Raw genomic sequence first — 57,671 nt, 5'->3', positions numbered from 1 at the left:
AAATGACTGAAGCAATTGGCAAAGTGTTCACGCTCAAACAGCAGCGTAAGCATACCGAGGCATTGTCTGAGTTGGATGAGCTGATGCGCAGGCAGTTTGGGTTGAACTTATCTCTACTGAATTCATTGCCAGCGGAGGATGTTATTGAAATGTTCCGTTTTCGCGGAATGATTGAGGTAGACAATCTGCAGCAGGCCGCGAGGCTGATTGAAGAAGAGGCTTACATTTATCAAGAGAAGGCCAAAGTGGAAGGCATAGATGATCAGGAGAGAATGGACGCAGAGGATGAGGCTGTCATTCGATTGATGAGATCACTTCATTTTTACCTGTATGCATTGAATCATGGCGCCAATCCCCAGTTATTGAATGCACCGGAACGGGTGGAGGGTGTATTGGGGCTCACGAAAGAATATGTACTTCCTGCCCGGACTGAAAGACAGCTTGCCCTCTATCGTGAACAACAAGGACGTTACGACCAAGCAGAGAACAGTTGGTACAGATTGCTCCAGCTTGGTGATGAATTCCCGGTAAGCTACCGAGATGATGTACAGGCATTCTATGAAAGGTTGAGCCAACTCACAGATGAACAGCTGGAGCATGGTGGTTTGCCGCGTACCGAAGTTGAAGAGGGGTTAGCTGAACTAAGTCGTCAAGAGATGAACTCCTAAATATGGATAGGATCAAGGCCTGTTACATGCCTTTACTTGGAGAGGGAACGTAATTGTGGTATGGTAACGGTTGACCAAACCAAACCGAAAGTGAGATGTACCCCGTGGATTCATTGCGAAAGCTTATACAAGACATCTTTGAACAGAATTCGCTGATTACAGCGACCTGGAGCCAGCTGCGCAGACGGGACAATGTCTCGTATACCAAAGTGCAAGTCAAGCCGGTGACACTGAAGAATCAGCTGCATTATCAGTTTGCATTCCATTATAACAACAAAGTGCTGCACGAGAATTTGACTCCGGCTGAAGCGGCAGAGCGCATGACTTTGTTATGTGAAGAGACGTTTCGTCAAGGGCTGCTCTGTACGACCGAGGCAGACTATCAAATTTTGATCAGCAAAAAATATAAAGTATCCATTCTGACCAAATCTGCTTCCAAAACTGCGGTGGATCTGTCGCATAATCGCAAGAAGCAATATGTATTGGAAGAGGGAGTACCCGTATCGTTCCTCGTTGAACTTGGCATTATGAACGAAGAAGGTCGTGTGCTGGCCCGTAAATATGACAAGTTCAGACAGATCAACCGTTTCCTCGAAATGGTGCAGGATGTCATTCCACATCTGCCGGAAGGACGTCCACTGACCATCGTTGACTTTGGTTGCGGCAAGTCTTATCTGACATTTGCGTTATATCATTATCTGTCTGTACAACAACGTCGTTCACTCAAGATTATTGGGTTGGACTTGAAGGCAGATGTCATTGAACACTGTAATGATCTGGCTAATCGATTGCATTATGGCGATCTGAAGTTTCTGGTTGGAGACATCGCGGACTACGATGAATTGAACGAAGTGGATATGGTTGTCACGCTGCATGCCTGTGATACAGCCACCGATGCTGCTTTGGAGAAGGCAGTTCGTTGGGGGGCTTCTGTTATTCTGTCTGTTCCTTGCTGTCAGCATGAACTGTTTGATCAAGTAGAGGCCTCCGTGATGAATCCATTGTTGTCCCATGGCATCCTCAAGGAACGTTTTTCCGCACTGGCTACGGATGGGATTCGTGCCAAGTTGCTTGATCTGATGGGATACAAGACACAATTGCTTGAATTCATCGATATGGAGAATACGCCTAAAAACATATTGATTCGTGCTGTTCGCGGTCAGGCCGGCGAAGTGACGGAGATGTGGAATGAATATACGGCTTTCCGTGATTTCATTCATGCCGATCCATATTTGGAGCGGGCTTGTGCCGATTTGCTTCCTGGCGATGGCAAGCAGGCCGGCGGGAAATCAAAATCGAGCAAAGAAACCGTTCAAGATTCCGCAAATTGAGACCTTTGCTGAGTGTGCCAATGACAATCCAGGGACATACTGCAACTAGGGTCTCTGAATGTAAAATGATATTCAATGCACATACTTCTTAGCAAGCCACACCATAACTGTCAGATGTATATCAGGCAGAAGGACCCGTTATCGGGATCTTCTGTCTTTTTGTTATGCATACGGAGCGGTGGAAGGAAGGAGGGTGTATAAGGATGAAGAATAGGACAATGGATAAGGGAGTTGTAACGAATATACGAGGGTATGCGGTGAACGAGGTCATGGTGGAACAGGCGTTTGATGGTTCTCGACATGCAGAGGGTACAAAATATGTAGATAACAGGGACTTATGTAATGGGGACAGTAGGGGCAGTAGAGACAGTACATATAATAGGGAAGATACATACAACAAAGATCATATGTATAAAAAAGATGATACGTATAAAAAGGATGATAAAAATAATTCAAGTGGAGCTATCCAGACCGATGCGTCAGTGAGTTTTTCTCAAAGTTTGAGGTGTAAACGTTATTCAGGATCGGGGTGGACTGTTGGGTTAGGCATACTCTCCATTGTCTTGCTGCTTGCAGGATGTCTGAGTCGGGGACTGTACTATTCGGCTGATCTGTATCCTGTCCTTTTGATCGCAGCAGGAAGCATATTGATCATGATTGTGCTATTTCTTGTCGGTATTCGTCTAGAGAAAGAGCAAGAGCAGGAGCAAGGAAGAAAACAAGTACCTCTGTCACCGGTACATTGGCTAGGGAACAATGAACGAATGGTTTGGCGAATGATTCGATTTCCGGGAATGTGGCGGGTATTGTGGCCGCTGGGGATGATGACATGTTTTGGGCTACATGCGTGGGCAGGCTCGGTGAGTAAACAGGGCAGCATGGATGAGATGCTGCGATGGAGCCTGCTTGCGATGTTTACTCTGCTCACTGCAATACTGGCTGCGCGCACGGATGGTGCGCGTTGGTTAGCCTGCGGTTGGCAGATGGCAGGCGGCTTGCTTGTGCTAAGCGGTATCCTTGCCGTGTGCGGGATATTGCCGATGCCCTTCGGGGTGATGCGGACTGCTGACCCCGAGATCAGCTCCGCCGGAGCAAGGCTCGGCGGATTATTGCAGTACCCGAATGCGTACGGTGCCGTTGTTGGCATGTACGCACTGGAGCGGCTGACAGCCGCCGCGCGAGTCATAGCCCGGCCTGTGCCGGCCGGGCGACTCATCGCGGCAGTGCTGCCGCTCATGCCTGCGCAAGCCGCGCTCCTGCTGAGCGAGTCGCGCGGCGCTTGGCTGGCGACCGGCTGCGCCGCGGTCGCCGCCTTTGCTTTGCAGCGGCGCGGTGCCCGCCTGCCGCTGCTGCTGGCCATGGCCGCGCCACTGGCGTGCGCGGCCTGGCTGTACCGCCAGCTGGCTGCTGCCCAGCTGGCGCCTGCACCCGTGCCCGGCCTGCTGGCACTGGCCGGGGCATGGGCAGCTGCGCTGCTCGGCACGCTGCTGCTGTGCCGTCTATGGCACAGCGGCGCCGCCAAGGCTCCGCGCGCCGCTGCTTTGACGGCCATCGCGCTGGCGGGAGCCGCCGCAGCACTGATGGCCGTGGCCTCCACCGCCGATCGCCTCGCGGCGGGTGTCGGCACTGGGGTGTCCCGCCTACAGATGTGGCGGGACGCCCTCCAGCTGTGGGCCGAGGCCGCATGGCTTGGCCACGGGGGAGATACATGGCGCAACATGTTTCGCGCCATTCAATCCTCGCCTTATGTCGGAGGCGAGGTTCACAACGGCCTGCTCGATCTCGCCCTGGACACGGGCATGATCGGCATCCTGCTTGTCGCAGGGTGGTTTCTCCTCACCCTGCGAAGCATCTTTCATTTTGCACCGCAGCTCATGCCTTCTGTGCTTATTTTTGGCCTGCATGGGGCGATGGACTTTGACTGGAGCTTTACACTATTTTGGATGCTCTTTATCTGGCTCGGTGCTTGGGCAACTGCATTGAAGACGGAAACAGAGGGAGTCCAACGATCCGGCGTAACTGTAAAATACACCCCTATCAGATCCAAATCGGGATCTAAATTGAGATCTAAATCCAGATATCTTTTCTTGCGATATTTACCAACCCAATCCCACCCATCAGCTGTCCCGATGCGTTCCTTCTTTCATATTTTTCAGCGAGTAACTGCTCGGCTAATAAGGGTATCCACAGTGACGATCATCCTTTTCTGGATTGGTGGAACAGTCTGGCTGACCTCCCGATACGCTGTAGCAGAAGTGCAGTACCGTCAGGCGATGTCTGAACCGGATGGCACTCCAGCACAGAAGGTGCATCTTATGGCTGCTTTTCAATCGAATCCGAATCGACCGGATATCGTGATATCCTTTGCACGATCTCTCCCGGGACGAGAAGCAGAATCACTCCTTTTGAGCAGCCTGTCCCATTTCCCGATGCACCCTCAGATTTACATCGAACTTGGACGATTGGCAGCCCAATTCGGCGAAGGACAGCAGGCTGGAGAATATTTTGAACAAGCGATCGCATTGAATCGGTATGATGGCATTAGCCAATCCACGGCTTTGTATTGGATGGAGCAGGCAGCGCGGCGGGAATGGAAGGCAGGATATAGAGATCGAGCCCGACAGACTGCCGCCGCTGGTGTCCAGATGTATGAACGGTATCAACTGCTGGCTGAGGAAGTGGGAGCAGGGGACGTTCGTAATGATCGTCGTTTTGTACTGGAAGAACATGCTCCAGGTTATGGAGAGAACCTGCGCAGGCTTGCTTCGGCTTCTTCTCCTCCGTTTACTCCAGAGTTGACCAAGCGGAGTCCTTGAATCACTGCTGGATCTTGACGTTTACCCAAGTTATATGATGATGGATGTCAGCGTCCAAAAAGTCAGGAAGTCCAAGCTGGCTGCTCCTTGCGGAGGGTATGCGATTTTCTAAGGAACACAGGACGTCTTATTTGGCCTCTAGCTCCTCTTTTTAAATTGTAAGGAACATCAGACACGTTATTTCCCGAAACTCCCTAACAAAAACGTGATAAAAGGCCAAAAATCCCGAGATAACGTGTCTCAGATTCCTTAGATTTCTAAAATGCTTCAAATCCTTGAATAAGACGCCTCAGATTCGTTACCACTCGTGGGCTTGAGCATGAAAAATTACTCGGTGTTCATGTTCATATTCCCAGCTTATATTCATGCCCACCTGGAGGTCGGCTCCATGCTCTGCCCAACCGCAAGGGGTCGCCCTCGAATCCTACCTGGAGCGAAGCTTTACATCGGAAGGGAGGAATTCGCATGTTTGTTGTCTCTATCGCTTGCTCGTACGGGAAGGAGGCATTAACATCACACGTTAAGGACACAGTGCCCTCCTTGGCTATTCCTAGCATGTTCAGATTCGCTTCAGCTTGGCTGCGTCTTTCAGTAGGTTTGAAGACACAGCTACCTGCCTCACTGCTGCATTCCTACAGACGATACCCACCAAATGCGTGCTGAAACGCATCTTTTAATGGTTCAACATCTACTTCCCACATCGCGGCGATCTCTGCACTGACATCCGTGTTCCACCACTCACATAATTTCTTGCGGTTGTCGCGATTCTCCCCAATCCAGAGCAGATTTGTGATCACCTTACCGTAATAATATTCTTCCGCCTGTTTCATCCGTTCGGGAGAGACATATACTTTTAGCCTTTTGGCTGTCCGGTACAATTCCTTGCTGCATGCCCGGCGAATTCCTCTGGCGGAAGGAAGGTTTTGACCGGATTGCGTATGTTTGACCGGCGGAGAACCGGGTATTGATTTGTGTGACATCTTCTCACGCTCCTCTCCCCATACCATATGCGCACTGCTGCGAACGGGACACTATCCCAACCTCGTGAAGTAGCAACGTCCACAGCCCTGTGATAAAATAGGGACGAACATCCATGGTGCGGAGGGGCACCGCCAATCAGGATGGAGAAAGAGGGTTGAGATGGACTTTATTCATAACCTTGTTGGCCAATTGTTCGATTGGATTCAAAGTCTTGGGTACTTTGGAATCATGCTTGGATTAATGTTGGAAGTTATCCCAAGCGAAATTGTGCTGGCGTATGGAGGTTTTCTCGTTTCACAAGGTAATATCAACTTCTTCGGTGCTATGATTTTTGGTACGGTGGGCGGTGTGATTGCCCAGTTATTTATTTACTGGATTGGCCGTTATGGCGGCAGACCTGTACTTGAACGCTACGGTAAATACATACTCATCCAGAAAAAACACATCGACCATTCCGAGGAGTGGTTCCGCAAGTATGGTACAGGTGTCATTTTCACAGCGCGTTTTGTTCCGGTGGTAAGACATGCAATCTCCATCCCGGCTGGCATCACGAAAATGCACACAGGCAAATTCATCTTGCTTACTACACTCGCTGTTATACCTTGGACTGCATTGTTTATATATTTAGGGATGATTCTTGGAGATCAATGGAAGCATATTGATGAGAAAGCGGCACCATATGTTATGCCTATTTTGCTTGTCGCTCTCGCCCTTATGATCGTTTATGTACTTATTAAATGGATGAATGTTCGTAAAAAGAAAGGAAGTGTCTAGTCATGGGTAAACCCAACTTGTCTCACAAATTCGGTAAAGGTCTGCCACCGAAAGATTTTATCGAGAGTATGACCAAGAACCAAAGTGAATTCCAGGCCAATTATGATAGCTTTACTTGGTCGAACGAAGAGGATCGTGAGTTTTTTGAGAGTCTGAATCATCGCGATGATCTGCGTGTGTTAATTCTGGCTGCGGACTGGTGCGGGGATGTTGTCCGTAATATTCCGGTTGTGTTCCAGGCGCTTGAAATCTCAGGAATCCCAACAGAAGTTCTGATTATGGAGAACCATCCGGAAGTGATGGATGAGTTCCTGACGATGGGTGGCCGTTCCGTGCCAGTCGTTATTTTTGCAGATACAGGTGGTCATGTGTTAGGTCAGTGGGGACCTCGTCCGCAGCATGTACAGGAAGTCATGATTGAATTCAAACGCCTTAATCCGGATCGTGAAGCAGCAGATTATCAAGAAAATTTGGCTGTAGCGCGTCAAGAGATTGGTAAACGTTATGGGGAAGGAACGGAGTCACATGCGGCCATTATCCGTGAGCTGCGTGAACTGATTTCGGGTTACTAAGCCGATATGCTTAACATTCGTACGTTTACACTAGGCCCGCTTCAGACCAATGCGTATCTCCTACAAGGAGATGATCCGGGCAAAGCCGTCATTATCGATCCAGGCATGAATCCAGGGCCGCTGCTTAAGGCGATCCAAGACTTGGAGATTGAAGCCATTCTCCTCACTCATGCTCATTTTGATCATATGGGCGGGGTAGATGAGATCCGCAAATTGAAGGGATGTCCCGTTTATCTTCATGACTTGGAGAGTGACTGGCTCACCACCCCGAAATTAAATGGATCTTTGAATTGGCCGCAGGCGACACCACCGCTTTCGACAGATCCTGCTGAATATGCCATGGACGAAGGGCAGAAGCTGAATCTGATTGGTCATACGTTTAAAGTGTTCCATACACCTGGACATTCCCCAGGCAGTGTAAGTTTGCTTTGTGATAACGACCTGTTTGCGGGTGATGTGCTGTTCCGCATGGGTGTGGGCAGAACGGACCTGACAGGAGGGCGTGAACGGGATCTGATTGATTCAATCCAGAACAAGCTTTACACCTTTGCTGATGAGGTTAAAGTATATCCAGGTCATGGTCCCAAAACGACCATTGGTTATGAGAAACAGAACAATCCTTACGTGTCCGCAAGATAATCCGACATGATATGTGAAGAAAGTCTGGACAAGTGACAACTTTTTCATTAGAATAGCAATTAGTTGTTACAAGCGTTAAGGCATCATCTAACTGAAGCATTACCAAGAAACACCCAACCTCGCGAAGCACGCAGACTGTGGTCTATACCCGGTTTGCGTTCTTTTTTTGTTTTCAGCCCCTTTTTATCGCAGAATTAGCCTTTTTTACGCTACATAGAGATGTAAGATGCGCTTCATCACAAGCCAGTTTGAGACCAATAGCAAGTACAGATTGATTTAGAAATAATAAATTTAAGAAATAGTAGATCATGAGAGTGGGGAATATCAAAGTGGAGAAACCAAGAGTTATTCCGTTGGGACAGCGTGTCGAGTATTCGATCATTGAAGAAAATCGTCGTATATTGGAAAGTGGGAAAAGAGAAACGGGTACTGAGCAAGCTTTAATACATAACCCTGGCGTGACCAATGAAGGGATGAAGTCTCAGCAGAATATATGGACAAGCCGTGTTTTAAGAAACGGAGCCCGCAACCAACCGTGGTTCGACAAGCTGCAGGATTACCGGAATCAAGTCTGATTGCCCGGGAAATTGTCGGGTTTAATTTTTTTTTGATTTCATTGAACGTTTTTGTGGAGCCTGTCGTATTAACTCCAGATTGAACGGAAAGCAGGTGATTTCATGATAAAGGCAGCTGAGCTGGAAGAGGTACGCAGAGCAGTATCGGGAGACGATAGCGCACTTGCAGCGTTGTTGCAACGTCACTACACGTTTGTGTATAAGTATCTTGTCAAAGTTACGATGGACGCTAACCTCGCAGAAGAGACGGTGCAGGATACGATGATTCGTTGTATGGAAAATATCCATCGATATGACGGCACGTCTGCCTTTTCATCATGGATGATCACCATTGCGACCCGCATCTATATCGATAAGACAAGACGTAAGAAGAGAGAACAGAACTGGCTTGCTCTCATCCGGGATCAGGCTGTACGTCGATTCCGCTGGCAGCTTGAGACTCGGAATGAAGAATGGACAGATGTCATGGATGCGATGACAAGACTGACACCCGAACATCGTGTTGCAGTGCTACTGAAGCATTATTATGGATACGGGTATGACGAGATCGGGGAAATGCTGGGTATTCCTGCCGGAACGGTGAAGTCACGCACAGCTTATGGTCTCCGTCAGTTAAGAAAGGAGCTGGAATAAGGATGGGCAGATCAGATGATGCACAAGAACAAGAAGTTGTAGAACGATTGCAGCAACACATGAAAGTGCTGGATGATGCATTTGAGCCGACAAGTATTCCTTCTTTGGGTGCACTTGAAGCCCAAGTCAGGGAACGGAGACAGATTAGACGTCGAGCCAATTGGATCGAGATGATATGTTTCTGGTTGGTTGGATTGCTTGCCATTACCTTCGGGGCATTATTTTTTGCATCTGCTCCAGCTCTATACCTGGGAATCCAGGCTCTTGGTACAGCTGTTGCGGTGATTTTGGTTGTGATTTGGGCTGGACGGCGCCGGAAGGAGGTTCGTCATGAATAAAATGCATTATTCATTGGATGAGATTTCTCCACTATGGCTTACATTGCTTGGCATTTTTCTCCTGGTTCAGGGCACATGGATTTTTCAGGACGCACGCAGACGTGGACGTTTCCCTTGGTTATGGGGATTATGGGGAATCACCGGATTTCCCACGCCGCTCATTATATACTGGTTTGTCGTAATTCGATCACAGCGCAAGCCAGGTGCACGAAATCTGAAATAACATCATTTTAAAAATGGAAAAAAAGATTTTGCACAAATATGTTGTTTAATTCTAGTATTCCTAGACATCGTTATTCTTTTCTAGTAGACTATACAAATAAATATTAATGATAGACTACCAGGAGGTTAGACGATGCTGCGATTAGGAGAGAAGGTTGTCATCGTCGCGGATGCGTTTGAGCAGAATCTTCCTGTGGGGGAATATGGTTTCATCATCGCTTATGACCGGAATCCGGACAATGCGTTCGATTACGTGCTTCGAGTGCCGCAGGTAAACCGGAACTTTTTTGTTCCATCCGGCGACGTCGATCTGGAAGAGGTTCTGCTGAAGCAGGAAGCTGAGCGGGTCGAGCGAGAAGCGTTGATAGATTACGCCCTTGCGACACACAATGAGAAGCTGTTTCATCATCTGATGAACGGAGATTTTCAAGCTGTGGAAGAGGAAGAGGAAACCGCGAACGATGTTATGTCACAGGCGGATTTTATAAAGCAGGTTAATCTGCGTGCATGGATCTAGAATTTTAAGAGTCGGCTGATGCCGGCTCTTTTTTATTTTATAAGTTTGATTTTAGGATCCCGGAAGCCCGTCAGGTCATTTGCATTGAATTGTCGAACTATCTCACCTATAATGAAAAAAGTTATCTTGAGACTTTAGCCCGTTAAACGAGCGATTCGTTTCAGGTCGTTTCGGGAATCAGAACGAATGAAGGAGGCATCCGCTAATGAGTATTTCGAATAATGACGTTCAGCATGTGGCCAAGCTGGCCCGGCTCAACTTGACTGCTGAAGAAGAACAGACCCTGACAGGTCAGCTGAACGCGATTTTAAAATATGCAGAAAAGCTGAATGAGCTGGATACGGAAGACATTGAACCCACCACTCACGTTCTGCACGTAAGCAATGTTATGCGTGAAGATGAGACCAAAGAAAGCCTGTCGATTGAACAGGTGATGCGCAATGCACCGGAAGAAGAAGACGGGCAGTTTAAAGTGCCTGCTGTAATGGAATAACGGATAACCGGAAGGAGGACAAAAACTGTGAGTTTATTTGAACAATCGTTGCCTGAGTTACATAACAAGCTGCATGCCAAAGAACTGTCGGTCAGCGATCTGGTGGATCAGGCGTATCAGAACATTGGCGCGCATGATGATAAAGTTAAGGCATATTTGGCTCTGGATGAAGAACAAGCACGCGCTCGTGCACGTCAACTGGACGACCGTCTGGTTAGCGGCGAGGAGAAAGGTTTGCTTTTTGGTCTGCCTGTAGGTATTAAGGATAACATCGTTACGAACGGACTGCGCACGACGTGTGGTAGCCAATTCCTTCGTAATTTCGACCCGGTGTATGACGCGACAGTTGTCGAGAAATTGAAAGCTGCGGACACCGTAACTATTGGTAAACTTAACATGGACGAATTCGCCATGGGCGGCTCCAATGAGAATTCAAGTTTCTCCCCTGTACGTAATCCATGGGCACTGGATCGTGTTCCAGGAGGTTCCAGCGGTGGTTCAGCAGCAGCTGTGGCTGCGGGAGAAGCGTACTTCACGCTTGGATCAGATACAGGTGGCTCCATCAGACAGCCTGCTTCGTATTGCGGTGTTGTTGGATTGAAGCCAACGTACGGACTTGTTTCCCGCTTTGGATTGGTTGCATTTGCATCATCCCTGGATCAGATTGGTCCTTTGACGAAAAATGTTGAAGATTCTGCTTATGTATTGCAGGCCATTGCTGGTTATGACGCCAAAGATTCGACATCTGCAAAAGTAGAGATCCCGGATTATTTGAGTGGACTGACAGGTGATGTTAAAGGGCTTCGCATTGCCGTTCCGAAAGAATACATCGGTGAAGGCGTAGATCCACAAGTGAAAGAGACAGTTTTGTCTGCATTGAAAGTTCTTGAAGGGCTCGGGGCAACATGGGAAGAAGTATCCCTTCCGCATACCGAATATGCGGTGGCTACGTATTACCTGCTGGCATCTTCAGAGGCTTCTTCCAACTTGGCACGATTTGATGGCGTGCGTTATGGCGTACGTGCTGACAATCCGGATAACTTGCTGGATCTGTATCATCAGTCCCGCAGTCAAGGCTTTGGTCCGGAAGTGAAACGACGTATCATGCTCGGAACGTATGCTCTCAGCTCGGGTTACTATGATGCCTATTATCTGAAAGCACAGAAGGTACGTACATTGATCAAACAGGATTTCGACAATGTATTTGCCAAATATGATGTGATTATCGGACCAACTGCGCCAACTACGGCGTTCAAACTGGGTTCACAGGTGGATGATCCACTTACGATGTATCTGAACGATATTTTGACGATTCCAGTCAACTTGGCTGGTGTACCTGCCGTTAGCATTCCATGTGGATTCTCGGATGGATTGCCTGTTGGCCTGCAGATTATCGGTAAAGCCTTTGATGAAACAACCGTATTGCGTGTAGCGCATGCGTTTGAACAAAATACAGAATTCCACAAGCAGCGTCCGCAGCTGTAGACTGCCCGGAACGGAGGAATATAGAAATGTCCGCATCTAAATATGAAACGGTCGTTGGACTTGAAGTCCACGTGGAGTTGCATACCAACTCCAAAATTTTCTGCGGCTGCTCCACAGCTTTTGGAGCTCCGCCGAACACGCATACCTGCCCGGTCTGTCTCGGACATCCGGGCGTACTGCCTGTACTGAATCGTCAGGCGGTAGACTACGCCATGAAGGCAGCGATGGCCCTGAATTGTACGATTGCTGATGTCAGCAAGTTTGACCGTAAAAACTACTTTTATCCCGATTCACCAAAAGCTTATCAGATCTCGCAATTTGATCAACCAATCGGTGAGAATGGTTGGATTGATATCGAAGTGAATGGTGAAACAAAACGAATTGGCATCACACGTCTTCACTTGGAAGAAGATGCAGGGAAGCTTACACATATCGATGGCGGATACGCGTCTTTGGTGGACTTCAACCGTGTGGGTACTCCACTGGTGGAGATTGTATCCGAACCTGAGATTTCTTCTCCGGAAGAAGCTCGTGCGTATCTTGAAAAATTGCGTGCCATCATGCAGTACTGTGATGTATCGGACGTGAAGATGGAAGAAGGTTCACTGCGTTGTGACGCCAACATCAGTTTGCGTCCACATGGACAGGAGAAGCTGGGAACAAGAGCCGAACTGAAAAACATGAACTCCTTCCGTGGTGTTCAACGTGGTCTCGAATATGAACAATATCGCCAAGCTGAAATTCTGGATGATGGCGGTGAAGTGGTTCAAGAGACACGTCGTTGGGACGAAGCTCAAGGAAAAACACTGTCGATGCGTGGTAAGGAACAGGCGCATGACTACCGTTATTTCCCGGACCCGGATCTCGTGAAGCTGCATATTGATACAGCCTGGAAAGAGCGCATCAAGGCTACCATACCTGAGCTCCCAGACGAGCGTAAAGCTCGTTACACGGCTGATTACGGATTACCTAGTTATGATGCAGAGGTTATTACTTCATCCAAGGCTATAGCTGATCTTTTCGAAGATAGCTTGAAATTCACTCAGGATGCCAAATCCGTATCCAACTGGATCATGGGCGATTTGCTGGGTTACCTGAATACGAGCAATCTTGAGGTGACTCAGGTCCCACTGACAGGTCAAGGTTTGGGTGAGATGATCGGACTGCTGGAGAAGGGCACCATTAACAGCAAAATCGCCAAAACGGTATTCAAGGAAATGCTGGAGAGCGGTAAGCTTCCACAGCAGATCGTTGAAGAGAAGGGTCTTGTGCAGATTAGTGATGAAGGTGCCATTCTTGCCATCGTTGAGCAGGTTGTAGCGAATAACCCACAATCCGTTGAAGACTATAAAGCTGGTAAACAAAAAGCCATTGGCTTCCTTGTTGGTCAGGTTATGAAAGAAAGTAAAGGCAAGGCGAATCCCGCCCTCGCCAACCAACTGCTTGCAGATGTACTGAACCGCTAATCCTTCCGGTGAGGCCGGACAGAAAGAGGCTCGTCCCTGTGACAGCCTCTTTTTGGTATTGATAGATACAAATGCATTTCGGACGGGGGAACGGATATGAACATTCAACCATTGTCACTGCGTGATCTGGAGACGTTGGGACAGTTATGGAGACTACAACATGTAGCTTATCGATTGGAAGCTGAAATCATCGGATTTCAGGAGATTCCTCCTTTGATGGATACGATGGAGACACTTCGGGATTGTGGAGAGCGTTTTTATGGTTGTATCCATGATGACGGAGAGCTTATCGGGGCTGTCGCTGTAGCAGAGGAAGAGGAGAATACATTGACCATTACACGAATGATGGTGCACCCGGATCACTTTCGCAAGGGAATTGCGGCATCTTTGATGACGTATGTGTTGGAACAGCATGCGGATCTTCCGCGTTATATCGTCTCCACAGGAACGTTGAATCAACCCGCAGTGAATCTGTATACCAAATTTGGTTTTAATCCCGTGGAGGTCACACAGATTGCACCTGGAGTGGAATTAACGACTTTTCACAAGAATAAACTTTAATAATATTAACAACTTGAGGAGGAATACCGACTTTGGGCGATCCCTGGTTCATTGATGAGTGGCACATTTTATTACGATTATTGCTGGCTATGCTGCTTGGAGGGCTCGTAGGCCTGGAGCGGGAACGGTCCAATCATGCTGCCGGTTTGCGTACCCATATCCTGGTATGTCTTGGCTCTGCACTGATTATGATGTTGTCTGTTTATGGCTTTAAAGATTTTGCTAATGAATTAAATGTAAGGATCGATCCAGCGCGTCTGGCTACTGCTGTAATTACTGGTGTCGGATTCCTGGGAGCAGGGACAATTCTCTTTACGGGAAAATCCATTACCGGACTGACTACGGCTGCTTCAATCTGGGTTGTTGCAGCCATTGGGCTCGCAGCAGGTGCGGGATTCTTTTTTGCATCGATCGTATCCACTGTCCTGGTATTGCTTAATCTCTGGGTATTTAACAAACTGGAGCTGAGGTATTTACGAGGGAACAAGATGCATGTCGTTACACTTCATACGTTGTCAGAACCCGGTTTTCTGGAACAACTGTCTTCATGTATGGAGCAGGAGAAGATCAAGATCCGTAAAATTACTGTGAATGAACAAGACCTGGCTTATGCAGAGATGGTGTCGGTTGAACGTAAAATTGAGATTGTATTACATGTCCAGGTACCGCATGATTTCCAAACGGTAGGCTTGGTATCCAAGTTAAGACAATGGGAACACGTTACCAAGGTGTCGATCGAATAAATGAATTACAACCCTCCACAGGCCAGTAGTGCCGGAGGGTTTTTGGTCATATCCATATTTCTTCCAGTTACTCTCCTTGCTCTTTAGGGTACTATCTAACCAAATGCATGAAGAGCGGAAGGTCAGATCAGAAGAGAGGAGTATGTTATGAAACGGAGACGTCAATTGAACAAAAAGACCCGTGCAGTTAAGACCAAACCGGTGAGAAATCGGGCTCACAAGTTTATTGCGGGATTACTGAGTGCCATTATCCCTGGGCTGGGTCATATTTATCTGAGATTGTACATGAGGGGTTTGACCTTTATGCTGCTTGTTTTGCTTGATCTGTCAGCAGTGTTGTACTTCTCATCCATTGGAATACAGATCAATGTGCCATTGCTCATCTTGCTGGCTTTGTGTATCCCGGTTATTTACTTTTACAATGTATATGATGTGTTGCAATCTGCAGATTGGGTCATGATGCGCAGACGTAGAGCAGTGACCCAGGCAACTTCGGACAAGCCGATAACCAATGAACGTTCTACAAGAGATGCAATGATGGTCTGGGAGAGAGGCATATCGTTTGGATTACTTCTGATTGTGGGAGGGTCTTTGATGGTGCTGTTTTTCCGCAAACCACGTTGGTTTCAAGAGATTCTCGCCATGTACGGTGGATATTCATTTGCGGTTCTCATGATCGTAGGCGGTTTGCTTCTGTTTGGTCGTGAGTTCTGGGTGATGTTGAACAAGAAAAAAATGTAGTGGAAATGATACGAGGAGGGAACGTGATGAACCGTAAAGTCCGGGTTGGCCGCTATACGGCTGCCGCCTTAATCATAGCGGTCGGTGTGCTGTTGATTTTGGATAAACGGTGGGGAACTGACTATGTATATGAGATGGTGGACTGGTGGCCATTTTTGCTCGTTGTTTTAGGTGTTGAATATATTGCGCTGTTCCTGTGGACACGCAGAAGAAACAAGGTGCAATCGGATAACCCGAGCAATCCTGATGAGCAAATCAAAGTACGTTTCAGACCCGATGCCAAAGGCATTCTAACCTCACTGATTTTGGCAGCTTCCGTATTTATCGTCACCGAGCAGGATCACTACATGCACTTATGGAATAGAGTGAGTCTAAATCTCGGAGCGGCATCCATGGACTACAGTCAAGCGGCAGGATATATGGAGGATAAGGGCACGATTCGTGTACCTGTGCGCATGGATACGTCGGATCTTGTGGTCGAAGGTGTCAACGGAGATATCTCGGTACAACGCGGAGATACGGATGAGATTGAAGTGCGAACGGTGATCTGGGTAGATCAGACGACGGAAGTACAGGCAAAGGCCGTTGCAGCAGCCTCTTTTGTAGAGGCCGATGGTACAAAAGTAATTTATATCAAAGCTACAGGCAAGACGTATGGAGACAATGAAAAAACGCAGCCACGGATGAATCTTACCATTACGATCCCGGATGATCGCCGTTTTAATCTGGATATTCGAACTTCCAATGGAGCCATATTATTAAACCGTCCGGAAGCCATTAGTACCATATTGGCCGAAACGGGTAACGGACGTATCCGGATTACCAATGCTGTTGGAGATATCTCAGGGAAAACGTTGAACGGGGATGTCATTGTAGCCAACGCCATTGGTAATGTTGATCTGGACAGTAACCGTGGAGACATGAAGGCTCGCGGTATTTCCGGCGATGTAGATCTTGCTACACAAGTGGGAAGTATCAGTATTGCGGACTCCGTTGGTGAATTCACCGCAGAGACACGCAACGGCAATATTACGCTGGATGGAGCCAATCTGGGAATCAAAGCCCAATCGCTTAATGGCAGTATTAACATCGTATCTACCAAAGTCGGAGGAGACTGGGATGTGTACAGTGCTGTGGGAGCCATTAACGTATTACTTCCTGATCGTGGAGACTACAGTCTTGCGGGTTCCAGCAGTTATGGAGATCTAAGTACGGATCTGCCCTTCAAAGTACAGAATAAAACCATAGAAGGCCAGCTCGGTGAGGGCGAGTACAGGGTGAAAATTGAAGGCAACAGTGATCTCACCATTCAGAGCAACCCGGCTGTATCTACGCCTGAAACAGTTACACCGGAGTCTGAAGATGAAGCTGAGAATCTGGAACAGACAACCGAAGACGGAGCAAATTCCCAGGAGGATTCTACGGACGTTCCTTGACTGCCGCGTTGACAATAAACTTGTAATCGCCGTACAATAAATGTACACTGGCAAGATTACACGGCATGAAAGATGGATTGTCGTTCTTAATGGCCGGGAATCAACTCTGAGCGAGGAGACAGTATCTTACTCTTCACCAGAGAATGAAAGGTAAGGCGGTGGGTTTTATGGCAACACGTGTCCAACATGCGTTGGAGCATCTGAAAACGACCGGTGTCCGTATTACACCCCAGCGTCATGCCATATTGAACTATCTGATGGAATCCATGGGGCATCCGACAGCCGATGAAATTTACCGAGCCCTTGAACCCCAATTTCCCAGTATGAGCGTGGCAACGGTATATAATAATTTGAAGATGTTTCTGGAAGCTGGCATGGTCCGGGAATTGACATACGGAGATAATTCAAGTCGCTTCGATGCCAATGTGACGGATCATTATCATGTTATCTGTGATCAATGCGGCAAGATTGAAGACTTCAGCTATCCTTCACTCAAAAGTGTAGAGCTTCAGGCGGAGTCTAGTACAGGATTCGAAGTACACGGTCACCGATTGGAAGTATATGGCGTTTGCAAAAGTTGCAGGGATTAAGAGAGTTGAATTACAATATTAACGTGCAGAATTCAGTATGGATTCTTCACGTTTTTTTTTAGCATTTATGCAAAATGCTCATCTTTATAACAACTTATGCGCACATCCTTATGATCAGCATAATTAACGGAGGTAGACGTTTGGGTAGAAAAAGCAGATATACACGTCAGAAGCGACGTTCATTTTGGCCCGGTTTTCTCGGGGCTTGTCTGATCGCCGGGGGGGCTTACTGGCTTATAACAAATGTATGGTTGAACCAGACCCATGAAGACCCCGACTGGGTAGGAAGAAGCCAGCCTATTTTTGTAGATGGGCAACTGATGGATGGAGACGCTCTGGGTACAGGAGATCAACTCAAGTTGCCTGTAGATGTGCTGCAAGAAGCAATTGATGCAGGCATACGTTATGAATCAGAATCGGGAGATATCATTATTGCCTCTCCTCAGCGAGTCCTTCATATGAAAGATGGAAGCACACAAGCAGAACTTAATCACAAAGATTATCCCATGACAGTTAAGCCTGAGGTTAAGGACGGAGAAGCCTATATTCCGCTCAAACCTTTGAAAGAAGTATATGGCATAACCGTACAGGAAGATCCAGTAACAGGTGCTGTGCTGCTGATGCGTGGAGGGGACATGATACAGTATGCAGAGATTGATACGTTATCATCCAAAGCGGACAAGACTGTGCCGTTATATAAACGTGGGGGAGAATCCTCACCAATCATTGCCGATATGGAAAAGGATGCAAGGGTACGTGTATGGCAGACGGGTGATAAACAGAGTTTTGTTCAACTCGATAATGGATATGCCGGATATGTAGATAATGATTATATTGTCCTCACCGAGAAAAAGAAGGTGGACTTGCCCAAGTATACGCTGACTGCAGCAGAGAAGAAGTGGCAGAATAAACCGGTAAATCTGGTTTGGGAAGCCGTGTACAATCGTCAGCCTGATGTGGGCTCTATCGGTAAAATGCCAGGTGTGAATGTGGTCAGCCCCACATGGTTTCATATTACGGATGGACAGGGCACTGTGAAAAGCAAGGGAAACCAAGCTTATGTGAACTGGGCTCACCGTTCGGGTATGGAAGTATGGGGACTCATGGATAACAGCTTTGATCCGGACGTTACAAAAGAAGCTGTAGCTTCTTACGAGACACGCACTCATATTATTGAGCAGATGTTGGAGTATGCACAGATGTATCAACTGGATGGTATCAACATCGACTTTGAGAACGTGTATACCGATGACGGGCCGAACATTACGCAATTTGTGCGCGAGATCAAGGCGATGGCACGTATACATGGATTGATGTTATCGATCGATGTAACACCAAAATCAAATAGTGAGATGTGGTCCGCTTTTCTGGATCGCCGTGCATTAGGTTCTTTTGCAGACTATGTTATTGTGATGGCTTATGATGAACATTGGGCGGCCAGTCCCAAGGCAGGTTCGGTAGCGTCTCTGCCTTGGACCGAGGCTTCCATGAGACGCATACTTGAGGAGGATGAAGTCCCTTCTAACAAGTTAATCATGGCGGTTCCACTCTATACCCGGATATGGACGGAAGAGACGAATGATCAGGGTGAGGTTAAAGTGTCTTCCAAAGCGGTGGGCATGAATGCCATTGTGGAGCTGATCCAAGAGAAGAAACTCAAACCTGAACTGGATCAGGCAAGTGGACAGAACTATGTGGAATATAAGGAAGACGGAGCTACCAAGAAAATATGGATCGAAGACGCCGTATCCCTTCAGGCGCGGGTGAATTTGATTGCTTCGTTGAAGCTGGGCGGGGTAGCTGCGTGGAATCGGAGTTTTGCTAATGCCTCTGCATGGGAGGTATTGAAGCAGGCCGGTTACCAGAAATAATTTACTCATGCTCCGTGTTCGACGGATTTCTTCTCTTGTTTTGCTTTGCAAAAGGCAGAAGTTGCTCCCGTTTGAAACCATCTTACATGTAATCTATCATTTTATTAGCCAAAGAAATTATAACTTAACTTCATATCTTAGCATTGATAACAGCAACAAGGCTTACTTACAAGCCAAGTCCAAAAAGGTCCGGTAAACATACCGGGCCTTTTTTTGTTCTTCAATGGAATTAAGGGGAAAAGAAATTTAGCGGTTGGAGATCATTTCATGCTAACCATCGGTGGGGGGAACTTGTGTAGAAGGCGCTTTCAGTTGTTGACTGGTCATATTGGCTTTATTAGGGTCCAGGGTGAGGATGGTATGACAGAACATACAACGATCTGTTTTGCCAAGCATTTTGGTTAACTTCCCGCATTCCGGACAGTCGACTTGTACTGCACTGGTGGAGAGCATACCCGCCCAGAAATAAATGGCTAGACTGGCCATCATGGCAATCAGTCCGATGACGAGCCCTACAGCTGCGAAAACTTTGCCTGCATGTCCCCAGAAAACAATCCCGGCTGTTCCCAGTATCATTAGGCCCATACCTAGCATGGTCAGTAGTAATCCCCAAGTGCGAAAAGCATTAATTTTTGCTGATTTAAAAATCATGAAAAATGCTCCTATCGTATGAGTAGTATCGGACCTGGAAAAGAAGGAAACTTCAGTCTGGATGTAGAATTACATTATAACTGACTTGGCGCTTATCTGCCATGAAATGTATGGAGGGAATCGTGGAATTAAAGAACCTTGCTTTTTTGTCCGAACAGTCGGAAGAGACAGGGGCAGTTGGGGCTATCGCTTATTCCCACCCGGGAGAGCGATTCCACGGCTCCCTAATTCAAGATTTCGAATTATTAGTACTTGTTGTTCATAATGATGATCAATTGAAGTCGGCAGTGGGACATTACAGATATGGTGATCTTCGTTATCAGATGATCTATGCGAGCCGTCATGAATTAAAGAGTAGTGTAGTTACCGGGAATCATAATAATCTCACCCAGTGTCTGATTGAAGGTGAGATTATCTGGGAAGCGGACAGCGCCTTAAGTGATTTGCGAGAAGAACTGTCTACCTTTGGGGCAGAATTGCGTGAGCAGAAGTTGCTTCATGAATTCACCAGTTTCTTGAGAATGTACGTGGAGGCCAAACGTCATATTCAGGAAGGTCATGTTGTAGACGCCTATTACAATGTATTAGAGGCTCTGGGAAACTGGGCAAGAATTGTATTGATTGAACAGGGGATATACCCGGATCATGCCGTCTGGACACATGTGCAGAATCTGGATCGCGCTTTATGGAAACTATATCAAGAGCTTACCGTAAGCTCGGAGACGCTGGAGCAGCGAGTAGAGCTTGTCCTGCTTGCCTGTGAGTTTTCCGTAATGTCCAAAATGAGTGAATGCTCAGAACTGCTGCTGCGTGTGTTAAGAAGTCGCAAGGAGCCGTGGAGCATGAATGAGCTTGTTCATCATCCACAGTTAAGATTTGTTCGAGAAGATCTGCCTTTGGTGATACGTAAGCTGGTCTTTCGTTCTATTGTAAAAGAATCGGCAGGATGGCCATCGATCGGAGGAGAGGGCCGGGAGATTCGGTATTGGATTGAGGCATAACCTTCTCCAGAAGCCTGACATTATATTGATCACATAAGGGAGGGGAAACCTTCCTTTTTTGTTTGTTTAATAATTTATAAAAAGATGTTGACTCTCGTTCACGATATATGATACATTATATTTCGTTCCCCAAACGAGATTATCGCCAACAAATGATAATTTCTTCAGAGGAAAGTGAAGAACTAAAGCTTCAAAAAAAGAAATTAAAAAAAGTTCTTGACGAAAACAAACGAAATGTGTTACATTATTTAAGTCGCCGCCGAAACTTGGTTGAGACGAAAAAGAAGTAAAACAAATCGTGTTTGATCTTTGAAAACTGAACAACGAGTGAGTAAACATTCTGCTTGCAGAATGAACGCGAAAGTTTGAGACAAGCCTTGGCTTGGATCGACTGGAGCACAAATGAGATTTTTAATCTCGTCAGATTCAAAATGAGCTTATCGCTCTTTTCAATACTTTATTGGAGAGTTTGATCCTGGCTCAGGACGAACGCTGGCGGCATGCCTAATACATGCAAGTCGAGCGGAGTTGATAGGAAGCTTGCTTCCTTGATACTTAGCGGCGGACGGGTGAGTAACACGTAGGCAACCTGCCCTCAAGTTTGGGACAACTACCGGAAACGGTAGCTAATACCGAATAATTGTTTTCTTCGCCTGAAGGAAACTGGAAAGACGGAGCAATCTGTCACTTGGGGATGGGCCTGCGGCGCATTAGCTAGTTGGTGGGGTAACGGCTCACCAAGGCGACGATGCGTAGCCGACCTGAGAGGGTGATCGGCCACACTGGGACTGAGACACGGCCCAGACTCCTACGGGAGGCAGCAGTAGGGAATCTTCCGCAATGGGCGAAAGCCTGACGGAGCAATGCCGCGTGAGTGATGAAGGTTTTCGGATCGTAAAGCTCTGTTGCCAGGGAAGAACGCTTGGGAGAGTAACTGCTCTCAAGGTGACGGTACCTGAGAAGAAAGCCCCGGCTAACTACGTGCCAGCAGCCGCGGTAATACGTAGGGGGCAAGCGTTGTCCGGAATTATTGGGCGTAAAGCGCGCGCAGGCGGTCATTTAAGTCTGGTGTTTAATCCCGGGGCTCAACCCCGGATCGCACTGGAAACTGGGTGACTTGAGTGCAGAAGAGGAGAGTGGAATTCCACGTGTAGCGGTGAAATGCGTAGATATGTGGAGGAACACCAGTGGCGAAGGCGACTCTCTGGGCTGTAACTGACGCTGAGGCGCGAAAGCGTGGGGAGCAAACAGGATTAGATACCCTGGTAGTCCACGCCGTAAACGATGAGTGCTAGGTGTTAGGGGTTTCGATACCCTTGGTGCCGAAGTTAACACATTAAGCACTCCGCCTGGGGAGTACGGTCGCAAGACTGAAACTCAAAGGAATTGACGGGGACCCGCACAAGCAGTGGAGTATGTGGTTTAATTCGAAGCAACGCGAAGAACCTTACCAGGTCTTGACATCTGAATGACCGGTGCAGAGATGTACCTTTTCTTCGGAACATTCAAGACAGGTGGTGCATGGTTGTCGTCAGCTCGTGTCGTGAGATGTTGGGTTAAGTCCCGCAACGAGCGCAACCCTTATATTTAGTTGCCAGCACTTCGGGTGGGCACTCTAGATAGACTGCCGGTGACAAACCGGAGGAAGGTGGGGATGACGTCAAATCATCATGCCCCTTATGACCTGGGCTACACACGTACTACAATGGCCGGTACAACGGGCTGCGAAATCGCGAGATGGAGCCAATCCCAACAAAGCCGGTCTCAGTTCGGATTGCAGGCTGCAACTCGCCTGCATGAAGTCGGAATTGCTAGTAATCGCGGATCAGCATGCCGCGGTGAATACGTTCCCGGGTCTTGTACACACCGCCCGTCACACCACGAGAGTTTATAACACCCGAAGTCGGTGGGGTAACCGCAAGGAGCCAGCCGCCGAAGGTGGGATAGATGATTGGGGTGAAGTCGTAACAAGGTAGCCGTATCGGAAGGTGCGGCTGGATCACCTCCTTTCTATGGAGAATCGTTTCCCGAGTGGAAACATTCAAATACGCAGCTTAGCTGCAAAACACTCACTCGTTGCTCAGTTTTGAGAGCTCAAACTCTCAAACAGCTTGCTTTTGCATGGAGCTTGTTCTTTGAAAACTAGATATCGAAACGAAACAAACGCGAATTAGAACATTCCTTTTTAGCTGAACTTGTGCAAACAAGTTTCAATAAAAACGGTAGTTAAATTGCTTTTGTGATGGTATTGAATGGGAGTGACTTTTGGCTTTGCGTAAGCAAACCAAGGGAAGCGAGCAGTCAAAACCGGAGCAAATTGGTTAAGCTACTAAGAGCACACGGAGGATGCCTAGGCGCTAGGAGCCGATGAAGGACGTGGCGAACAACGAAACTGCCTCGGGGAGCTGTAAGCAAGCTTTGATCCGGGGGTGTCCGAATGGGGAAACCCAGCTGGGGTAATTTCCAGTTACTCACAACTGAATACATAGGTTGTGCAGAGGCATACCAGGGGAACTGAAACATCTAAGTACCCTGAGGAAGAGAAAACAATAGTGATTCCGTCAGTAGCGGCGAGCGAACGCGGAGAAGCCCAAACCAGAGAGCTTGCTCTTTGGGGTTGTGGGACGTCTCACATGGAGTTACAAAGGAACCGGTTAAGCGAAGAGGTCTGGAAAGGCCCGCCAAAGAAGGTAAAAGCCCTGTAGTTGAAAGTCTGTTCCCTCCGAGACGGATCCCGAGTAGTGCGGGGCACGTGAAACCCCGTATGAATCCGGCAGGACCATCTGCCAAGGCTAAATACTTCCTAGCGACCGATAGTGAAGCAGTACCGTGAGGGAAAGGTGAAAAGCACCCCGGAAGGGGAGTGAAATAGAACCTGAAACCGTGTGCTTACAAAAAGTCAGAGCCCGTTTTAGGGGTGATGGCGTGCCTTTTGTAGAATGAACCGGCGAGTTACGTTCCCGTGCAAGGTTAAGGTGAAGAGCCGGAGCCGCAGCGAAAGCGAGTCTGAATAGGGCGACTTAGTACGTGGACGTAGACCCGAAACCGGGTGATCTACCCCTGTCCAGGGTGAAGGTGCGGTAACACGCACTGGAGGCCCGAACCCACGCATGTTGAAAAATGCGGGGATGAGGTGGGGGTAGCGGAGAAATTCCAATCGAACTCGGAGATAGCTGGTTCTCCCCGAAATAGCTTTAGGGCTAGCCTCGGAAAACAGAGTCGTGGAGGTAGAGCACTGATTGGGTGCGGGGCCCGCAAGGGTTACCAAGCTCAGTCAAACTCCGAATGCCATAGACTTACTTCCGGGAGTCAGACAGTGAGTGCTAAGATCCATTGTCAAAAGGGAAACAGCCCAGACCATCAGCTAAGGTCCCCAAGTGTGTGTTAAGTGGGAAAGGATGTGGAGTTGCACAGACAACCAGGATGTTGGCTTAGAAGCAGCCATCATTGAAAGAGTGCGTAATAGCTCACTGGTCGAGTGACTCTGCGCCGAAAATGTAACGGGGCTAAACACACCACCGAAGCTATGGCTTGATGCTTTGCATCAGGGGTAGGGGAGCGTTGTATAAGGGTTGAAGGTGTACCGTAAGGAGCGCTGGACATTATACAAGTGAGAATGCCGGTATGAGTAACGAAAAGATCAGTGAGAATCTGATCCGCCGAAAGCCTAAGGGTTCCTGAGGAAGGCTCGTCCGCTCAGGGTAAGTCGGGACCTAAGGCGAGGCCGAAAGGCGTAGTCGAAGGACAACAGGTCGAAATTCCTGTACCACCGTAAGCCGTTATGAGCAATGGGGGGACGCAGTAGGGTAGTGACGCGGACTGATGGATGTCCGTCTAAGCAGTGAGGCTGATGTGTAGGCAAATCCGCACATTGTAAGGCTGAGCTGTGATGGGGAGCGAAAATTGTAGTAGCGAAGGTCATGATCTCACACTGCCAAGAAAAGCCTCTAGCCAGGTGATGGTGCCCGTACCGCAAACCGACACAGGTAGGCGAGAAGAGTATTCTAAGGCGCGCGGAAGAACTCTCGTTAAGGAACTCGGCAAAATGACCCCGTAACTTCGGGAGAAGGGGTGCCCCGGTAGTGTGAATAGCACGAGGGGGCCGCAGTGAAAAGGCCCAAGCGACTGTTTAGCAAAAACACAGGTCTGTGCGAAGCCGTAAGGCGAAGTATACGGGCTGACGCCTGCCCGGTGCTGGAAGGTTAAGGGGAGTGGTTAGGGAGTAATCCCGAAGCTGTGAACCGAAGCCCCAGTAAACGGCGGCCGTAACTATAACGGTCCTAAGGTAGCGAAATTCCTTGTCAGGTAAATTCTGACCCGCACGAATGGCGTAACGACTTGGGCGCTGTCTCAACGAGAGATCCGGTGAAATTTTAATACCTGTGAAGATGCAGGTTACCCGCGACAAGACGGAAAGACCCCATGGAGCTTTACTGCAGCTTGATATTGAATTTGGGTACGATCTGTACAGGATAGGTGGGAGCCTTTGAAGTGTGAGCGCCAGCTTGCATGGAGGCAACGTTGGGATACCACCCTGATCGTATCTAGGTTCTAACCTGGTACCGTAATCCGGTGCGGGGACAGTGTCAGGTGGGCAGTTTGACTGGGGCGGTCGCCTCCTAAAGAGTAACGGAGGCGCCCAAAGGTTCCCTCAGAATGGTTGGAAATCATTCGAAGAGTGCAAAGGCATAAGGGAGCTTGACTGCGAGACCTACAAGTCGAGCAGGGACGAAAGTCGGGCTTAGTGATCCGGTGGTACCGCATGGAAGGGCCATCGCTCAACGGATAAAAGCTACCCTGGGGATAACAGGCTTATCTCCCCCAAGAGTCCACATCGACGGGGAGGTTTGGCACCTCGATGTCGGCTCATCGCATCCTGGGGCTGAAGTAGGTCCCAAGGGTTGGGCTGTTCGCCCATTAAAGCGGTACGCGAGCTGGGTTCAGAACGTCGTGAGACAGTTCGGTCCCTATCTGTCGTGGGCGTAGGAAATTTGAGAGGAGCTGTCCTTAGTACGAGAGGACCGGGATGGACGTACCGCTGGTGTACCAGTTGTTCCGCCAGGAGCACCGCTGGGTAGCTATGTACGGACGGGATAAACGCTGAAAGCATCTAAGCGTGAAGCCCCCCTCAAGATGAGATTTCCCAGTATGTAAGACCCCTTGAAGACGACGAGGTAGATAGGCTGGGGGTGGAAGTGCAGCAATGCATGGAGCTGACCAGTACTAATCGGTCGAGGGCTTATCCAATAGCAAGTTCTAAATCGCATGTTTCGTTTCGAATCTAGTTTTCAGAGAACGATCTCTGAAGCATATTCCCTGATAGCTCAGTTGGTAGAGCACTCGACTGTTAATCGAGTTGTCACAGGTTCGAGCCCTGTTCGGGGAGCCATATGGAGAGGTGTCCGAGCTGGCCGAAGGAGCACGATTGGAAATCGTGTAGGCGTCACAAGCGTCTCGAGGGTTCGAATCCCTCTCTCTCCGCCATAATATTAAGGCCCGTTGGTCAAGGGGTTAAGACACCTCCCTTTCACGGAGGTAACAGGGGTTCGAATCCCCTACGGGTCATAATAACTTCAAAAAAAGAAGTTGATTTTTACAACAAGATTATGATATGATCATAAATGTGTTGTTCGGAGGCTTAGCTCAGCTGGGAGAGCATCTGCCTTACAAGCAGAGGGTCGGGGGTTCGATCCCCTCAGCCTCCACCATATAAACTTTATAACGACGCGGGGTGGAGCAGCCCGGTAGCTCGTCGGGCTCATAACCCGAAGGCCGCAGGTTCAAATCCTGCCCCCGCAATTATACTTTCCTTTGAGAAAGTGATCTGGAACCGTGGTGTAGTTGGCCTAACATGCCTGCCTGTCACGCAGGAGATCGCGGGTTCGAATCCCGTCGGTTCCGCCATTTAATCTTTACATGAGGCAAACTGTTCACTACATCTGCTGTATGGCACTGATGCCCTATATAAAGTGTAAGGAATTAAGATTAGACTTTATTATGGCTCGGTAGCTCAGTCGGTAGAGCAGAGGACTGAAAATCCTCGTGTCGGCGGTTCGATTCCGTCCCGAGCCACCATTTTAAAACAATTTAATATGCCGGTGTAGCTCAACTGGTAGAGCAACTGACTTGTAATCAGTAGGTTGGGGGTTCAAGTCCTCTCGCCGGCACCATGTAATCCTGGAGGATTAGCGAAGTGGCCAAACGCATCAGACTGTAAATCTGCTCCCGTACGGGTTCGGTGGTTCGAATCCATCATCCTCCACCAGTTTTTAGGGGCATAGTTTAAAGGTAGAACAACGGTCTCCAAAACCGTTGGTGTGGGTTCAATTCCTGCTGCCCCTGCCAATTAACTTTTTAGAAAATAACCTTTTGTGGCGATCGTGGCGAAGTGGTTAACGCACCGGTTTGTGGATCCGGCATTCGGGGGTTCAATTCCCCTCGATCGCCCCTTTGTTTTTTTATTTTTTATTGGGGATTAGCCAAGCGGTAAGGCAACGGACTTTGACTCCGTCATGCATAGGTTCAAATCCTATATCCCCAGCCATTATGCGGACGTGGCTCAGCGGTAGAGCATCGCCTTGCCAAGGCGAGGGTCGCGGGTTCGATTCCCGTCGTCCGCTCCAAAATATGGCGCCATAGCCAAGTGGTAAGGCACAGCTCTGCAAAAGCTTTATCCCCAGTTCGAATCTGGGTGGCGCCTCCAGCATATGCCGGCGTGGCGGAATGGCAGACGCGCTCGACTCAAAATCGAGTGGGAAACCGTGGAGGTTCGAGTCCTCTCGCCGGTATATTGAATAGTCCTACATGTTGCTTATGCAATGTGTAGGACTATTTTTATTTTATATAAATTGCTTTTTTGTATTGTAAGGATAGTTGGACGTTAATAAAGATTGACGTATGATTATATTCAGTATATTGTAGATAAGTAAAGTCTTTAATATAAAGGAGTGAAGTAGAGTGACTAATGGAAAAAATGTATCGGATACCGATCTGTTATTTGATCTTTCTGTATGGGAAGAGGCATGGAAGAATCGTCCGAGAAATTCAAAATATAAGAAGAATAGTACCCCCGTTAATACAGAAGAAGCATTTGAGCGCTGGGCCAGGGATTATCATAAACAGTCGTTCACTGAAGAAGGAAAGCAGCGTTCTGAGCGCATTATGGGCTGGATTGAGAATCAGGGTGTGGAATTCGCAGGGTTATCCATTTTGGACATTGGAGCCGCTTCGGGCATATTTACCATCCCTTTTGCGGAGAAGGGTGCAAGTGTGACTGCAGTTGAGCCTTCTGAGTTGCTTATTTCCCTTATGAAAGAGACGATACCTCCAGCTCTTGAATCCAATATCGAAATCGTAAATGAACGATATGAAGAAATCTCTATCAAGGATAAGGGTTGGGAGAAGAAATATGACTTTGCATTTGCATCCATGTGTCCAGCGATGTCGGATTGGGAAACGATTGAGCAGGCGATCAATTGTGCCCGGAAGTATGTGTATATAAGTACTATGGCGGGACAGAAGGAACACACACTAATGGATGAACTTAAGGATGTACTGGGAGTAACTTCTTCATACAAGGCCGGTGATATGGGGTATATCCAACAGTTGCTTTATTTGAAGGGGTATTCTTATACGATGATCATTACGAGAGAAGTTAACTCATTTGAAGTACCGGTGGAAGAGATTATCGAGAAGCTGCCAGAATGGCTTAATACGTATGAGTTACCATCGGATGAAAATTCCCTCAGATTGGCTGAGAAGTATATCCGAGATACATACAAGGATAGTACAGTGAGCTTCTCACGTGGAGGAAGATTTGGTAAAATTCTAATTCAACTTGAACAGCCCAATATGAAAACAGTTCGCACTAAGGATAAGTGATAAATCGTATAGGCTTGTTACGTATACAGGAGCAGGAATCGGGACGGGCGACTTAGTCTTACGTCTGAGATAACGCTAGAAAGCATTGCACCGCCACCACAAGAAGATGCACTTGTGAAACATATGAAGTTAAGATTATAGAAGTGAAATTGTAAGTGAAGGGAGCAGATATATGCTCCCTCTTTTTTTGAAGTGAATAATTAGTTGACTATACTAAACAAAATCCTCGGTTACTTGAAGATGTTAAGCTGCTTCATGAGACTGCATATGGGCTAAAGCCAACCTTAATTTAAACATCGAGACAACGAAAAGCAAAACACAGACCTAGTTTTCAGAGAATGATCTCTGAAGCATATTCCATGATATTTCAGTTGGTAGAGCACTCGACAATTAATCGAGTTGTCACAGGTCCGAGCCTTGTTCGGGGAACCATATGGAGAGGTGTCCGAAGGAGTACGACTTACAATCGTGCTCCTTTTTCTAATTTCTGTTCGACACTCCTGCTTTTTGCTTACGCTCCCGATACTGACCGGGGGTGATTCCTTCCCATTTACGGAATGATCGGATAAAGTTTTGCGGATTGTTGTACCGAAGTCGTGCTGCGATATCTTTAACGGTTAGATCACTTTCGTCCAGCCATTTTTTAGCGATATTAAATCGGTACTTGGTCAGATATTCACTAAATGCACAGCCTGTCTCTTTGCGGAAGACACTACTTAAGTAGTTAGCATTGTAGTGAAGCTTCAAGGCGCATTCCTCAAGCGTCAGATCCTTATCATAATCTTGATTAATCATGGCAATCATCTTCTCAGATATATGCTGATACTGGGCATACTGTCTTGCTTTAAAAACCTGGATGATGGGAAAGATGACTTGATGTTTAAACCAACTCTCCACTTCAGCGGCGTACTGCAAGCCATGAAGTTCATGAAACATCGAGCCACGACCTTGGGAGATCTGTCCGAGTCGTATTCCGGATTCCTGAGTCATTTGCAAAATATGCGTGAGCAGCCTCGTAAGAGCCACCTCATACTCCTCGGGTGTAACCTCCATACCAAAGATTACTTCAAGCAGTTGTTGCAGAAGAGCAGAGGCCTGAACTTCGTCCGCACTTTGAATAGCTTGGATCAACGAATACTCCAATGATTCCGGGTAGGTCATGGACCAAGTGGGAGCGTAATGATCTATGTTCTCATATTGAAAAATAATGCCTGTTCCCAGCTTCATCCGATGCCTCAGTGCTTCCATGGCTTCTGTGTAAGCTTGAGGGATGTGATCTAGAGAGCTGTGCGGCTGGCTGAATCCTATACTGACTTGTAGAGCCAGAATCTTATCCATCTGTTGTTGTAACTGGTCTGTTAATACATATAGCTGCTGTGAAAAAATAAAATGATCCTGTTCCACGGTGCCAATCACCGTGACTACCGTATGTTCCAGCACAATGGGAAGCAACTGTTGGTTATACACAACCGTTTCCTCCAATATATTTTGAATAGCGAATAATAAGAGGTCACGATCACTAGCACTATATTTTGTATGATTAACGAGATCGGCCTGTAGTGTAATAACAGCAATTTGTTGCCATTCCCGAACCTGATGTGTGTAGCCATATTCATTCAGGGTGTCATGGAGAGTATGAACAGGGATCTTATCCTGGAACAGATTCATCATAAAATAATTGCGAACCTGCAACAGATGCATATTAAGTGTGTTCTCTAATTGGGAGCGAGAGGCAGATAATTGTGAGACCCCTGCTCTAATCTGTTCGAACTCATCAGAAAATGGTGGTGATTGTTGAGCCACTGTGTTTCCTTCTCTGGACAGGTGGTTGTCACCAAGTTGGGTTAAAAGTTTACGAATCGGGACATGCATTCGCTTGGAGCCGAGCCAGGCGAGTAGTAATGAAAGTAAAAGTAAGAAGATACTGATATACAAGGTGTGTAATCCGATATTGATATATTCTTGTGTCAGAATATTGGTAGGTGAGATTAGAACGTAAGTCCATCCTTTTAAGGTAGAAGGGCTATACGTCAGGGAGTAATGTGTATCGTCGATCTTAACTTCTCGGTTTTTAAAACCTGTTGAAAATGTAATGGATGATAGTTTGGTTATGTTGGCTTCCGTATCCCGATCCTGTAATCCAATGGCAGACAACGGTTGTCCAATATATACGGGATCGGGATGCACCATGATACGTTGTTCCCGATTTAAAATGATCAGTCCTGAGGCAGCATTGCCTAAGGAGGCTTCACCTAGCGTATTTTGCAAAGAGCATGCAGGAATTCCGGCAATCAAGGCAGCATCGGAAGACGTATTCAGATTCGGAATAGACCTTGCAAGGGCAATATGATAGATACAGCCTGTACCGGGTGAACGCTCATCATTACTGAACACCGATGAAGGGGAGAGCTGCCATCCAGAGGTCAGCGTGTCCGATATCAATTCCTTCATGGGAAGAGCCAGTGGAAAATCCGTATTACGATATAATCCGGCATGATCAATAAGCCAATTCTGAGATTGATTCACCAGGGTAATATCCAGCAAAGGTTCCCATGACCTCATATTCTGAAATTCGCTCTGCAACTTGTCGGCAAGTAAAGGTCCGTTCCCTTCTAGTGAAGAAGCAGCAGACAGGGAACGAAGGGTTACTGGAGAGCGAACGGCCTGATCAAGCATATAACTGACTGTGGCGAGTTTGTGCTCTACGTTGGATTGCATTTGTTCCAGCAACTGTCTATTGGCCTGTGTACGATGCAGCTCAGTTTGGTTTGATGAATAGATAAATGCGGCAATTCCCGTTAACAAAATCGGCAGGGTGCTTAACAGGATTCCGAAGATGATCATTTTATGGAGATAGCTGATTGGTCGCACAGTTTCAGTTCCACCCCTGACATTAGAAATAGTAACACTTTCTATTTTAGTAAACGCTTACATATAGAACAATCTAAATTTTGTTTATTTGGATAAAAAAGTAATTTTATTTGAGCAAAAGAGATTGGCACTGGATTATTGATATGTACTCCTTTTGTAATGAAAACCTGGGATACAACTTCGATGGATTGTCGAATACGGAATAAGGGGAAACGAAAGTGAAGGGGAAACGTAAATAGAGACATGGACATCATTCTTGCTACCCGGTGATATCGGGTGAAGTAGAGCCTGAATACGGGGAATAGAAGGGATCTGGAGTGCTATTCAGCTTAGGTGGAACGTTGGTCTTATATAGGGACAGTCAAAGGTCCAACTAGATCCCCGACCTGAGTCTAGGATGAAAAACCGTCCACGGTCTGTTTTGAAAAGTCGCGGAATCCCCTAGAATAAGGACATAAGGTTAAACAAGAAACACAGAAGCAAAAAACAAGAAACAAACGAACAAATGACTCAACACATTAAAACGAACGAATGGAAGGGCGGTGAACAATAATTATGAGATTGAATAAGGGAAATGGCTGGGCGATTGTATTGATTGCGCTGGGAGCACTACTCCTCTTCGGAAAGTTAACTCCACTTCTTGGACACTTAATGGGTTATCTGATTCCGGTCCTGATGATTGCACTGGGATATTACGGAGTTAAACGTGGGAATGTGATGCTTGGCTGGATTGTTCTCATCATCGGTATCATCTCACTGATGGGTAAACTGGCATGGTTGATCGGACCGATCATCGCGATCGGGTTAATCATCTTTGGTATCTCAATGCTAAGCAATAACCGCAGTCGTCGTGGTCGGTACTAAGCTTTCACGATTATGAAAAGGAGGGACAGAACATAATGAGTGTATTTCGTCGAATGCGGGATATTACCGTAGCCAATCTGAACGAACATTTGGAGCAAAGTCAGGATCCAGTCAAACTGATTGATCAGTTCCTGGTCTCGACCCGCCAAGACATCGGTGAAGCCGAGAAACTTCGTCATCAATATGCAAGCCATACCAGACAAATGAAACAACAAGCCGATCAGGCAGCAGGTATGGTGAACAAACGGGAAGAGCAGGCTTCCATGGCTCTGAAAGCAGGGGAAGAACATCTCGCTAAGCTGGCCTTGCAGGAGAAAATCCTCCACGAGGAAAAAATGGAACAGTACAATGAATTGTATGCACAAAGTTATGCGGCATTACAGGAGCTGGATGAACAGATCGACCAGCTGAAGGTTGAATATCAGAATGTATACAGCAAACGCCAATATTACTACGCTCGTATGCAGACGATTCAGTTACAACAACGTATGAACCAGAGAGGCAACCACAACGGTCAGAATGTACCCCGTATGTTTAACCGACTGGATGATCAAGTCTCTGATCTCGAATATGAAGCACAAAGTCTCCGCGATATCCGGCGGATGAGCCAAGACGGTTCAGGAGTGACTGGCAGCATGTCATCCTCTACGCTGGATAAGGAACTGGAGCGCTTAAGACAGAAATTGAACAATGACAGAAAGGAGTAGTCACATGAGTAAATTATACCGCTCGGCGCGTAATCGAATGTTAACAGGTTTGATCGGCGGCATTTCTGAAAATCTCGGATTGAGTACCACGCTGCTACGTATCATCTTCTTCATCAGTATTTTCGCTACGGGTGGTACATCATTGTTGATCTACTTCATCGCTGCATTGGTCGTACCAAAGGAATCCAATCACGTTGATCCATATGCTTATGATTCCAACGTAAGAGGATATAAGTAAACGAAAGGAGCAAGCACATGAGCAAATTATACCGCTCAACGCGTGACCGGATGTTAACCGGCTTGTGCGGCGGAATATCCGAAACCATCGGAATGGATTCCACCCTGCTGCGTATCATCTTTGTTATCAGTATCTTCGTAACTGGCGGCACGTCGTTGTTAATATACTTTATTGCAGCACTGGTGGTACCAAAAGAACCGTATCCGCCTTATGATCCATATGGCTACGGTCCGGGCCCAGGCCCTGGTCCTGGCAGAGGATACAACAACTATGATCACCAGCCACCAAGAGGTCCTTTTCAAAATAATCACAACCAACAAGGTCCTGGTAACTTCGGTCCCGGCCCTGGATTCAACGGCAGACCCCAATCTGGTCCCCGTTCTTATGATAACAACGCCTACGGAGCAGGAGCACCGCAAGAAAGTGAACTTGATTCCATGATGAAAGATATCGAGAAAAAAGCACTGAAAAAAGAAGTTGAAGAGCTTCGCCAAAAATTATCTCGTTACGAGAAGGGAGAAAAGTAAAATGGGAGTATTTAAACGGATTAAGGATATGACGAAAGCATCGGTAAATGATATGTTGGATAAAGTTGAGGACCCGATTGTAATGTTGAACCAGTACTTGCGTGATATGGAGGCTGAGATTCATGAGGCAGAGGTAACTGTTGCCAAACAAATGGCAAATGAGCGTCGCATGAAACAACGTTTGGATGAAGCGGAGCGTACTTCGGTACAACGTGAGTCCCAAGCAGAAGCTGCTCTGTCTAACGGTCAGGAAGAAGTGGCACGCAAATTGTTGGAAGAGAAAATCTACTTTGATCAAAAAATTACGGAGTACAGCGAACTGCATGCACAATCCGAAGCACAAGCAAAAGATCTGTTGCAACAGTTGCATGATATGAAAGATGAGTTCTACAAAATGCGTAACAAACGTAATGAACTTGTATCCCGTGCACAAATGGCAAAAGCCAAAAAACAAATGTCTTCCATCAACAGCTTGCATTCGATCGAAAGTGGCGGCGCATCACTTGGATTCCACCGCATGGAAGAGAAAATCATGCAGCTGGAAGCTGAAGCTGACGTAGCTCGTGCACCTTATCGCAACACATCATCCACGTACACGAATCCTGTAGATGTGGAAAAACAGTTCAAAGTGGATCAGCAATTACAAGCCCTCAAAAATAAAATGGGCAATGGTTCCAAGAATGAAGCGGACGGAACTTCAAAAGAATAACTGTTCGCTTAGTGGACAATATGATATTCTATAAATCGTGTATAATGTACGGTTGGTAGAACAAAAGTTAAGCCATACAGGACTTCATTGCCTGGTATGGCTTTTCCGTTGAATAAAGAGAGATTAACTTACAGAGGAGGTGCGGCTGGGATGAATCAAAAGAGTAAATGGCTTGCAGTTGTCATTATGATTATTGGCACAATGATGTTATTGAATGACAATATTAACTTCCTGACCGCTGCCGCACTGATTCTGTTAACGGTTGGAATGCTTCAAGTCCGCAATGGCGATACCCGCAAAGGTCATCGGTATCTCGGCATTGGTGCGGCACTGTTATTGCTGGATAATTTAATGATTGTATTTTTGATTGTACTTGCTTCTTTAGCTTACTTTTATTCGAAAAACAAAAAGATTCATCTAGACGAAGGCGTTATGAAGAAACAGAATTTCATGGCTCGTTACTACTGGGATCAATCATCCTGGACGTTACGTAGTATGAGTCTGTGGCATGCCATAGGTGAGGTTAACGCAGATCTATCTCTTTCGATTCCGGAGGAGAAACAAACAATTGTGCTGCTGCAAGGAGTTATGGGTAATGTTCGCCTCACACTACCAGAAGATTATGGTGTGGAGATTGAAGCATCGGTTCTTTTCGGCCGGATTAATCTTCTTGGAGAACAAGATAGCGGCATGATGAACAAATTAGTATGGAGAACGCCTGGATATGAATCCAGTGAACATAAAGCAAAATTTGTCATTTCTTATATTGTTGGCGACCTAAACATCAGTAATCCGTAGTAAAATAGATGAAGAGAAGGAGGAGACCCCGATGAAGACAAAACGACATACCGACATGGTAACCCGAAGTATGGGTGAAGGGATCCTCCTGGTTTTCATTGTGCTTGCTGTTATTTTGTATGTATTGTATACATATGGTTATCTTGCTCCGTTTACAGGCTGGCGGCATCTGATTCAATCGGGTCTGGCCTTATTGCTGCTTCTGATTGGGATTGGTGCGGTCTTTGGGTTCTATCAGAGTTACCGGGTTAAACGTCGGCTCGAGCTGCTTCGAGAAACACTTCTACTGTGGGAGAAGGGCTCTCTATCACGCACTGTACCTGATCTAGGCGATGATGATGTGGGCCGTTTAAGTGAGCAACTCGGACGAATCGGCAAAAAGTGGGAAGATCAGGTATCTTCGCTCCAGCGATTGTCTACTCATAATGCACAGCTTGCTGAACAATCCAGAATTACGGCTATTGTGGAAGAGCGGCAGCGTTTGGCACGGGAACTGCATGATGCGGTATCGCAGCAATTGTTCGCGATATCCATGACAGCAACAGCCGTTGGACGGAAGATGGAAAAAGATTTTGAACGTGCTCAGCGGCAGGTGGCTTTGATTGAGGAGATGGCTTCGGTAGCCCAGTCCGAGATGCGTGCGTTACTGTTACATCTGCGGCCAGTCTATCTGGAGGGTAAACATCTCGAACAAGGTCTGCGTGATCTGGTGATGGAACTGAAAACAAAAGTACCCATGGACATTGTGCTCGAAATGGACGAAGACATTGATCTGATCAAAGGCATCGAGAATCATCTGTTCCGGATCGTTCAGGAGGCTATGTCTAATACGTTACGGCATGCAAAAGCGGAAAAAATGGAGATACGGATCCAGCGCCGTACTGATGCGATTCGGGTATTGATTCGTGATGATGGGCAAGGCTTCGATCTGGATGAGAATAAACAGGCTTCCTACGGTCTGGCTAACATGCGTGAACGTGTTACGGAGATTGGTGGAGCCATACATTTTGTAACAGCGCCTGGTAAGGGAACGCGGATTGAGATTACGATACCTTTGATGAACGATGAAAGCGAGGAAGAACATGTCAATGGAACCGGAAGTCGAAACGGAGACGGAAACGTCGATCAAAGTATTGCTCGTGGATGATCATGAGATGGTACGTATTGGTCTTGCAGCGGTACTGGATACCGAAGATGGAATTGAAGTTGTTGGTGAAGCAGGTAGTGGAGAGGAAGGCATTCGGCTCGCACAGGAATATAAGCCTGATGTTGTTCTGATGGACCTGGTTATGGAAGGCATGGATGGCATTGAGGCTACTCGTCAGGTACTTAAAATGTATCCGGAGTGCAAAGTCATTGTATTGACCAGTTACCTGGATGATGAAAAAATGTATCCTGTCATTGAAGCAGGCGCATTCAGTTATCTGTTGAAAACATCAAGAGCCAATGAAGTGGCAGATGCGATTCGCGCAGCCGCTCGCGGACAATCCGTTCTGGAGTCACAGGTGGCTTCGAAAATGATGAATCGGTTCCGGCAGCCACAGGCAGCAGCTCCTTTGCATGATGAGTTGACAGACCGTGAAATGGATGTGCTCCGGTTGCTCGCCAAAGGTAAATCGAATCAGGACATCGCTGATGATCTGATCATTGGTATTAAGACGGTAAAATTCCATGTTACCAACCTACTGGCAAAATTGGGCGTAGACGACCGTACACAGGCCGCGATCTATGCTTATAAAAATGGACTTGCGGAGTAATAACAAGAACTATATGCAATAACATCATTATGCCAAAGAACCGTGCATTAATGTGCGGAAGTTATAGATAAGAGATGATTATATGAATTGAACTAAAGATTTACACAAAACGGAGAGGACAGAAAGAACCTGAAGAAGCGAAGCTAAAAGCTTTCTGAAAGAAAGCTACTTCGGAAGCATAAACTTCGCCTTTATCCCCAGATTTTCACCTTGAAAAAGGGAATTAAAAAAATCTGGGGATAACAGCGATCGGAAGGTTGTTCTGTCAGCGGAGTGCGAGTGTAGATATTGATTAGTTCAATTTATCTAGAAAAGGATGAATGGAAAGCTCTGATCTGCCATACAAGTGGCGGGTGGGGCTTTTTTGCTGTGTTCAGAAGAAGTATAGCTAATGTGGGAAAGGGGCATGCTGTTGATAGATTCATAGAATGCAAGAAAGAGCGGGGGATTCGAATGTTAAATCGTTGGATAACAGCAGGTATATTGGCAATAGCAATCATTATTCTTATCGGTGTGACACAGGTATACGCAGAGAAAAACGAACCCAAAGCAGCCCAACTGGAACAGTTAATCGATACTGCTGACAGCATGATTGATAATGTTGATCGTCTGGTTATTAAATGGCAAGGAGAAGGCAAGGGAGATGCACAAGCGCAGGCCGTGTTACTGGCAAGTCACTTGGGGCTTGAACCACCTGTGCGGGTACGCCAGACGGGCCATGATGTGTATCGCAGTGAGATGGTTGTCAATGAGGCTACTGGAGCAGCAGGGATGTTGGTTAATGTCGTCGAGACAGGAGATAACGGCTACTACGCCATCGTACAACTTTCAGGGGATGCCCACACGGATCGGAAGGCATTAATGACAGTACATGAACAGATCGGCCAACTGCTTGTAGATTCAGGCATGAAGGCAACCTGGAATATGTCTGTGCAAGGTACAGCAGGTACTGCTACTGAACATGATGCGAGTCAGCAATTGGAACTGATCGAAGAACAGCTGTCCACAAAGGTGGATATCACCTCCGTCGAACGTTATACAGATGCAGGCACTGCAAGTGTCTCTTATAAGGCGGCTGAGCTGCCATTGTCGATCAAGAGTGGCTCGCATATGTTGAATATGCAACTCGCAGTTCACCAAGTTGGGGAAGAGGTCGATAATCGAATTACAGTGGGGTTTCCGGTGATTACGATTGAATATTAAGGGATGAATTTTTCATGAATTGGGACCCAATATTGAGAATCTTTATCAGAAAAATGAGTTTGAAATAGTGCATCCATTCAGTTGATATGCTAAAATGGCATCACATCCAAGAAGGAACTTGCTGGTAATTGACAGTTGTATGTCGTGCATATATAACACCATTACATAGCTCGGGGAGAGCGTGAAGGTTATCTTCCCGGAAGAAAGAGGAGCCCATGGTTGAAAAACAATTGCAAGATGAAGTACAGACACCAGGCGCAGTATTTTTCATTTTTGGAGCAACGGGTGATTTGGCCCGCCGGAAGCTGTTTCCGGCTATCTACAGTCTTTACCGCGAAGGCAAGCTTGCAGAAGACTTTGTGGTTATTGGCGTAGCACGTCGTCCGAGGTCCCCAGAAGAATTCCGGGAAGACATCTATGAATCCATTAAGGAATTCTGCCGTTATCCAGCGGGGGAACCTGATGAGTGGAACGCTTTTGTCGAGCATTTTGAATACAAAGCACTGGATATCAATAATGTGGAAGGGTTCAAAGAGCTGCGTGCGCAGACGGAGCATCTGGAATCAAAGTTTAACACGCCGGGGAACCGGCTGTTCTATCTGGCACTGGCACCTGAGCTGTTTGGCAGTGTCTCGTACAGTTTGCGGGACGGCGGTATGCTGGACAGTCAGGGGTGGAACCGTTTGGTGATCGAAAAACCATTTGGTTATGATCTGCAATCCGCTGAACATCTGAATGAGCAGATTCGTGAGGTATTCCGTGAAGAGGAAATCTATCGGATTGATCATTATCTGGGCAAGGAGATGGTGCAAAATATCGAAGTGATCCGCTTCGGGAATGCTTTTTTTGAACCGCTCTGGAACAACAAACATATTGCCAACGTTCAGATTACGCTGGGTGAGACGGTAGGCGTGGAAGAACGTGGTGGTTATTATGATCACTCCGGAGCACTCCGTGATATGGGGCAAAACCATATGCTTCAGATGCTGACGATGATTGCGATGGAACCGCCAAGTCGCCTATTCCCGGAGGACATTCGGGATGAGAAGGTGAAGGTTTTGCGCTCATTGCGAGCCTTTACTTCGGATGAGGAAGTGAGCAACAACGTTGTGCGGGGGCAGTATGCCGAAGGGGAGTACCGTGGCAAGCAGCTTCCGGGGTATCGCCAAGAAGACAAGGTTGATCCGCAGTCGAATACGGAGACGTATTTTGCAGCACGTGTATTCGTGGATAATTTCCGCTGGGCGGGTGTGCCATTCTACATTCGGACAGGCAAGCGTCTTCCGGTAAAAACGACCGAGATCGTAGTTGAGTTCAAGTCGATGCCAAACAACGTGTACCTTGGGAAAAAGTATAAATTGGAACCGAACCTGCTAGTTATTCGGGTGAATCCGATGGAAGGCATATATATCAAAATCAATGCCAAGAAACCAGGCTCAGATTCCGAGATTCAGCCGCTCGCAATGGATTTCTGTCAGAGCTGCATGATTGGAATTAACTCGCCTGAAGCATATGAACGTCTGCTGCACGATGCTGCAGAGGGGGATTCTACGTACTTCACCCGTTGGGATGAAGTGGCAACAGCCTGGTCCTTTGTGGATCGGATTGCAGCAGCCTGGGGACAGAATCAGGGAGAGCTTCATACGTACCCTGCTGGAACATGGGGGCCAGAAGCGACAGATAAGCTGCTGGAGCAGGACGGATTCCACTGGTGGCCGGTGAATGGTCAGGACGAGGACAGCGTGATCTGGCAAGTGAATGGTTAGGGTAAGGGCGTTAACAACATACACAACATGAATGAGCCTGGGGACATCGCAAATTTTGCGTTGTCCCCAGGCTTTTTAGTGGGGGAAAAGGGAGGTATCCATCATAAGGAAATAAGTAATTTAAATTAAGTTGTTGACAAAAAGTAAGTATGTAACTTATACTCAACACATGAGTTAAAGAGTTACGCAAATGACAAACTTCATTCGGGCAAACGTTTCGGATAAGTTATCATTCATGAGATAAAATGTAAACCAGTTGAAGGGGTTTGCGTCACAGAGAATCATGAAGAAAAAATGTGCATAATATCTTTAATCTAAGAATACTATTTTGTATATATCGAATGGAGGAAAAAGAAAATGATGTTGGATGTAGGATTGTTGTTGATTCGTTTGGTGATTGGATTGTCGTTCATGGCGCATGGGGCTCAGAAGCTGTTTGGTTGGTTCGGAGGTTACGGGATCAAGGGTACAGGCGGCTGGTTTGAGTCGATGGGCATGAAGCCGGGTGCATTGGTGGCGTTACTGGCTGGACTCGCTGAGTTCGGTGGTGGACTGTTGCTGGCTCTGGGTCTGCTCACACCGGTAGGTGGCATTCTGATTGCATTGACGATGGTTATTGCGATTGTGAAAGTCCATGGTGCGAACGGTTACTGGTCCACACAGAACGGATTCGAATATAATTTGGCTATTCTGGTGATTGGTGTAGCGCTGGCATTGACAGGTGGCGGACAATACGCGCTGGATGCATTGATTTTCTAAACCCGATAAATAAAAATGAATGAGGAGTGCCTGGATGCCATGGAAATGGCTGAAGGGTGCTTTTTTTTGCAAGTGAAAAGAGAAGAATCTGCGGTAGTAATCGGTTATTTTCGGTACAGATTATGGTACAATAGGAGAGTTGGGTTAAGAAGCAGTTCACGGTATACATGAAAGCACAGATTTGAGGAGGATGAACTCCATTGTAAATGTGTAAAATTAATCTAGTGTGTAAATACCTAGTACGTAAAAACTCGTGTACAATCAACCGGCCTCGCCGGATTGCATAAAGATTGAATGATGGACCGGCCATGCCGGATTAACGTGAATGAACGGACGAAAGGGATTAAACCTATGAGCAAAGCTGCAAATGAAATTCTTCAACAGGAAGTGGACAAACGCCGGACGTTTGCCATTATCTCTCACCCGGATGCGGGTAAAACTACATTGACCGAGAAACTGTTGCTGTTCGGGGGCGCGATTCGCCTTGCGGGAACGGTAAAAGCTCGCAAAGCCAGCAAACACGCAACAAGTGACTGGATGGAAATTGAGAAACAACGGGGGATCTCAGTTACCTCTTCCGTAATGCAATTTGATTATCTGGATCATCGCGTCAACATTCTGGATACACCGGGTCACCAGGACTTTAGTGAAGATACGTATCGTACACTGACGGCTGCCGATAGCGCGGTGATGTTGATTGACGTGGCAAAAGGTGTCGAGGCACAAACGATCAAGTTGTTCCAGGTGTGTGCGAAGCGTGGCATTCCAATCTTTACGTTTATCAACAAACTCGACCGTGAGGGTAAAAGCCCGTTTGACCTGATGGAAGAACTTGAAAATGTACTGGGTATTCGTTCGGTTCCGATGAACTGGCCTATTGGTACAGGTCGCGAGCTGTGCGGTGTTTATGACCGGATGAAAAATCAGGTGGAATTGTTCCAAGGGGACGATCACTCAACGATTAAAGTACAAAAGGTAGACGGCTACAAAGATCCGATTATCCGTGAGATGGCAGGAGAATACCTGCATGATCAATTGTGTCAGGATCTGGAGTTGCTGGATATTGCGGGCGACCAATTCGACATGGAGAAAGTTCAACGCGGCGAATTGACCCCTATTTTCTTCGGTAGTGCGATCAACAATTTCGGCGTACAGACCTTCCTGGAGAATTTCCTGGAACTGGCACCGAAGCCTGAGCCACGTCGCAGTACGGCAGGAGAGATTCAGCCAACGAATGAGAAATTCAGCGGTTATGTGTTCAAGATTCAGGCAAACATGAACCCGGCACACCGGGATCGTATTGCGTTCCTGCGAATTGTATCAGGCAAGTTCCAACGTGGAATGAGTGTGAAGCATACTCGTGTGGGCAAAGAGATCAAGCTGTCACAGCCACAGCAATTCCTGGCACAAGACCGGGACATTGTGGAAGAAGCGTATGCTGGCGATATTATCGGTTTGTTCGATCCGGGTATCTTCCGGATTGGTGATTCACTGAGCCAAGGCAGCGAGATTGTCTTTGAGGAGTTGCCAACGTTCTCACCAGAGATTTTCGCCAAAGTTACTGTAAAAAATGCATTGAAACATAAACAGTACCAAAAGGGAATTGATCAGTTGACGGAGGAAGGAACCATTCAGGTATTCCAGACGGCAAGTTTCGACGAGACAATCCTCGGCGTAATTGGTCAACTTCAGTTCGAGGTATTTGAATATCGGATGAAAGGCGAGTATGGGGTAGATGTGCAATTGCAGCGTATGCCTTATCAGTTCGCTCGCTGGATCGTGGACGAGAATCTGGACCCAAGCAAATTCCGGATCAACTCTGCACTTGTAAAAGATAAAAAAGGGAATTATGTGGTGCTCTTCGAAAATGAGTACGCAATGAGAACGGCTATGGATAAAAATCCTACAGCTCAATTCCTGGAGACTGCGCCTTAAGTAAAGACAAAAGTATTTCGTGGGATTGTTAAAAGGTTAGTTAAACGTGACAAGTTCATGTGATGAGACAGAGCTTGTTAAAAATAAGATCCCTCCGCCAATCGGCGGAGGGATCTATTGCTATACACCTTACCTGGAGGCGGGTATGATCCAGCCGAATAAGGGAAAGCTTTCTTTTGCAGACAGAACAAACGTAATGATGGTTACCTTACCCTCCAATGCTTCGATTAACGAAGCGGTTGAACGGGAATGGTGTGCAGATGCTCCTGCGCGATTTGAATGAGTTCTTCCTGCTTGGCAGGTTCTGTGTTCTTCCAGATCATCTCAAAAATGGCGCCAAGTCCAGGTAATGCAGCTTCTGGTCCATCTACTGAACCTTCAATCATCTCCCGGAGCTGATCATCACTCTTGTCATGAACTTTATGAACAATCGCTTCACGCAGGCTTAATGTAATGGGCATCGCAATTCCCTCCTCGTATATTCGGCTGCTCTAATACTGTTCCCTGGGAAGCGCGAGCGCATTCAAGTTTATCAGGCTTTGTGGTATACTACGAAGGATTATTTACGTTAGCATGGATATCTGTAATGATGCGTCATGCTGAAGAGCAGCGGGAGGTTAAGACCCTAATGGCCAAGAAACAGTATGCCGTAATTGGCATGGGACGGTTCGGATCAAGTGTTGCCAATGCACTGAGTGGCATGGGATTTGACGTGCTGGCAATTGATGCGGACGAGCAGCGGACTCAGGAAATGTCCAATGTGGTGACCCATGCGGTATCGGCAGATTCAACAGATGAAGAAGCGCTGCGTGCGCTGGGCATACGGAATTTCGACGTTGTCGTTGTGGCGATTGGTGAAGATATTCAGGCGAGCATTCTGACAACCCTGATATTGAAAGATATGGGTGTACCCGTTCTGATCGTAAAAGCCCAAAATGAGCTTCATGGTAAGGTATTGCAGAAGATTGGGGCGGATAAAGTCATCTATCCTGAGCGGGATATGGGACTGCGCGTAGCCCATCATCTGACCTCGCCTAATATACTGGATTATATCGAATTGTCTGAGGATTACAGCATTCTGGAGATGAGAGCTTCCGAGCAGATGATCGGCAAGAATCTGATGGAATTAAACATCCGGGCACGTTTTGGGTGTAACGTGATGGCGATCCGCAGTGGGAATTCGATGAACATTTCGCCGTACGCTGAGGACCGGATCGAGGCTGGAGATGTGCTAATCATTGTGGGTCACAAGGATCATTTGACGAAAATGGAGCTTGCGTATCCGAAGTGATGGATGCAGATGGGAAGGATGGAAAGATGGATATTGTATCACCGCAAAATACACGTGTAAAAGAATGGGCACAGCTGCTGGAGAAAAAGCATCGTACCCGTCAACATAAATATATCATTGAGGGCATTCATCTGGTACAGGAAGCACTGCGTGCCGGAGCAGATCTGGAGTGCATTGTGTACGACGGAGAGCAGGGCGTACCTAGCGAACTCGCCGGGCTTGAGAATCCGCTACAGCGTGTGGAGTGGGTTAGTGTAACTCCTGCGGTTATCGCCAAATGTACGGATACAATGACACCGCAGCCTGTATTCGCGATTGTACGTAAAGGCAGTGAGCCACTGGAAAGCCTGATCACAGGAGTTCGTGGACTTGTGGTTGTGCTGGATGGGGTGCAGGACCCAGGTAATGTAGGGACAATCATCCGTAGTGCGGATGCAGCTGGAGCAGCGGGGGTTGTACTTGGCGCGGGCTGTGCTGATGTGTATAACCCGAAGACGATTCGTTCGACGATGGGGTCATTGTTTCATTTGCCCATTGTGGAGGGCCAGTTGGAATCCTTGCTTCCCGAAGCGAAGGCTGCGGGCGTGAAGCTGGTCAGTACTTCTTTGCAGGCAGAGCATTCATGTTATAGTTATGATTTTACGCAGTCGGTATGGCTCGTCATTGGTAACGAAGGCAAGGGTATCTCGGATTCCACGGCACGTTTGGTGGATGATGCGATTACGATCCCGATGCAGGGACAGGCTGAGTCACTTAATGCGGCAATGGCGGCGACGATTCTGTTGTTTGAGGCGATGAGACAGCGGATGTTTAACTAACTAATAATTCCTGTCCAATTTAAAATTAACTGTCCCTAACTAAAATTAACTTTTCCCCAACCACCAAAGGCTGGAAGCTGGTTGCCGCTTTTCCCAACCATTTTTCCAGTCTTTTTGTCTTTGTCTTTTAAGTACCACAGCAGGGATTTTCCATTCAAATCCCGAATAGGTGATATAGTTTCTATTTCTAAAGCAGATGGGCAGGTGTATAAATTGGAAATGAATAATGGAAAAGAAAACACTCTCTTTAGGGAATTTATGACTTGGGCCGGGGAAAAGGGCTGGGACATAATGAGTAAATCCGGTTCGCAGTCACATTTAAACAGCAGCATTACTTCAAGATATAAAGGACTTCCAGATGAATATTTAGAATTTCTAAATGTAGTTGAAAAATGCGTTGCACCGGATGAGCAAACCTGGTTTATTTGTGAGGCTGAGTTTAACAATAGCACGGAGACCGCATTCCAATGGAATGAATTTGAAATGCTTAGTTTGGAGGCAGCAGAGGGTGATTCTATTTGGCAGTCAGAGATAACGTCCTGGTGGGATCATCACTTGCCGATCGTAATGTCTGTGAAGGATGGATATTCCTTCTATGCCATTGACTTAACAACCGACAATGGGGCTATTGTACGTGGATGTGAGCCTGAATTTGAAGAGGTTGAAAAGGTATCCGATTCGTTTGGAGAATTTCTGGCATGGATGATGTCGAATTCAGATTAGCGTAACTAGGAAAGGTTGATGGTTATACTTGTGGCCATTGGCCTGACAGTAGATTATTCAATGAAAGAAAAATTAGTTCTGCTTAATTTGAAGGATTGAAACGATATAGGAATTCTTAATTTATGATATAAATGGTTTATATAGCTATTCTCATTTAAGTATGTTCCAAGCATATGTTCTACATATAAAATAATTCTTTACTGTTCGTTCTAGAAATGATATGCTAACAGCAAGTTAGTTCTAACTGCTTTTTTTGCACAATAAAGAACGATCGTTCTCAAAACTGAAATTACACTAATCTAAAGAATATGAGGGAGAGAATATGATGAAATACACCGTAATTACAGGAGCAAGTTCAGGAATTGGATATGAAACAGCATTGGCATTTGCAGCACGGGGCAAAAACTTGATTTTGGTAGCTAGAAGATTGGATAAGCTTGAAGAGCTTAAATCGACTATTCAGAGTATCGATTCTAAAGTGAATGTTGTCGTTCACACAAGCGACCTGTCTGTTACCGCAGAGGCTTACGAACTGTATAACGATTTGAAGGAATATGAAATTGAGACTTGGATTAATAATGCCGGGCTTGGAGAAGGCTCGTTCATTGCTGAACAGAATTTGGATAAAGTGGAGATCATGCTGCGTGTTAACATCGAATCTTTGACCATTCTCTCTACATTGTATGTGCGAGATTATGCAAATGTCGAAGGTACTCAGTTGATTAACGTCTCCTCCGCACTCGGATATGCCATTGCTGTAGGTAGTGTTGCTTATTCTGCATCGAAATACTACGTTAGCGCCTTTACAGAAGGTCTTGCCAAAGAACTGGAACTGAAGGGTGCAAAACTAAAAGCGAAGGTGCTTGCACCAGCGATCACGGAAACAGAGTTTGTACAAAAATCAATTGATGCTGAAGGATTTGATTACAAAGCGAATATGTCCAAATATCACACAGCTAAAGAAATGGCAGGCTTCATGATCGATCTGTATGATCACCACGAAGTGGTTGTAGGCATTGTAGACCAGAACTATGATTTTCAGCTGACAGGCGCAATCTACCCGGTCATTTCAGAATTGAATTAATACAGCAGAATCTAGAGGATACATCTACAAAATCTCAAATAAGAAGAGGAGTACATCCAAATGGAAAAGATATGGAGTAAAACGAAGATTGGTAACATGGAATTGTCTCATCGACTAGCGATGGCACCTATGACACGCAGTAGAGCACAAGAAGATGGTACACCTGGAGAGTTAGCGGCACTTTATTATGCTCAGCGTGCAACGATGGGACTTCTGATTACAGAAGGAACACAGCCTTCAGATGATGGACAGGGTTACTTGTGGTCACCTGGCATTTACACCGATAAGCATATTGAAGGATGGAAAAAGGTAACCGATGCGGTGCATGAAGCTGGCGGATATGTATATATCCAATTAATGCATGCTGGTCGCATGTCCCATCCGGACAATACCCCGCATCATCGTCAACCGGTTGCTCCGTCAGCAATTGCACCGGGTGTAGAAATGTTTACGGCTACAGGGATGCAGGATATCCCCGTTCCCCGGGAATTGAGTCAGGAGGATATTCAAACGACCATCGCTGATTTCCGAAAGGCAGCAGCCGCAGCGATCGAAGCAGGGGCAGATGGCGTTGAAATTCATGGAGCCAATGGCTATTTGATCAATCAATTTTTAGGAGAAAATTCGAATACACGCACAGATGAGTATGGCGGATCTATAGAAAATCGTGCTCGCTTTGCGATGGAAGTAACCAAAGCCATCGTGGAGGAAATAGGCGCAGAACGAACAGGCTTCCGTATCTCACCAGGGACACCGCTGGGTGGAATTCAAGATGGCGAACAAGGTCCTGAACTCTACCGCTATCTTGTAAAAGAATTGGCTCAATTGGATTTGGCTTACCTTCATGTTATGCATCTTGGAGATGAGAACCTACTTCAAGACATTCGTTCGATCTGGCGAAATCCATTGTTGGTCAATCGGGCTGGAAGAACGTTGGATGATCTTAGTGTAGATATAGATGGTGGTCTCGCTGATCTGGTACCGGTTGGTGTATGGTCCTTAGCTAATCCAGATTTGGTGGAACGACTTCAACAAGGTGCGCCACTGAACGAAGCAGATCCGACAACATTCTTTGGATTGGGAAGTAAGGGCTACACGGATTATCCTACGTTGGAAGAATTAAAGTCGCAAGAGGGGCTACACTAGCACAAGTATGGAGCATGGCGTACAACTGAATACTGCGCGCCATGTTCCTAACATAAGTTGAACTACTCATTTACACATTAACGGAGAGGACAGAAAGAACCTGGAAAAGCGAAGTGTTCGCCTTTATCACCGGATTTTCCCTTTAGAAAGGGGATCGAAAAATCTGGGAATAACAGCGATTGGAAGGTTGTTCTGTCATCGTAGTGTCAGTGTAAATAATCTTTAGTTCAACTTTTATAGTCTATAAGTAAAGGAAGAGGAAAAATGATGAGAGCAGCGCAAATACAGAAATACTCTAAAAAAATCCAAGTGGAAATCAATAATATTGAGATACCTCAGATTCATAGCCGTGAGGTCCTTGTCAAAGTGAAAGCTGCGGGTGTAAATCCGCTGGATATCTTGAATATGAATGGCAGTGTTCGGATGATTGCCGACTATACGTTACCTTTAACTTTAGGGAATGAATTATCGGGTGTCATTGAAGCCGTTGGTGATGCTGTTTTGAATTTTAAAGTAGGTGATAAGATTTATACCAGGTTGCCTCTGAATAAAATTGGTGCTTTTGCTGAATATGCAGCTGTACATGAGGATGCCTTATCCATTATGCCTGAAAATCTATCTTTTATCGAAGCTGCGGCGGTACCTCTTACTGCCTTGACCGCGTATCAAGCATTGTATGATGTACTCCAAGCTGAGCCGAATAAAAAGCTGTTTATTCCTGGTGGAACGGGTGGATTCGGTGCAATGGCTATCCCGATTGCCAAGTCCATGGGATTAACGGTTATCACAAGTGGCAGTGAGAGGGGCAGAGCACGTAGTTTATCCATTGGAGCAGATCAATTCATTGATTATAAGACTGAGCAGTATGCTGACATTCTGTCCGATATCGATTATGTGATCGACACCTTGGGTGCGGATGAGATCAAAGCTGAACTGAGTATTTTGAAACCACAGGGGAAATTAGTCTCTTTGAAGGCAGGACCCAATTATCGTTTTGCAGTGGACAGTCAATTCCCGTTGTGGAAAAGAGCATTGTTTGGTCTCGTAGGTGCACGCCTGGATTCCATGGCACGGAAGACTCAAGCTGAATACCGTTTTTTATTTGTGCATTCCAGTGGGATTCAGTTGCAAGAAATCACAGCTCTTGTAGAAAAAGAAGACATTAAACCTTCGATCGATTCTACGTATACGTTTGATGACATTGAAAAGGCATTGATCAAAGTATCAACGGGTCACTCGCAGGGCAAAGTCATTGTTACCTTTTAAAGGCTCTTTAAGATCATACTCATGTTATTCAATGTTCGTTTTCTGAACAGGAGGGAAGCCAATGGCGAGAAGCAAAGAGTTCGAAGAGTCTGTTGTACTGGATAAAGCGATGAGACTTTTTTGGGAACAAGGCTATGAGAAGACGTCTATGACCGATCTGGTCAATCATATGGGAATTCATCGTAAAAGCTTGTATGACACATTTGGTGATAAACATACCTTGTACCTGAAGACAGTAGATCTATATGATCACCAGATGAGCTCCGCCCTTGCAACAGGTGTAGAGCATTCTCAAACGGCAACGGAAGCACTTCAGTTTATATTTTCTTCTTTGATTCATAGTGAGGAGCATCCAGCATCAGGCTGCTTCATTGTTAATTCAACGGTCGAATTGGCGGCACGTGATGACGATATGAACAATCGATCGATAGAGATGTTTGCAAATACGGAGAAACTAATCAAGGACATTATTGTGTGGGGACAGCAGGAAGATGAATTCACAACCGAGTACAACGCCGAAGTATTGGCAGAATATCTGCATAATGTAGGCGTTGGGTTAAGGGTGATGGCCAAAACTTCGATAACCAAAGAAAAACTTCTTCGTATAGCGACGCTATCCATGGATCTCATACGGAGGTAGTCTATTTTTTTCACTATTATAGAACGTTCGTTCAAATATTGATGTTCCAGATGAAACACATTTTATAGAAAAGAGAGGCAGGCAACAACATGAGAAAGACAGTTCTAATCACAGGGGTATCAGGTGGGATCGGTAAAGAGTTAGCAGATCGGTTTGCCAAAGGTGGACATCATATTGTGCTGGTAGCACGAAGTGAGGGTAAAATACAGGATCTAGCTCAGGAGTATCGGAAAAAGTATGGCATTCAGGCGATGGTTATTGCCAAAGATGTAGCGGCACCTGGGGTACCACAGGAGATTTATCATGAGCTGAAGGAAAAGGGCATTGTTGTTGACTATCTTGTCAACAATGCAGGCTTCGGTCTGTTCGGGACGTTTATGGAAACGGATATGGAACAAGAAGTTAATATGATTGACGTGAATATCAAGGCTTTAACCGTCATGACCAAGCTATTCTTGCCGGATATGATCCAACGTAGGCAAGGCGGAGTGATGAATGTGGCTTCATTGGTAGGTTTTTTCCCTGGACCGATGATGTCGGTATATTATGCGACGAAAGCGTATGTGCTATCGTTCACTGAGGCTTTGGAGAATGAAGTAAGCGGAACTGGTGTTACGGTGACAGCACTGTGCCCAGGGCTGACATCTACCGGATTTGTTGATCGTTCGGGTATGGGTGTCTCGAAGATGTTGCAGGGCCCGATCATGGAAGCCGGACAGGTGGCCGAAGAAGGGTATCGAGGATTTTTGCGTGGCAAGACATTAATTATGCCTGGTGCTCGAAACCGATTCATCGCGTTTATGCCGCGGTTGTTGCCGCGTAAGATGATGACTCGCATGATTAGATCCTCCCAGGACAAGACAGGACATTAAACATTTAAAAAGGAGATGACCGATATGATTTTTTATGATTCCCCTCAAGCAACCGTTTCATGGAATGAGGATAATAAGGTAGTTGTTTTGCAATGGAAGAGCTTTGCGCGAGGTGAACAATATCGTACACCACTAAATAAATTATTGGAGTTAGCGGTGCAAAAACGTTCGAATAAGGCGTTATACGATAGCCGTCACTTGGCCGTTATTTCGCCAGATGACCAAGAATGGGTTGCACAAGAGTGGTATCCGAGATCACTCGAAGCAGGACTTAAGTATTCAGCACTGCTTGTTCCCCATAAAGCGATAGCTAAATCGAGTGCAAACCGAATGCTCTCAGGAATGGACATATCCAATCCATCTCAAGAATTCCATGACTTAAATGAAGCCTTCCAATGGCTAGCAACTGTAAAATGAGAAGGTAAGAAAACATGATATGCATAAATCAATATCGGGTTACAATGGCGAGGATAAATCAGATCTTCCCCAATTCGATCGTTCACGTTTGTCCTTCATCGGGTCTTTTACGACAAACATACACAAAAACAGGAGGGAAGCTGAAGGGCACAAATTGAATTTTCTCAATCTCGAATAACTCAGCTAATCGTTTCTTCATATGAAGGGAGTACTGGTATAACACTAACGTGCCTTCAGGTCGGAGCGCTGTATGGATCTGTGAAAGGATGTTATGTCTCATTTCTCTGGAGAAATTAAAAAATGGCAGTCCACAGATAATACTATCCAAATGATGCACATTTTCTTGATGCATCTTTATCAATAGATAGGATGCATTCGAATGGTACATGAATTCAGGATATGTTTTCTTTAGATTATTCCTCATTTTTGGGTCTCTTTCAAATAAAAAAACGGTAGCAGATTGGGGTAATTCAGCTCTCATAAGACGTGTGATGGCACCTGTTCCAGGCCCCAGCTCAGCAATGGTTCGAATTTTATCCCATCGTACAGACTGGACGATTTTATGGGCCAGAAACTTGGAACTGGGCAGGAGACTGCCTACTCGTTTGGGGTTCTTCAGAAATCCTTGCAGGAAAAGAAGTGGTTCGGATGTTTTCATTGCTGTATCCTCCATGACTGAATTCGCTGATGGTTTACTGGATGTTGTTGGAAGGCAGGCTTATCTGGAACGTAAATATGTTATGCGTATGCTGAAGTGTCAAGGTACCCTGATGTAACTCTGCAATGTTTCTTGCAATCGAAAGACCCAGACCAGACCCCGTTTGGATGCCTTCACTGCTTCTTGAATAATCTACCTTATAAAAACGATCAAACAGTTTATCTTTTTGCTCTATTGTGAGTGGCATACCTTTATTTTCGACTTCAATGGCAATGTGTTCATGACGCATACTCATTCGAATGTGGATCGTACCCGGTTTGAAGGAATACTTTAGGGCATTCATGAGAAGATTATCGATGGCGCGAGCAATCTTATCACTATCTACGATGGCCATGATTTGAGCATCGCCGATCTCTTTAACAATATGAATACTATTTTCCTGAGCCAATGGTTCAAATTCAAACAGTAACTGATCCAAGAGTTGATGTAGGTCAACCTTTTTCATATCCAGTTGGGTATCTACTGAGGTTAAGCGTGTGTATTCAAATAAATCATCGAGCAGCTTCTTTAAATGCGTTGCTTTGTTATAGGTGTTCTGTATGAAGCGGTCATACTCTGCTTTGTCTTGAAAAGATTCTGTTCTAAGAAGCTCGATGTACCCGATTATGCTGGTAAGCGGTGTGCGCAGGTCATGTGAGATGCCTGTAATCATGTCCATCTTGGATTTTTCCAACTCGCGCTCTTTGATCATCTGTAGCTGCAACTGCTCAGTCATGTGATTGATGTTGGAAGCGACTCGTCCAAGTTCATCTTGTCGATTGACGGGTACACGGTAGTCCAGATTGCCCTCCGATATGAGTTGAAGTCCTTTGCTCTAATGTAACGAGATCTCTCACAATTTTTCGTGTGGAAAACAAAAAAATTAACGTGAAAATTACGATGAAGATTGGTGTTAGAACATAAGGAAAGATGTAGAGAAGCGAAGGCCAATTAAATCTTTCACTAATTTTTGCGGCAGCTATGATCAACATATTATTTACACCCACAGAGCCAACAAACGAAATCATTAAACTGATCAACATTTGATATAGGATGTTAATCTGTATCTTTTTTTTAAAATGTGGTAAACGTTTAATCAATTTTATAGCCCACTCCCCATACCGTTTTAATATACTGAGGTTCCCGTGGGTTCATTTCCAATTTCTCACGCAGGTTACGAATATGAACCATCACTGTATTATCGGAATACCCGAAAGGTTTTTTCCATACAGTTTCGTATATCTTCTCGGAGCTAAATACTTGTCCAGGATGGCTGGCAAGCAACACCAGAATAGAAAACTCCAGAGGCGTAAGCGAAATGTCATTCTCTTTGAGCTTCACGGAATGTTTACTTGTATCAATGACAAGGTCCTTGATCAGAATAAGTGAATTAAATTCTGCTTTGCCAATCAGTGTTTGACGTCGCAGCTGAGCCTTAACGCGAGCCAGTAGTTCTAACGGATTAAATGGTTTGACCATGTAATCATCAGCTCCGGTAGTCAGGCCTGTAATTTTATCAATGTCCTCTTCCTTAGCGGATAGCATAATGATAGGGGTAGTTGATACTTCTCTTATTTTGAAGCAGGCTTTGATTCCGTCCATAACGGGCATCATAACATCCAGAATGACGAGCTGGACCGAAGTTGTTTTGATAATATGTAGCGCTTCTTCCCCATTGGCTGCTTCAATGACCTGATATCCTTCGTTACGTAAATAGACATGAATGACATCCCGGATATCGGGTTCATCATCAACAACGAGAACGGTATTCATGATTCAACACTCCTTAAAAATTAGGATAACATCAGTGTAAACGATAGTCTGGAATGTTTAAATTGTTTCCTTTTTGCGACAGACATAAACGAACGCAGGTGGGATATTCAAAGGCACTAATTCTATTTTTTCGATGATAAAGTGTTCGGATAATGTTTTTTTCATTTGAAGTAAATATTGAAAGGCGATGAATAATCCTCCAGGTTTGAGTGCCTTATAGATCTGGTCTACCAACGTATTTCTTAATTCAGGCTCAAAGTTGAAGAAGGGCAATCCGCTAAAAATGTAATCCAGTTGCTGAACGCCCTCTTGATTCATGGATTCCACCAATCGAGCGGCGTCTGGATAACAGGAGTACTCCGGGTATGCCGTCTTAAGAGTATTCCTCATCGTTTCGTTCATCTCAAACAATAGGACTTTGGTGGAATCCTGTACTTGTTGATGAATATAACGAGTGATCGGACCTGTACCCGATCCAAGCTCGGCGACTGCTTTTGCCTCTAGCCAAGAGGCTTGCTTCACCATTTTGCTGGCGAGAAACCGGGAACTGGGTATGATACTGCCGACATGTTTAGGGCTTTGCAGAAAGCTTTTCAAAAATAAAACAGGTTCATTGGAATTCATAGGGTTCCTCCATAATGTGATGGTATGTTATCCAAACCAGTTAGAAATGTAATAAATGAAGCGTAGATAGAATGGGGCCACCGAAGTAAATTCCCGCTGTAAAATACGTTATGGTCCATAACAAAGCACTGGAATAGGAGATAAGAGCAAATTTTCTATACTGCACGCCACTGAGTCCCATCACCAAAGGGAGAACATATCGCACGATTGGAATGAACAAACCGATGCACATCGCCCAATTGCCACTTTTATTCAGAATGATTTCAGCCTTAACGTAGTGTTTATGATGTTGAGATTTGTGATTTATCATTTGGAATTGGAATCCCGAAAGGCCCTAATGAGAAGGCAAAATAAAAAATCAGATATCCATACTGATGAAGTAGCTCTAAGATCGTATTACTGATCATTGTTTTGCCTCCTCTCTTGTTGATATAGCAATCTTAATTAAAAAAACTAAGGAATTAATGAGCATAAATCTAAAGAAAATCTAAAGAATACATAAGCAAAGCCAAACAACTTATGTTCAAGAGAAAAAAGCCTTGCCAACGTACTGGCAAGACTTGAACAGGTAGAACTATTCAGAAGCGGTGATCAAGTGATATGAATTTCTGAATATCAAATAAAGTTTGCCTCAAAAAGGAACGTATAAGCTAGCTCGAGTTGATTACCTATATCTTTATCTGTAAGGAAGAGGATGAGCATCAAAGAAGAGCCGAGACGTCATAATGACGACTCAGCTCTTTTTTTATGTCCCAGGGGATCAGACTTCTATGAAATCAGCTTATTGTAGGAAGTAGAACCATCTGAATTTGGTACCAGCAACAATAAACAAAACAATCCATCCCCATAAAAACAACAAACGTAGAGGTCGTGGAATCAGGAGATATTCTGAGTACAATTTGCTGAAAAGTTTCATTACAGTAGTGACCACCCCTGCTAAGTTACTCCCTTATTTCCGCTTTCGAAAGAAAAAGAGACGATAAGATAACCAATATCCCAATAAGTCTGTATACCGTGGCGTAAGCCTCGAAGTAGCTTCTGGCGATCACCAATCCGATGATCGAAATAAGATAATAGCAAAAGACTAAAGGGGATCTTATAACTCAGGTTCAAAACCTCCAGTTATATCAAAATTAGGTATATTATATCATGATAAACACCAGAGGTCTTTTTTGTATCAGATTCAGCTATACCTACTCATTCAATAAATAAATCGAACGATATGATGCTGGCATGCCAATATATAGTGTAAGGAGGAGGGGGATAGATAATGAGTGAACAAGATGAGTACATAGAACTTGTAACGTTAATACGGGCGGGGCATGAAGAAGCATATGGAGAATTATATGAGAAAACAGTGACGGGGATATATCGAACTGTGCGTTTTCTCATCAAGGACGAGTCTGACGCGGAGGACGTGGTACAGGAGATTTACATTCAGGCGTATCGGTCATTAGAGCGATATGATGCGGAGCGTGCTTTTCGTCCCTGGTTGATGGGGGTGACGATGCGACAGGTTCAGAGTTATCGACGCAAAAGGTTGATGCAGTTTCGGTTTAGCAAGCGGATCGAAAAATCTGACGTTGGTATGGAATATGATTTTTCCACTGATTTGATCAACAAACTGGCCAATCGTCCTCTGCTGGAACAGGTGCGCCGTTTACCGTACAAGCTGCAGCAGGTGGTGACACTTCATTATTTGAATGAATATACGCAAGAGGAGATTGCTGACATATTGGAGATTCCGCTTGGAACCGTAAAATCGCGTATACATGCGGCGCTGGCGAAGTTGAGACAGAAAGAGAAGATGAATCCAAGATTGCGGGGAAAGGTGGAGGATCTGCATGAAACTCGATGAACAGTTGCGAAAAGCCTATCAGGAAGAGACCAAAGACTGGTCCGTTCCTGCGAGGATTAAACATAAAATGATGGATGGTATTCGAAATGATTCACACATCAGAAGAAATCGAAAAAAATGGCTGGTCACTGGGCTATTGGCTGCTGTACTCATTGTTCCCACCGGAGCCTATGCAGGGTACACCTATCTCGCAGACGGAATATATGGTTCACAGGAGAATATCGCTGCTATGGGGGGAACAGCTGAGGATTACATGAGGTTGGAAACAAAGCTGCAGACGGCCAAGGCCCATTTCAGCGAAGAAGAATTTGTTCAATATATGGACCTGCTGAAGCAAATGGGGCAAATGGCCGTGAAGTATGCCGATTCTCAGGGCAATATGCATCCAGAGCAGTGGAGTACAGTGGAGCAGGAACGGTATAACCTTCTTGTAGCTGAGCTGGAACCGTTTTTCGAGAAGCTGGAAGCTGTGAGTATAGGGTCCTCCAAAAAACGGATGGACGAGCAGCAATTTTGGACGGAACAGTTGGAACAGGCAGAGAAGACATTCACCAAGGAACAATATCGTGAGTTCAAGTCTGTCTATGAACAAATGAAGAAATACAAAGTTATGGTGATGGACAAGGATGGAAGTATTCATGAGGAACGCTTGTCAGCGGAGCAGAAGGATGATTTAAGGTATCTAGAGAGACGCCTAATTCCCTATTTGAAACGGTTGGAGCTCAATGTGCGTTGAGTCTGGAGAACTGTGAAAGAGGAGCAGAAGCGGAGAAGTGAATTCTTTCGCTTCTTTCTTGTTGTTGTGATCCATTACTTCCTCCCCAGCACCTTTAGCCGATATTGAAGTGGTGTAGAGCCTGTGGTAGTACGGAATACTTTGCAAAAGTAGGAGGGGCTGGCCATACCGACACGGTGACCGATTTCGGGAACGGTAAGCGAGGAACGGGTGAGCAGCACACAGGCATGACGAATGCGGGTAGCTTGAGCATAAGCGACAATGGTGGTGCCGGTTGCTTTTTTGAATAGATGAGATAGATGATAGGGGGACAGATGAAGAGTATCTGCGATATGCTCCAAACGAAAAGGTTCCTGGTAATGCTGCTCAATCCATTGCATGATGGCTTCGGCATGAGGGTGAAGAACGTTAGCACTGGACGAGAGTACATCTTGGGAGCGGTGTTGCTGCCCGTCTTGCCACAGATAGCGAAGTTGTGCGAGCAGATCCAATAAAAAGAGGCGTGTATCCTCCTCTATTTCATGAGGAAGCAGACCTGGAGACGTATCTGCATATTGTTCCATTCGTTGAACGAGTGGGGATGTGGCAGCAAGCCGGATGGGCTGAA

54 protein-coding genes, 15 tRNA genes, 2 rRNA genes and 1 pseudogene (2 of these 72 cut by a window edge) are annotated in these 57,671 nt (G+C 46.1%); 62 read left to right on the top strand and 10 right to left on the bottom strand.

The genetic code is table 11. From position 1 onward, the window contains the following. The 3 genes from MHB43_RS27490 to MHB43_RS27480 all read left to right on the top strand — a co-directional run. Positions 1 to 668, top strand: the 3' portion of a protein-coding gene (locus MHB43_RS27490) for a DUF6483 family protein (RefSeq protein ID WP_339179396.1). 37 nt of this gene lie to the left of the window's left edge; the window shows 668 of its 705 coding nt (coding positions 38–705); its start codon lies beyond the left edge, outside the window; it ends in the stop codon at positions 666 to 668. Between the two features lie 95 nt (positions 669 to 763). Further along, positions 764 to 1,999 (top strand): SAM-dependent methyltransferase, encoded by a 1,236-nt coding sequence (locus MHB43_RS27485; RefSeq protein ID WP_339305625.1) that lies wholly within the window; start codon positions 764 to 766, stop codon positions 1,997 to 1,999. A 203-nt stretch (positions 2,000 to 2,202) separates the two neighbouring features. Beyond that, a complete protein-coding gene (locus MHB43_RS27480; protein WP_405130835.1) occupies positions 2,203 to 4,815 on the top strand; it encodes an O-antigen ligase family protein in 2,613 nt (870 codons plus the stop codon). A 632-nt stretch (positions 4,816 to 5,447) separates the two neighbouring features. Here the strand turns inward: MHB43_RS27480 and MHB43_RS27475 are convergent. Next, positions 5,448 to 5,795 (bottom strand): dehydrogenase, encoded by a 348-nt coding sequence (locus MHB43_RS27475; protein WP_074096436.1) that lies wholly within the window; start codon positions 5,793 to 5,795, stop codon positions 5,448 to 5,450. 160 nt (positions 5,796 to 5,955) lie between these two features. Here MHB43_RS27475 and MHB43_RS27470 point away from each other — a divergent pair, with 160 nt between their 5' ends. From MHB43_RS27470 to MHB43_RS27390, 17 genes are all read left to right on the top strand, one after another. After that, on the top strand, positions 5,956 to 6,570 hold the full coding sequence (locus tag MHB43_RS27470) for a DedA family protein (RefSeq protein ID WP_036607012.1): 615 nt from the start codon (positions 5,956 to 5,958) through the stop codon (positions 6,568 to 6,570). A gap of 2 nt (positions 6,571 to 6,572) precedes the next feature. Then, the gene (locus MHB43_RS27465) at positions 6,573 to 7,142 is read left to right on the top strand and encodes a thioredoxin family protein (RefSeq protein WP_017692292.1); all 570 of its coding nucleotides are present in this window, start codon (positions 6,573 to 6,575) and stop codon (positions 7,140 to 7,142) included. A gap of 6 nt (positions 7,143 to 7,148) precedes the next feature. Next, positions 7,149 to 7,781: an MBL fold metallo-hydrolase gene (locus MHB43_RS27460; RefSeq protein ID WP_036607016.1), complete on the top strand. Its 633-nt coding sequence runs from the start codon at positions 7,149 to 7,151 to the stop codon at positions 7,779 to 7,781. 329 nt (positions 7,782 to 8,110) lie between these two features. Next, the gene (locus MHB43_RS27455; protein ID WP_405130834.1) at positions 8,111 to 8,356 is read left to right on the top strand and encodes a hypothetical protein; all 246 of its coding nucleotides are present in this window, start codon (positions 8,111 to 8,113) and stop codon (positions 8,354 to 8,356) included. Positions 8,357 to 8,458: 102 nt separating this feature from the next. Beyond that, positions 8,459 to 8,989, top strand: coding sequence for an RNA polymerase sigma factor SigY (sigY, locus tag MHB43_RS27450; protein ID WP_076212623.1), 531 nt, complete (start codon positions 8,459 to 8,461; stop codon positions 8,987 to 8,989). A gap of 2 nt (positions 8,990 to 8,991) precedes the next feature. Then, a complete protein-coding gene (locus tag MHB43_RS27445) occupies positions 8,992 to 9,327 on the top strand; it encodes a YxlC family protein (RefSeq protein WP_237178258.1) in 336 nt (111 codons plus the stop codon). After that, a complete protein-coding gene (locus MHB43_RS27440) occupies positions 9,320 to 9,550 on the top strand; it encodes a sigmaY antisigma factor component (RefSeq protein WP_339179380.1) in 231 nt (76 codons plus the stop codon). The genes MHB43_RS27445 and MHB43_RS27440 overlap by 8 nt, the downstream gene beginning before the upstream one ends. A gap of 132 nt (positions 9,551 to 9,682) precedes the next feature. Continuing rightward, positions 9,683 to 10,066 carry a hypothetical protein gene (locus MHB43_RS27435; protein WP_024631336.1) on the top strand — a complete coding sequence of 128 codons (384 nt, stop codon included), beginning with the start codon at positions 9,683 to 9,685 and terminating at the stop codon, positions 10,064 to 10,066. 205 nt (positions 10,067 to 10,271) lie between these two features. Beyond that, positions 10,272 to 10,559, top strand: a complete 288-nt coding sequence (gene gatC / locus MHB43_RS27430) for an Asp-tRNA(Asn)/Glu-tRNA(Gln) amidotransferase subunit GatC (protein WP_036607033.1) — start codon at positions 10,272 to 10,274, stop codon at positions 10,557 to 10,559. 27 nt (positions 10,560 to 10,586) lie between these two features. Next, a complete protein-coding gene (gatA, locus tag MHB43_RS27425) occupies positions 10,587 to 12,044 on the top strand; it encodes an Asp-tRNA(Asn)/Glu-tRNA(Gln) amidotransferase subunit GatA (protein ID WP_036667997.1) in 1,458 nt (485 codons plus the stop codon). Between the two features lie 26 nt (positions 12,045 to 12,070). Then, positions 12,071 to 13,510 (top strand): Asp-tRNA(Asn)/Glu-tRNA(Gln) amidotransferase subunit GatB, encoded by a 1,440-nt coding sequence (gene gatB, locus MHB43_RS27420; protein WP_237178260.1) that lies wholly within the window; start codon positions 12,071 to 12,073, stop codon positions 13,508 to 13,510. A gap of 96 nt (positions 13,511 to 13,606) precedes the next feature. Then, on the top strand, positions 13,607 to 14,071 hold the full coding sequence (locus MHB43_RS27415) for a GNAT family N-acetyltransferase (protein ID WP_221820834.1): 465 nt from the start codon (positions 13,607 to 13,609) through the stop codon (positions 14,069 to 14,071). Positions 14,072 to 14,103: 32 nt separating this feature from the next. Continuing rightward, positions 14,104 to 14,814, top strand: a complete 711-nt coding sequence (locus tag MHB43_RS27410) for an MgtC/SapB family protein (RefSeq protein ID WP_211084372.1) — start codon at positions 14,104 to 14,106, stop codon at positions 14,812 to 14,814. Between the two features lie 147 nt (positions 14,815 to 14,961). Next, positions 14,962 to 15,555: a hypothetical protein gene (locus tag MHB43_RS27405; RefSeq protein ID WP_405130832.1), complete on the top strand. Its 594-nt coding sequence runs from the start codon at positions 14,962 to 14,964 to the stop codon at positions 15,553 to 15,555. A gap of 26 nt (positions 15,556 to 15,581) precedes the next feature. Next, the gene (locus tag MHB43_RS27400) at positions 15,582 to 16,991 is read left to right on the top strand and encodes a DUF4097 family beta strand repeat-containing protein (RefSeq protein WP_405130831.1); all 1,410 of its coding nucleotides are present in this window, start codon (positions 15,582 to 15,584) and stop codon (positions 16,989 to 16,991) included. Between the two features lie 167 nt (positions 16,992 to 17,158). Next, positions 17,159 to 17,581: a peroxide-responsive transcriptional repressor PerR gene (perR, locus tag MHB43_RS27395; RefSeq protein WP_026081471.1), complete on the top strand. Its 423-nt coding sequence runs from the start codon at positions 17,159 to 17,161 to the stop codon at positions 17,579 to 17,581. Between the two features lie 140 nt (positions 17,582 to 17,721). Next, positions 17,722 to 19,452, top strand: a complete 1,731-nt coding sequence (locus MHB43_RS27390; protein WP_405130830.1) for a glycosyl hydrolase family 18 protein — start codon at positions 17,722 to 17,724, stop codon at positions 19,450 to 19,452. 270 nt (positions 19,453 to 19,722) lie between these two features. Here the strand turns inward: MHB43_RS27390 and MHB43_RS27385 are convergent, their stop codons facing one another. Next, positions 19,723 to 20,103 (bottom strand): DUF2614 family zinc ribbon-containing protein, encoded by a 381-nt coding sequence (locus MHB43_RS27385; RefSeq protein WP_221820841.1) that lies wholly within the window; start codon positions 20,101 to 20,103, stop codon positions 19,723 to 19,725. A 122-nt stretch (positions 20,104 to 20,225) separates the two neighbouring features. Here MHB43_RS27385 and MHB43_RS27380 point away from each other — a divergent pair, with 122 nt between their 5' ends. The 19 genes from MHB43_RS27380 (at position 20,226) to MHB43_RS27290 (ending at position 28,985) form a co-directional block, all read left to right on the top strand. Beyond that, a complete protein-coding gene (locus tag MHB43_RS27380; RefSeq protein WP_036607052.1) occupies positions 20,226 to 21,104 on the top strand; it encodes a nucleotidyltransferase-like protein in 879 nt (292 codons plus the stop codon). A gap of 457 nt (positions 21,105 to 21,561) precedes the next feature. Continuing rightward, positions 21,562 to 23,114: ribosomal RNA gene (locus MHB43_RS27375) — 16S ribosomal RNA — on the top strand. Positions 23,115 to 23,423: 309 nt separating this feature from the next. Beyond that, positions 23,424 to 26,351 (top strand): 23S ribosomal RNA (locus MHB43_RS27370). Together the 16S and 23S rRNA genes with 15 tRNA genes alongside form the textbook arrangement of a ribosomal RNA operon. A gap of 66 nt (positions 26,352 to 26,417) precedes the next feature. Beyond that, positions 26,418 to 26,493: transfer RNA gene (locus tag MHB43_RS27365), tRNA-Asn, on the top strand. Positions 26,494 to 26,496: 3 nt separating this feature from the next. Then, positions 26,497 to 26,588: transfer RNA gene (locus MHB43_RS27360), tRNA-Ser, on the top strand. A 9-nt stretch (positions 26,589 to 26,597) separates the two neighbouring features. Beyond that, positions 26,598 to 26,669, top strand: a tRNA-Glu gene (locus MHB43_RS27355). A gap of 67 nt (positions 26,670 to 26,736) precedes the next feature. Beyond that, positions 26,737 to 26,812, top strand: a tRNA-Val gene (locus tag MHB43_RS27350). Between the two features lie 17 nt (positions 26,813 to 26,829). Beyond that, positions 26,830 to 26,903 (top strand) — tRNA-Met (locus tag MHB43_RS27345). 27 nt (positions 26,904 to 26,930) lie between these two features. Beyond that, positions 26,931 to 27,008: transfer RNA gene (locus MHB43_RS27340), tRNA-Asp, on the top strand. A gap of 95 nt (positions 27,009 to 27,103) precedes the next feature. Beyond that, positions 27,104 to 27,179 (top strand) — tRNA-Phe (locus tag MHB43_RS27335). 19 nt (positions 27,180 to 27,198) lie between these two features. Beyond that, positions 27,199 to 27,274: transfer RNA gene (locus MHB43_RS27330), tRNA-Thr, on the top strand. Between the two features lie 9 nt (positions 27,275 to 27,283). Further along, a tRNA-Tyr gene (locus tag MHB43_RS27325) sits at positions 27,284 to 27,369 on the top strand. A 6-nt stretch (positions 27,370 to 27,375) separates the two neighbouring features. Continuing rightward, positions 27,376 to 27,449, top strand: a tRNA-Trp gene (locus MHB43_RS27320). Between the two features lie 29 nt (positions 27,450 to 27,478). Beyond that, a tRNA-His gene (locus tag MHB43_RS27315) sits at positions 27,479 to 27,551 on the top strand. Between the two features lie 22 nt (positions 27,552 to 27,573). Further along, a tRNA-Gln gene (locus MHB43_RS27310) sits at positions 27,574 to 27,648 on the top strand. A 4-nt stretch (positions 27,649 to 27,652) separates the two neighbouring features. After that, positions 27,653 to 27,727 (top strand) — tRNA-Gly (locus MHB43_RS27305). 6 nt (positions 27,728 to 27,733) lie between these two features. Beyond that, positions 27,734 to 27,807 (top strand) — tRNA-Cys (locus MHB43_RS27300). Between the two features lie 6 nt (positions 27,808 to 27,813). After that, a tRNA-Leu gene (locus MHB43_RS27295) sits at positions 27,814 to 27,892 on the top strand. 169 nt (positions 27,893 to 28,061) lie between these two features. Then, entirely contained in the window at positions 28,062 to 28,985 is a 924-nt protein-coding gene (locus tag MHB43_RS27290; RefSeq protein ID WP_405130829.1) for a methyltransferase domain-containing protein, read from the top strand. Between the two features lie 480 nt (positions 28,986 to 29,465). Here MHB43_RS27290 and MHB43_RS27285 read toward each other — a convergent pair whose 3' ends face one another. Beyond that, positions 29,466 to 31,856 (bottom strand): helix-turn-helix domain-containing protein, encoded by a 2,391-nt coding sequence (locus MHB43_RS27285; RefSeq protein WP_405130828.1) that lies wholly within the window; start codon positions 31,854 to 31,856, stop codon positions 29,466 to 29,468. A 555-nt stretch (positions 31,857 to 32,411) separates the two neighbouring features. On the opposite strand from MHB43_RS27285, the gene MHB43_RS27280 reads away from it, so the two are divergent. The 12 genes from MHB43_RS27280 to MHB43_RS27225 all read left to right on the top strand — a co-directional run bounded on the left by MHB43_RS27280 (position 32,412) and on the right by MHB43_RS27225 (position 43,119). Then, positions 32,412 to 32,720 carry a LiaF transmembrane domain-containing protein gene (locus tag MHB43_RS27280; protein WP_017692311.1) on the top strand — a complete coding sequence of 103 codons (309 nt, stop codon included), beginning with the start codon at positions 32,412 to 32,414 and terminating at the stop codon, positions 32,718 to 32,720. Between the two features lie 35 nt (positions 32,721 to 32,755). Beyond that, positions 32,756 to 33,427: a PspA/IM30 family protein gene (locus MHB43_RS27275; protein ID WP_091037978.1), complete on the top strand. Its 672-nt coding sequence runs from the start codon at positions 32,756 to 32,758 to the stop codon at positions 33,425 to 33,427. 4 nt (positions 33,428 to 33,431) lie between these two features. Then, a complete protein-coding gene (locus MHB43_RS27270) occupies positions 33,432 to 33,665 on the top strand; it encodes a PspC domain-containing protein (RefSeq protein WP_017692313.1) in 234 nt (77 codons plus the stop codon). Between the two features lie 17 nt (positions 33,666 to 33,682). Beyond that, a complete protein-coding gene (locus MHB43_RS27265) occupies positions 33,683 to 34,192 on the top strand; it encodes a PspC domain-containing protein (RefSeq protein WP_264935287.1) in 510 nt (169 codons plus the stop codon). Position 34,193: 1 nt separating this feature from the next. Continuing rightward, positions 34,194 to 34,901: a PspA/IM30 family protein gene (locus MHB43_RS27260; RefSeq protein WP_237178503.1), complete on the top strand. Its 708-nt coding sequence runs from the start codon at positions 34,194 to 34,196 to the stop codon at positions 34,899 to 34,901. A 150-nt stretch (positions 34,902 to 35,051) separates the two neighbouring features. Continuing rightward, entirely contained in the window at positions 35,052 to 35,699 is a 648-nt protein-coding gene (gene liaF / locus MHB43_RS27255; RefSeq protein WP_036605686.1) for a cell wall-active antibiotics response protein LiaF, read from the top strand. Positions 35,700 to 35,730: 31 nt separating this feature from the next. Continuing rightward, positions 35,731 to 36,846 (top strand): sensor histidine kinase, encoded by a 1,116-nt coding sequence (locus tag MHB43_RS27250; protein WP_237178504.1) that lies wholly within the window; start codon positions 35,731 to 35,733, stop codon positions 36,844 to 36,846. Further along, entirely contained in the window at positions 36,788 to 37,456 is a 669-nt protein-coding gene (locus MHB43_RS27245; protein WP_091020933.1) for a response regulator transcription factor, read from the top strand. The genes MHB43_RS27250 and MHB43_RS27245 overlap by 59 nt, the downstream gene beginning before the upstream one ends. Before the next feature lie 453 nt (positions 37,457 to 37,909). Then, entirely contained in the window at positions 37,910 to 38,659 is a 750-nt protein-coding gene (locus MHB43_RS27240) for a YwmB family TATA-box binding protein (RefSeq protein ID WP_405130827.1), read from the top strand. Positions 38,660 to 38,874: 215 nt separating this feature from the next. Continuing rightward, positions 38,875 to 40,425: a glucose-6-phosphate dehydrogenase gene (zwf, locus tag MHB43_RS27235; protein WP_237178506.1), complete on the top strand. Its 1,551-nt coding sequence runs from the start codon at positions 38,875 to 38,877 to the stop codon at positions 40,423 to 40,425. A 360-nt stretch (positions 40,426 to 40,785) separates the two neighbouring features. Continuing rightward, positions 40,786 to 41,184, top strand: coding sequence for a DoxX family protein (locus tag MHB43_RS27230; protein WP_024634146.1), 399 nt, complete (start codon positions 40,786 to 40,788; stop codon positions 41,182 to 41,184). A 351-nt stretch (positions 41,185 to 41,535) separates the two neighbouring features. Further along, positions 41,536 to 43,119, top strand: coding sequence for a peptide chain release factor 3 (locus MHB43_RS27225; RefSeq protein WP_047841330.1), 1,584 nt, complete (start codon positions 41,536 to 41,538; stop codon positions 43,117 to 43,119). 227 nt (positions 43,120 to 43,346) lie between these two features. On the opposite strand, the gene sspI is transcribed toward MHB43_RS27225, so the two are convergent. Then, the gene (gene sspI, locus MHB43_RS27220) at positions 43,347 to 43,580 is read right to left on the bottom strand and encodes a small acid-soluble spore protein SspI (protein ID WP_036673259.1); all 234 of its coding nucleotides are present in this window, start codon (positions 43,578 to 43,580) and stop codon (positions 43,347 to 43,349) included. A 128-nt stretch (positions 43,581 to 43,708) separates the two neighbouring features. Here sspI and MHB43_RS27215 point away from each other — a divergent pair, with 128 nt between their 5' ends. The 9 genes from MHB43_RS27215 (at position 43,709) to MHB43_RS27175 (ending at position 51,376) form a co-directional block, all read left to right on the top strand. Further along, a complete protein-coding gene (locus tag MHB43_RS27215; RefSeq protein ID WP_076254620.1) occupies positions 43,709 to 44,410 on the top strand; it encodes a TrkA family potassium uptake protein in 702 nt (233 codons plus the stop codon). Positions 44,411 to 44,436: 26 nt separating this feature from the next. Next, positions 44,437 to 45,228: a TrmH family RNA methyltransferase gene (locus MHB43_RS27210; RefSeq protein WP_405130826.1), complete on the top strand. Its 792-nt coding sequence runs from the start codon at positions 44,437 to 44,439 to the stop codon at positions 45,226 to 45,228. Between the two features lie 219 nt (positions 45,229 to 45,447). Next, entirely contained in the window at positions 45,448 to 45,951 is a 504-nt protein-coding gene (locus MHB43_RS27205) for an SMI1/KNR4 family protein (protein WP_405130825.1), read from the top strand. Positions 45,952 to 46,276: 325 nt separating this feature from the next. Beyond that, on the top strand, positions 46,277 to 47,035 hold the full coding sequence (locus tag MHB43_RS27200; protein ID WP_405132476.1) for an SDR family NAD(P)-dependent oxidoreductase: 759 nt from the start codon (positions 46,277 to 46,279) through the stop codon (positions 47,033 to 47,035). Positions 47,036 to 47,095: 60 nt separating this feature from the next. Then, positions 47,096 to 48,181 carry an alkene reductase gene (locus tag MHB43_RS27195; protein ID WP_405130824.1) on the top strand — a complete coding sequence of 362 codons (1,086 nt, stop codon included), beginning with the start codon at positions 47,096 to 47,098 and terminating at the stop codon, positions 48,179 to 48,181. Between the two features lie 267 nt (positions 48,182 to 48,448). After that, positions 48,449 to 49,447, top strand: coding sequence for an NADP-dependent oxidoreductase (locus MHB43_RS27190; RefSeq protein WP_405132475.1), 999 nt, complete (start codon positions 48,449 to 48,451; stop codon positions 49,445 to 49,447). 61 nt (positions 49,448 to 49,508) lie between these two features. After that, entirely contained in the window at positions 49,509 to 50,087 is a 579-nt protein-coding gene (locus MHB43_RS27185; RefSeq protein WP_339179224.1) for a TetR/AcrR family transcriptional regulator, read from the top strand. Between the two features lie 89 nt (positions 50,088 to 50,176). Beyond that, positions 50,177 to 50,959 carry an SDR family NAD(P)-dependent oxidoreductase gene (locus MHB43_RS27180; protein ID WP_405130823.1) on the top strand — a complete coding sequence of 261 codons (783 nt, stop codon included), beginning with the start codon at positions 50,177 to 50,179 and terminating at the stop codon, positions 50,957 to 50,959. 24 nt (positions 50,960 to 50,983) lie between these two features. After that, entirely contained in the window at positions 50,984 to 51,376 is a 393-nt protein-coding gene (locus tag MHB43_RS27175; protein WP_405130822.1) for a hypothetical protein, read from the top strand. Positions 51,377 to 51,458: 82 nt separating this feature from the next. Here the strand turns inward: MHB43_RS27175 and MHB43_RS27170 are convergent, their stop codons facing one another. The 5 genes and pseudogenes from MHB43_RS27170 to MHB43_RS27150 all read right to left on the bottom strand — a co-directional run bounded on the left by MHB43_RS27170 (position 51,459) and on the right by MHB43_RS27150 (position 54,780). Then, positions 51,459 to 52,034, bottom strand: a complete 576-nt coding sequence (locus tag MHB43_RS27170) for a class I SAM-dependent methyltransferase (RefSeq protein WP_405130821.1) — start codon at positions 52,032 to 52,034, stop codon at positions 51,459 to 51,461. Between the two features lie 34 nt (positions 52,035 to 52,068). Next, positions 52,069 to 53,116: pseudogene (locus MHB43_RS27165) on the bottom strand (sensor histidine kinase). A gap of 49 nt (positions 53,117 to 53,165) precedes the next feature. Next, the gene (locus tag MHB43_RS27160; protein WP_405130820.1) at positions 53,166 to 53,846 is read right to left on the bottom strand and encodes a response regulator; all 681 of its coding nucleotides are present in this window, start codon (positions 53,844 to 53,846) and stop codon (positions 53,166 to 53,168) included. A gap of 57 nt (positions 53,847 to 53,903) precedes the next feature. Next, a complete protein-coding gene (locus tag MHB43_RS27155; protein WP_405130819.1) occupies positions 53,904 to 54,470 on the bottom strand; it encodes a class I SAM-dependent methyltransferase in 567 nt (188 codons plus the stop codon). A gap of 40 nt (positions 54,471 to 54,510) precedes the next feature. After that, the gene (locus tag MHB43_RS27150; protein ID WP_405130818.1) at positions 54,511 to 54,780 is read right to left on the bottom strand and encodes a DedA family protein; all 270 of its coding nucleotides are present in this window, start codon (positions 54,778 to 54,780) and stop codon (positions 54,511 to 54,513) included. A 960-nt stretch (positions 54,781 to 55,740) separates the two neighbouring features. On the opposite strand from MHB43_RS27150, the gene MHB43_RS27145 reads away from it, so the two are divergent. Both MHB43_RS27145 and MHB43_RS27140 read left to right on the top strand, forming a co-directional pair. Further along, entirely contained in the window at positions 55,741 to 56,328 is a 588-nt protein-coding gene (locus tag MHB43_RS27145) for a sigma-70 family RNA polymerase sigma factor (RefSeq protein WP_405130817.1), read from the top strand. Beyond that, entirely contained in the window at positions 56,315 to 57,064 is a 750-nt protein-coding gene (locus tag MHB43_RS27140) for a DUF3600 domain-containing protein (RefSeq protein WP_237178516.1), read from the top strand. The genes MHB43_RS27145 and MHB43_RS27140 overlap by 14 nt, the downstream gene beginning before the upstream one ends. Before the next feature lie 74 nt (positions 57,065 to 57,138). Here MHB43_RS27140 and MHB43_RS27135 read toward each other — a convergent pair whose 3' ends face one another. Continuing rightward, positions 57,139 to 57,671, bottom strand: the 3' portion of a protein-coding gene (locus tag MHB43_RS27135) for an AraC family transcriptional regulator (protein ID WP_405130816.1). The gene runs 343 nt beyond the window's last position; 533 of the gene's 876 nt are visible here — the last part of the coding sequence; its start codon lies beyond the right edge, outside the window; it ends in the stop codon at positions 57,139 to 57,141.

The organism is Paenibacillus sp. FSL H8-0317 (assembly GCF_045040685.1).
Taxonomy (GTDB): domain Bacteria; phylum Bacillota; class Bacilli; order Paenibacillales; family Paenibacillaceae; genus Paenibacillus.
The sequence above is the reverse complement of the archived record's forward strand: the minus strand, read 5'-3'. Positions and strand labels throughout refer to the sequence as shown.

Excerpts from the sequence above, each read along its gene's own strand:
- perR (WP_026081471.1), top strand. The coding sequence starts at position 17,159 with ATGGCAACACGTGTCCAACATGCGTTGGAGCATCTGAAAACGACCGGT.
- MHB43_RS27460 (WP_036607016.1), top strand. The coding sequence starts at position 7,149 with ATGCTTAACATTCGTACGTTTACACTAGGCCCGCTTCAGACCAATGCG.
- MHB43_RS27270 (WP_017692313.1), top strand. The coding sequence starts at position 33,432 with ATGAGTAAATTATACCGCTCGGCGCGTAATCGAATGTTAACAGGTTTG.
- MHB43_RS27400 (WP_405130831.1), top strand. The coding sequence starts at position 15,582 with ATGAACCGTAAAGTCCGGGTTGGCCGCTATACGGCTGCCGCCTTAATC.
- MHB43_RS27445 (WP_237178258.1), top strand. The coding sequence starts at position 8,992 with ATGGGCAGATCAGATGATGCACAAGAACAAGAAGTTGTAGAACGATTG.
- MHB43_RS27140 (WP_237178516.1), top strand. The coding sequence starts at position 56,315 with ATGAAACTCGATGAACAGTTGCGAAAAGCCTATCAGGAAGAGACCAAA.
- sspI (WP_036673259.1), bottom strand. The coding sequence starts at position 43,580 with ATGCCCATTACATTAAGCCTGCGTGAAGCGATTGTTCATAAAGTTCAT.
- MHB43_RS27240 (WP_405130827.1), top strand. The coding sequence starts at position 37,910 with ATGTTAAATCGTTGGATAACAGCAGGTATATTGGCAATAGCAATCATT.
- MHB43_RS27210 (WP_405130826.1), top strand. The coding sequence starts at position 44,437 with ATGGATATTGTATCACCGCAAAATACACGTGTAAAAGAATGGGCACAG.
- MHB43_RS27415 (WP_221820834.1), top strand. The coding sequence starts at position 13,607 with ATGAACATTCAACCATTGTCACTGCGTGATCTGGAGACGTTGGGACAG.
- MHB43_RS27470 (WP_036607012.1), top strand. The coding sequence starts at position 5,956 with ATGGACTTTATTCATAACCTTGTTGGCCAATTGTTCGATTGGATTCAA.
- MHB43_RS27195 (WP_405130824.1), top strand. The coding sequence starts at position 47,096 with ATGGAAAAGATATGGAGTAAAACGAAGATTGGTAACATGGAATTGTCT.
- MHB43_RS27145 (WP_405130817.1), top strand. The coding sequence starts at position 55,741 with ATGAGTGAACAAGATGAGTACATAGAACTTGTAACGTTAATACGGGCG.
- MHB43_RS27190 (WP_405132475.1), top strand. The coding sequence starts at position 48,449 with ATGAGAGCAGCGCAAATACAGAAATACTCTAAAAAAATCCAAGTGGAA.
- MHB43_RS27465 (WP_017692292.1), top strand. The coding sequence starts at position 6,573 with ATGGGTAAACCCAACTTGTCTCACAAATTCGGTAAAGGTCTGCCACCG.
- MHB43_RS27185 (WP_339179224.1), top strand. The coding sequence starts at position 49,509 with ATGGCGAGAAGCAAAGAGTTCGAAGAGTCTGTTGTACTGGATAAAGCG.
- MHB43_RS27480 (WP_405130835.1), top strand. The coding sequence starts at position 2,203 with ATGAAGAATAGGACAATGGATAAGGGAGTTGTAACGAATATACGAGGG.
- MHB43_RS27265 (WP_264935287.1), top strand. The coding sequence starts at position 33,683 with ATGAGCAAATTATACCGCTCAACGCGTGACCGGATGTTAACCGGCTTG.
- liaF (WP_036605686.1), top strand. The coding sequence starts at position 35,052 with ATGAATCAAAAGAGTAAATGGCTTGCAGTTGTCATTATGATTATTGGC.
- MHB43_RS27205 (WP_405130825.1), top strand. The coding sequence starts at position 45,448 with ATGAATAATGGAAAAGAAAACACTCTCTTTAGGGAATTTATGACTTGG.
- MHB43_RS27230 (WP_024634146.1), top strand. The coding sequence starts at position 40,786 with ATGTTGGATGTAGGATTGTTGTTGATTCGTTTGGTGATTGGATTGTCG.
- MHB43_RS27150 (WP_405130818.1), bottom strand. The coding sequence starts at position 54,780 with ATGATAAATCACAAATCTCAACATCATAAACACTACGTTAAGGCTGAA.
- MHB43_RS27180 (WP_405130823.1), top strand. The coding sequence starts at position 50,177 with ATGAGAAAGACAGTTCTAATCACAGGGGTATCAGGTGGGATCGGTAAA.
- MHB43_RS27175 (WP_405130822.1), top strand. The coding sequence starts at position 50,984 with ATGATTTTTTATGATTCCCCTCAAGCAACCGTTTCATGGAATGAGGAT.
- MHB43_RS27245 (WP_091020933.1), top strand. The coding sequence starts at position 36,788 with ATGGAACCGGAAGTCGAAACGGAGACGGAAACGTCGATCAAAGTATTG.
- sigY (WP_076212623.1), top strand. The coding sequence starts at position 8,459 with ATGATAAAGGCAGCTGAGCTGGAAGAGGTACGCAGAGCAGTATCGGGA.
- MHB43_RS27275 (WP_091037978.1), top strand. The coding sequence starts at position 32,756 with ATGAGTGTATTTCGTCGAATGCGGGATATTACCGTAGCCAATCTGAAC.
- zwf (WP_237178506.1), top strand. The coding sequence starts at position 38,875 with ATGGTTGAAAAACAATTGCAAGATGAAGTACAGACACCAGGCGCAGTA.
- MHB43_RS27250 (WP_237178504.1), top strand. The coding sequence starts at position 35,731 with ATGAAGACAAAACGACATACCGACATGGTAACCCGAAGTATGGGTGAA.
- gatB (WP_237178260.1), top strand. The coding sequence starts at position 12,071 with ATGTCCGCATCTAAATATGAAACGGTCGTTGGACTTGAAGTCCACGTG.
- MHB43_RS27215 (WP_076254620.1), top strand. The coding sequence starts at position 43,709 with ATGCGTCATGCTGAAGAGCAGCGGGAGGTTAAGACCCTAATGGCCAAG.
- MHB43_RS27405 (WP_405130832.1), top strand. The coding sequence starts at position 14,962 with ATGAAACGGAGACGTCAATTGAACAAAAAGACCCGTGCAGTTAAGACC.
- MHB43_RS27155 (WP_405130819.1), bottom strand. The coding sequence starts at position 54,470 with ATGAATTCCAATGAACCTGTTTTATTTTTGAAAAGCTTTCTGCAAAGC.
- MHB43_RS27225 (WP_047841330.1), top strand. The coding sequence starts at position 41,536 with ATGAGCAAAGCTGCAAATGAAATTCTTCAACAGGAAGTGGACAAACGC.
- MHB43_RS27475 (WP_074096436.1), bottom strand. The coding sequence starts at position 5,795 with ATGTCACACAAATCAATACCCGGTTCTCCGCCGGTCAAACATACGCAA.
- MHB43_RS27160 (WP_405130820.1), bottom strand. The coding sequence starts at position 53,846 with ATGAATACCGTTCTCGTTGTTGATGATGAACCCGATATCCGGGATGTC.
- MHB43_RS27440 (WP_339179380.1), top strand. The coding sequence starts at position 9,320 with ATGAATAAAATGCATTATTCATTGGATGAGATTTCTCCACTATGGCTT.
- MHB43_RS27385 (WP_221820841.1), bottom strand. The coding sequence starts at position 20,103 with ATGATTTTTAAATCAGCAAAAATTAATGCTTTTCGCACTTGGGGATTA.
- MHB43_RS27435 (WP_024631336.1), top strand. The coding sequence starts at position 9,683 with ATGCTGCGATTAGGAGAGAAGGTTGTCATCGTCGCGGATGCGTTTGAG.
- MHB43_RS27170 (WP_405130821.1), bottom strand. The coding sequence starts at position 52,034 with ATGAAAACATCCGAACCACTTCTTTTCCTGCAAGGATTTCTGAAGAAC.
- gatC (WP_036607033.1), top strand. The coding sequence starts at position 10,272 with ATGAGTATTTCGAATAATGACGTTCAGCATGTGGCCAAGCTGGCCCGG.
- MHB43_RS27280 (WP_017692311.1), top strand. The coding sequence starts at position 32,412 with ATGAGATTGAATAAGGGAAATGGCTGGGCGATTGTATTGATTGCGCTG.
- MHB43_RS27485 (WP_339305625.1), top strand. The coding sequence starts at position 764 with ATGTACCCCGTGGATTCATTGCGAAAGCTTATACAAGACATCTTTGAA.
- MHB43_RS27260 (WP_237178503.1), top strand. The coding sequence starts at position 34,194 with ATGGGAGTATTTAAACGGATTAAGGATATGACGAAAGCATCGGTAAAT.
- MHB43_RS27200 (WP_405132476.1), top strand. The coding sequence starts at position 46,277 with ATGAAATACACCGTAATTACAGGAGCAAGTTCAGGAATTGGATATGAA.